This is a genomic window from Parasphingomonas puruogangriensis, assembly GCF_036663635.1.
Taxonomy (GTDB): Bacteria; Pseudomonadota; Alphaproteobacteria; order Sphingomonadales; family Sphingomonadaceae; genus Sphingomonas.
In genome coordinates, this window is sequence record NZ_JAXOJI010000002.1 from 565,410 (window position 1) to 621,575 (window position 56,166).

Genomic DNA, 56,166 nt, shown 5'->3' on the forward strand with positions numbered 1-56,166 from the left:
AGCAGCATCTCCCGCCCCGTCTTGCGCGCGAGATAACCGCCGAGATTCTTGTCCGGGCCGAAGATGATCTTCTGGTCCAGCGGGATCTGGCTGAGGATCTTTTCCGCCGACGAACTGGTGACGATCACGTCGCTCAGCGCCTTCACCTCGGTCGAGCAGTTGATATAGGTCAGCGCGATGTGATCGGGATGCGCCTTGCGGAACGCCTCGAACTGGTCGGGTGGGCAACTGTCCTCGAGGCTGCACCCGGCATTCATGTCGGGCAGCACGACGATCTTGTCGGGGCTGAGGATCTTCGCCGTCTCGGCCATGAAGCGCACGCCACAGAAGGCGATGACATCGGCATCGGTCGCCGCGGCCTTCTTCGACAGGTCCAGGCTGTCGCCGACGAAATCGGCGAGATCCTGGATTTCCGGCTTCTGATAATAATGCGCGAGGATGACCGCATTCTTCTCCTTGCGGAGACGATCGATCTCGGCGCGCAGGTCCAAGCCCGTCAGCGTGCCGCCGATACCGTTCCGTGCGTCCATGTCTATATCCTCGTGCGACCGTTGCCGGTCACATGGACGCGGGTCGCCCCGTGATCAAGGGCGTGCCGGGAAACGGGGGATACACATCGGGCGCAACGCTCGCGCCGGGCGAGCCCGCCGCCACGCTGCGATAGATGGCCGTGCCAATGGGCGAATAGGTGATCACCTCCGTCAACAACGCTGCGGCGATCACCGCGCCGGTGCCCCATACAAAGCCTGGATGGACCGATCCGCGCCGACGCAGATCATGGACGATCCCCGACAGCGGAAAGACCAGCACGGCGAGGAACGTCGCCTCATAGGCATAGGGGATCAATAGCGGCATCGGCAGCAGCCGGCCGAAGGCTGGCCCCAGCAGCACCGCCATGCCGCAATAATGCAGCCTGCGGTGCCACTCCGTCTGCCGCCTTTTGACGATCGCCGCCGCGGTCAGCCCGGCAAAGGCAAATACGCTCACCGGATTGAGGATCAGGAAGTGTACCGGCGTGAAAAAGAATGGCGCGCTCCCCGCGCGCACCATCCGCACGGTGACCAACGTGCCCATCACCACCATCGCCACGGTCCAACCGGCAGCGATCCAGCCGAGCCGGCGATGCAGCGCCTGCGCTCCCGTGGCCGCGAAGACGTTCTGCGCGACGTAGATCGCCACCCAGCCCATGAACACCACCGCATGCACATGCACGATCGGCGGCGCGCCGAACGAAGACCGGCCCATGGCGAATTGCAGCGAGAAGCCGGCGAGCACGACGGCCGCCATTGCGATGCTGGTGGTGAGGAAGAAGCGGTCCCGCCAGACCGCGCCTGGCGCCGGTGCGACTATCGTGGCCAATGCTCACCCCCCGATGATACTAAACTCCGTGTATGGGAACAGTATCACAGCGGCGGCGTCATCGCTACGTCAGTAATGGTTGGCCAGCACGTCTTGCGGCGTATTGCTCGTGTCCCAGCGATCATTCGAGCCTGGCCGCTCATACGGGAAGACGATCGCCACGCGGACATCACCGACTCCCGCCGCCTGCAACGGACCGCCAAGCAGCTTGGCCAAGGCCCGCCGGGCATTCTCGCGCGCCGCCGCGATCCGCTCCGGCTTGCGCGCTTCGACCGAGGCCGTGCGCCGCGCGCCGATCGACACTTGCCGGGCCAATGCCTCGGCCGCCGCGCGCGTGACGAACAGGCCGCGCGTCTCGCTGACGCTGGTCGCGCCTTCATCGACATTGGGCGCGGCGACGGTGACGTCGGGCGCCATGATGGTCAGCACCCGCGCGCCCTGATCCCAGCGATAATCGCGCCCGCCGAGCTTGGAGACATCGACGAAATAGTCGACGCTGAACGGCGCCTTCACCACTTTGTCCGACGCCAGCATGCCGAAGCCACGCACGTCGGAGGCGGTGCTCTGCACCGTGCCCGACAGCGATCCGACCTTCAGCGCGCTGGCGCCGGTGAAGGTCGCGCGCACGACGCGATCGATCGCGGCACCATCGTCGCGCCGCTCGACGACATATTTCTCTTCATATTTGTCATAGCCGATCTTGGCGATCACCACCGCGACGAGGATGGCGAGGATCGCCGCGACGATCGACGCCATCGGGCGGTTGGGCTGCGGCTGCGGTTGCGGCTGTAGCATCAGGCGACCATTCCCTGCGGCGACCACGTCTCGCCGTTCGGCACGACCAAGCCGCGCGTGCGCAAATCGATCAGATGCGCCAGCACCGAACGCTCGGCCGCCGGGAACAGCCGCGGGTCGATACCGACATACATCCGCTCGACCATCGCCGGAATGTCGCGCGGCTCCTCGCGCAGCAACCGGAGGATCTGCCCCTCGCGCTGCTTGCGATGCCCGATCATGCCGCGCACCAGCCGCTTGGGCGTGTCGACCGGATCGCCATGCCCGGGATAATAGATGCGGTCGTCGCGCGTGTGCAGCTTTTCCAGGCTGCGGATATAGTCGCCCATATCGCCATCCGGCGGCGAGACGATGCTGGTCGACCAGCCCATTACATGATCGCCGCTGAACAGGGCGCCCGTCTCCGGTAGCGCGAAGCACAGATGGTTCGAGGTATGGCCCGGCGTATCGATCGCGGTCAGCGTCCATCCCTGCCCGCCTACCGATTCCCCATCGGCCAGCACGCGATCGGGCGCATAAGCGTGATCGAACGAGGCGTCGGCGCGGGGACCGCTATCGTCCATCGCCAGCGGCGCGCAGCCGACGATCGGCGCACCGGTCGCCGCCTGCAGCGCCCGCGCCCCGGGGCTGTGATCGCGGTGCGTATGGGTAATGACGATCGCGCCCAACGGTCGGCCGGCGAGCGCGGCGAGGATCGCTTGCGTGTGCCCTGCATCCTCCGGCCCGGGATCGATCACCGCCAGCTCGGTGGCGCCGACGAGATAGGTTTGCGTGCCGGTATAGGTATAGGGCGAGGCATTGGGGGCGAGCAGCCTGGCGACCAGGGGTTCTAGCGTCTCGGGCACGCCGGGAAGTTGCTCGCTCATGGGCTCCGAAATGGCGCGTCGGTCGAGCGAAGGCAAGGGACGTCCACCGCGTCAGTCCTCCGTTGCCCGGTCGGACGCCGCTTCGGCGATAGCCTCGTCGATTCCCGCCAGCGCTTCGGCACGGGCATCGGCGGCTAGCGCCCGGTTTGTCTCCAGACTGGCGCGCGCGGTGCGCAGGCCGGCGAGCGCGGCGCGGTGCGCATTGCGCTGAATCTCCTGGCTGTTCGCCGCCACCATCGCGCCGTGCGCAGCGGCCGCCTCGATGCGGTTGGTGCAGATGATGATGCGGCGCTTGCCGTCGGCCATCTGGTGGAGCACCATCTCCTTGCTATCGGCAGCCCCCGCACACGTCTGCGACAAGACTTCCGGCGTGTCCCAGCGCTGCGTGTGGACTTTGCCATGCTTGTCGCGCGTCACGACCTTGATCCGGCTGATTGTCCTGCCATCGTCGCCGGTGGTGCTCGTCGTGATCACTTCGCGGCTGTTGCGGGCAGGCGTGGGCGGCGCCGGCGGCGTCGGCGGCTCGGGCAGTTCGGCGGCCTCGGGCGGTTGCGGCAGTTCCGCCTTGGTTGGCGGCGCGGGCGGCGCCGGCGGCGCGACGGCGTGGCCGGCCAGATCGAGCCCCGTCGTCGTCTCGACGCGCTGGCGCACGGTTTCCGCCGCCAGCGTGCCCGATGCGGTCAGGCCGAGCCCGGCAATGGTCAGCGCGGCGACCGCGGCGGCCCCACCGATCATACGCGAGCGGCTGGTCTTCCTGGTCGTCAGCATCTTCAGTCTCCCTTTGAGATCATTGATCGTGTGGAGGTGGCAGGCGGCGGAGACGGCGCCACCATGGGCGGATTTGACGATCGCACGGCCATAGGCATGGCGCAGCGTCTGGGCGCGGCCGGCCAGCACCAGCGCATCGCAAGCCATTTCCTGATCGGCGCGGAAGGCGCGGAACGCCCGCCAGGCGATCGGATTGAACCAGTGAATCGCAAGCACGAACAGCGCCACCCAGTTGGCGATCAGATCGCCACGGATATGATGGCCAAGCTCATGGGCAAGCGCGAGATCGCGCTCGATCTCGTCATAGCGTTCCGTGAAGTCGCGCGGGAAGGCGACATATTTGCGCCAGATCCCGAAAGCGAGCGGACCGTGCGCAGCATCGGTTTCGATCACGCGCACCCGACCCTCGGCCACCGTCCGGTCGGCCCGCGCGCGGGCGATCAGATGCCGGCAGAAGCGACGGTGCGCGATCAGGTGATAGCCGAGGAAGACCAGCGCACCGACCGCCCACAGCCCTAGCAGCAGCAGTAACAGATTGGGCCCGTCCGCAGCGCGGGTCGGCGGCACCAATACCGCCGCGGCATGATGGCCGGCGAGCTCCAAGTCGATCCGGGTGACGACCGACGGGTCGATCTCGGCGGGCAGCGTCGCAGGGTTGAGCACGCCCATGACCATCCCCGGCGCCGCCGCCGCCTGCTGCGTCAGCGGCCCGATCAGCCGGCTGAGACCCCAGTCGCCCGGCAGCGACGGCAGGAACAGCCGGATCACCGGCATCGACCACAAGGCATAGGCGACATGCGGGCCGAAGGCCGTGCGCACGGGCGCGCGGATCGCGAGCACCAGCGCCATCAGCAGCGTGGTGGCGACAAGCGTCTCGATGCCCCAGCCGATCACGATTTGAGATCCTTGAGCAATGCCTCGATCTCGGCGATATCGCTGGCGGTCAGTTCGTCACGCTCGGCGAGATGCGCGACCAATGGCGTGAGCTTGCCGCCGAACAATCGGTCCATCAGCTTCTTCGATTCGCCGGCGACATAATCGCCGCGTGCGACCAGCGGGCGATACAGATACCGCCGCCCCTCCTCCTGATGGCCGATGATGTTCTTGGCCAGCAACCGACCGAGCAGAGTCTTCACCGTGTTGGCACTCCAATCGCGGCCGGCGGGAATACGCTCGCCGACATCCTGCGCGGAGAGCGGGCTCTCATCCCACAGCACCTCCATCACGGCATGTTCCGCATCGCTGATCCGTTCGGCCATCTCGAGTCGCTCCGGTTGTGACTACGTGTGTAATCGTACTGATTACGGCTGTAGTCAAGAGCCTTCCGCCACCCCCTTTACCACTTCCCCGGCGAAGGCCGGGGCCCAGTCGGGAAACAGCAGTTTTCGGGCGTTGCGCGCCGTTACCTCGGCCGTCGCGACTGGGCCCCGGCCTCCGCCGGGGAAGCGCTAAGGTAGAGGTTGAGTGCAGAAACAAGCCGTGTACCCTCCCCGAAAACAGGAGAGGCCAATGACAGACTTCACCACCATCGCCAGCGGCTTGCGTTTCCCCGAAGGGCCGGTCGCGATGCCCGATGGCAGCATCATCCTCGTCGAGATCGAGGCTGGTCGCATCACCCGCGTCGCGCCGGATGGCGCGACGCAGACGATCGCCGAGCCCGGCGGCGGGCCGAACGGCCTAGCGATCGGCCCCGACGGCAAGCTCTATTGCTGCAACAATGGCGGCTTTGCCTATCACGATCATGGCGGCCTGCTCGTCCCCGGTGGCCAGCCGGAGGATTATTCCGGCGGCCGGATCGAGCGGATCGATCTCGATACCGGTGCGATCGAGGTGCTCTACAAGGATGGCGATTTCGGCTGCACCTTGCGCGGTCCCAACGACATCGTGTTCGATTCCGCCGGCGGCTTCTGGTTCACCGATCACGGCAAGACGCGCCCCCGCGAACGCGACGTGACCGGCATCTTCTACGCGCGCGCCGATGGCAGCCTGCTCGAAGAAGTGATTTTCCCGTGCGAGAATCCCAACGGCATCGGCCTCTCGCCCGACGGCGCCACCCTATATGCCGCCGAAACCTATACTTGCCGGCTGATGGCGTTCCGGGTCACCGCCCCGGGCAAGGTCAATGCGACCGCGGGCCTGGGCGGCGCGGGCATCCCGCTATACCGGCCCTCGGGATACAAATTCTTCGATTCATTGGGTATCGAAGAAGGTGGCAACATCTGCGTGGCGACGATCGGCGAGTGCGGCATTTCGGTAATTTCGCCGGCCGGCGACCTGGTCGAGTTCGTCGCCACCGACGATCCGTTCACCACCAACATCTGCTGGGGCGGCGCGGACAAGATAGACGCGTACATCACGCTCTCCGGCACCGGCCGGCTGGTCAAGACACGCTGGCCCCGGCCGGGATTGCGGCTGGCCTATTAAGGGCAGCGCTCGCCTCCCGAAAAATACCGTCATCCTCAACTTGATTCAGGACCATCGTGCCGCGCAGGCGATGCCCCACCTCCCGTGCGGAGGCCAGCCGCGCGATAGCTCCAGAACCAAGGTCAGGATGACGGTAGAATATCTCGGCTAGCGCAGCTTACGCTGCGGTAACGCCCTGTTCCTGGAACAGCGTGGCCAGTTCGCCGCTTTCGTACATCTCCATCATGATGTCCGATCCGCCGACAAATTCGCCCTTCACGTAGAGCTGCGGGATGGTCGGCCAGTCGGAGAATTCCTTGATTCCCTGGCGCACGCCCTGATCCTGCAGCACGTCGACGCTGTCATATTTGGCGTTCAGGTGATCGAGGATGGCGATCGCGCGGCTGCTGAAGCCACATTGCGGGAAGAGCGGGCTGCCCTTCATGAACAGCAGGACGTCGCTCTGGGCGACCATGGCGGCAATGCGGGCCTGGGCGTCGTCGTTGGCTTCGGGGGTCATGGGAATCTCCATCTATTCGGGAATGGCGGTGGTGAGCTGCAGCGCGTGCAGCACGCCGCCCATGCGGCCGCCCAAGGCGGCATAGACTGCCTGGTGCTGCTTGATGCGCGAGGTGCCGCGAAAACTCTCTGCCGTCACGCGCGCGGCATAATGATCGCCGTCGCCGGCAAGATCGGTGATCACCACCTGCGCGTCGGGAATGCCTCCGACGATCAAGGCTTCGATCTCTGCTGCGGCCATCGCCATCGTGCTATTCCGACTGCAGCAATTGACGACGCGCCTCGACGGTCTTTTCGTCGATCGCCAGGCGCACCGTGGCCTCGTCGATCTCGCAGCTTGCCGCGGTGAGATCGCTGACCAGCTTGCGGATCACGTCTTCGTCGCCGGCTTCCTCGAAATCGGCCTGCACGACCGACTTGGCATAGGCGTCCGTCTCTTCCGCGGTGAGCTTCAACTGCTCCGCGGCCCATTGGCCCAGCAGGCGGTTGCGCCGCGCGGTGACGCGGAACTGCATTTCCTCGTCGCGGGCATATTTGGTTTCGAACGCGCGCTCGCGGTCATCGAACGTGGTCATGTGGCGCGTCCCTTGGATGGTTGATCTCAAGCGGTGGAGATAGGGCGCGAGGCGGAGGAAGGGAAGGGGCATCCTCCCCGGAACGGGGAGGGGACCGCCCGGCTTCTTCAGCCGGGTGGTGGAGGGGGTGGGCCGGCAACGGACCGCTTGGTGGCGAGTGCTGCGTTACCGGCACGGCCCCTCCGCCATTCGCTGAAGAGCGAATGGTCCCCCTCCCCGTACCAGGGAGGAATTATTCCGCTACCGTTACCACCAGTTTACCGATCGCTGCCCTTGCCGCCATCTTGGCAATGGCCTTGCCGCCGTCCTCGAACGCGAACGTCTCGGTCACGCGCGGCGCGATCTTGCCGTCTTTCCATAGGCGGAAGAGGTGATCGATATGCGCGGCATTGGCCTGCGGGTCGCGCGCCGCGAAGGCGCCCCAGAACACGCCGCACACGTCGCAGCTCTTCAGCAGCGTCAGGTTGAGCGGCAATTTGGGGATGCCGGCGGGGAAGCCGACGACGAGATAGCGGCCTTCCCAGCCGATCGAGCGCAGCGCCGGCTCGGCATAGTCGCCGCCGACCGGATCGTAGATCACATCATAGCCCGCCTTGCCGCCGGCGGCCTTGAACTGTTCGGCCAGCGCCTTGCTCTGGTCGCGGTCGAACGGCGCGCGGGCATAGACGATCGTTTCATCGGCGCCGGCGTCCTTGGCGACTGCTGCTTTCTCGTCGGACGACACCGCGGCGACGACGCGCGCGCCGAACGCCTTGCCGAGCTCGATCGCCGCCAGGCCGACACCGCCGGCCGCACCGAGCACGAGCAGCGTCTGGCCCTCTTTCAGGTGCCCGCGGTCGAGCAAGGCGTGAATCGTCGTGCCGTACGTGAGGATGAGCGCCGCGCCGTCGGCGAAGCTGCGGCCTTCAGGCAGCGCGTAAAGCTTGTCGGCGGGGGCCACGACCTTTTCGACCAGCCCGCCATGGCCGAGCATGCCGATCACGCGGTCGCCAACCTGCCACTGCGTCACCCCCTCGCCAAGGCTCTCGACCACGCCCGCGATCTCGCCGCCCGGCGCGAACGGGCGCTGCGGCTTGAACTGATACTTGTCCTCGATGATCAGCACGTCGGGGAAATTGATCGAGCAGGCCTTGACCGCGATCACCACCTGGCCCGGACCAGCGACCGGATCGGGCAGCTCATCCATCACTAGAGTTTCAGGTCCGCCCGGCGCCGTCGACAAGAGTGCTCGCATGTGCCCGTTCTCCGCTCATAAACGGCCGGTGTTCTTTTACCCCGGCTTCGTATTTCGAAATCTGGATATCTCTTGCCAGCGTCAGGCCGATCTCGTCTAGCCCTTCCATCAGGCATTGGCGACGGAACGGGTCCATCTCGAACGGGAAGCGGTCCTGGAACGGGGTGGTGACGGTCATCGTCTCGAGATCGACAGTGACCGTTTCGGTCTGGGCAACCTCGACGAGGCGGTCGATCGCCTCCTGCGGCAAAACCACGGCGACGATGCCGTTCTTGAACGCATTGCCCGAAAAGATGTCGGAGAAACTGGGGGCCAGCACTGCGGTGATGCCCATATCGGCAAGTGCCCAGGCGGCATGCTCGCGGCTCGAGCCACAGCCGAAATTGTCGCCGGCGATGAGCACGGGGGCGCCGGCATAGCGCGGGTCGTCGAAGATGTTGCCGGGATCGGCACGCACCGTTTCGAACGCGCCCTTGCCCAGGCCGGTGCGGGTAATCGTCTTCAGCCAGTGCGCCGGGATGATCACGTCGGTATCGACATTCTTCGCGCCCCACGGATAGGCGCGACCGGAAACCTGCTTGACCGGGTTCATCGCCTAGCGCGCCACCGACGGCTTTGTGGTCGCTGCCGACAGGCGCGTCGTCGCGGCATAGGCCGCAACGCCGCTGATCAGGGTGCCGGCGACGAGCAGGACCAGAACGCGCTTCATATCGTATTTCCCATCAGATCGCGGACATCGCTCAATCGCCCGGTGACCGCCGCGGCAGCGGCCATGGCGGGCGAGACCAGGTGCGTGCGCGCGCCTGGCCCCTGCCGGCCTACGAAATTGCGGTTCGAGGTGGAAGCGCAACGGAGACCGGGCGGTACTTTATCGGGGTTCATCGCCAGGCACATCGAGCAACCGGGCTCGCGCCATTCGAATCCGGCCTCGATAAAGATACGATCGAGCCCCTCGGCCTCGGCCTGGCGCTTGACCAGGCCCGAGCCGGGCACGACCAAGGCGCGGACGCCATCGGCGACCGAACGGCCATCGGCGACCGCCGCGGCGGCGCGCATATCCTCGATCCGGCTGTTGGTGCAGCTGCCGATGAACACGTAATCGACGCCGATATCCTGCATGGCGGTGCCCGGCGTGAGGCCCATATACTCAAGCGATTTCTGCGCGGCGATGCGCTTGGCCGGGTCGGCGAAGCTCTGCGGATCGGGCACTTGCCCCGTGATCGACACCACGTCCTCGGGGCTGGTGCCCCAGGTCAGCGCGGGGGCGATGTCGCTGGCGTCGAGCGTGACGACCTTGTCATAGACCGCGCCCGGATCGCTTGGCAGCGTCTTCCAGTATGCGACCGCCGCATCCCAGTCCGCACCCTTGGGCGCCATGGGACGATCCTTGAGATAGGCGAAGGTCTTCTCGTCCGGGGCGATCAGGCCGGCGCGCGCGCCGCCCTCGATCGACATGTTGGCGATGGTCAGGCGGCCCTCGACCGAAAGACCGCGGATCACCGAGCCGGTGAATTCGATGACATGGCCGGTGCCGCCGGCCGCGCCGATCTTGCCGATCACGCTCAGGATCACGTCCTTGGCCGACACGCCGAAGCCGAGTTCGCCCTCGACGCGGATTTCCATCGTCTTGGCGGGAGTGAGCAGCAGGGTTTGCGTGGCGAGAACATGCTCGACCTCCGACGTGCCGATGCCGAACGCCAATGCGCCCAATGCACCATGCGCCGAGGTGTGGCTGTCGCCGCAGACGAGCGTGGTGCCAGGCAAGGTGAAGCCCTGTTCCGGGCCGACGACATGGACGATGCCCTGTGCCGCGGCGGTGGCGTCGATATAATCGATGCCGAATTCGCTGGTATTGCGGCGCAGCGCGTCGAGCTGCGCGGCGCTTTCGCGGTCGAGGATCGGCAATTCGCGGCCGGCGGCATCGACGCGTGGGCTGGTCGGGAGGTTGTGATCGGGCACGGCGAGCGTGAGATCGGGACGGCGCACCTTGCGACCGGCGACGCGCAGGCCCTCGAACGCTTGCGGGCTGGTCACTTCGTGAACCAGGTGGCGATCGATATAGATCAGGCAGGTGCCATCGTCGCGCCGCTCGACGACGTGGTTCGCCCAGATCTTTTCGTACAGGGTAAGGGGTTTACTGGCCATGATAGTTGCGCGCTTTACGCTTATTGCGGGGCATCGCAAGGGTGCGGCGGCTCAGCCGGCGCGGTAATCCGCGGTGATCGTGCCGGCGGCGGCGAGCTCAGCCTCATGGCTTTCTTCACGCCAGGCTTCGGTCAGCGCGGTAGCCTGCCAGTCGCGCATCGCCGGATGGTCGAGCATGCGCGCGACCCAGGCTTGGCCGGCGCTGCCGACATCGAGGCCATAGGTGCGGACGCGGAACGCGACCGGCGCGTAGAAGGCATCGACCGCAGTGAAATCCGGGCCCGCGAGCCATGGGCCGCCGAAGCGCTCGAGCCCCTCGGCCCACAATTCCGCCAGCCGGGCGACGTTGCGCTCGAGCGCGGGCGAGGCGGGGCGCGGCTGAACGCGCACGCCGACGTTCATCGTGCAATCGTTACGCAAAGCGGCGAACCCGCCGTGCATTTCGCATGCGGCGCTCATCGCCCAGGCGCGGGCGGCCTCGTCCTGCGGCCAGACGCCGTCGAACCGTTCGGCGAGATACAGGACGATGCCGAGCGAGTCCCAGATCGTGCGCTCCCCGTCGACCAGGACGGGGACCTGGCCGGTAGGGGAGAAGGCGCGAAAGGCGTCGTAATTGTCGGGCGCGGTGAAAGGCTCGACGCGTTCGTCGAACGGGATGTCGAGTGCCTTCATCAGCACCCAGGGGCGCAACGACCAGCTGCTATAGTTGCGGTTGGCGGTGATCAGGGTGAGGGTCATTTTCTATCCGTCAAAGCTTGGCGCTTCCCCGGCGCAGGCCGGGGCCCAGTCGCAGAGGTCGATATGATCGGACGAAACGCCCGTTTCGTTCTGCGCTACTCCTGGGCCCCGGCCTGCGCCGGGGAAGCGCTTTTCTTGGGGTATCGTCAGCTCACATAATGTCCCGTCGTCTTGGCCGCGACGTCTTCGGAAGTCACGCCCGGCGCGCATTCGACCAGCTTGAACGGGCTGTCATGATCGGGTCGCGCCAGCACGCACAATTCGGTGATCACCAAGTCGACGACGTTCTTGCCGGTCAGCGGCAGCGTACATTCGGGAATGAACTTGGGGTCGCCGGCCTTGGAATTATGCTCCATCACGACGATGATCTTCTTGACCCCGGCGACCAGATCCATCGCCCCGCCCATGCCCTTGATCATCTTGCCCGGGATCATCCAATTGGCGATATCGCCTTTTTCGCTGACTTCCATCGCACCAAGCACGGTCAGGTCGATATGCCCGCCGCGGATCATCGCGAAACTGTCCGACGAGCTGAAATAGGACGATTGAGGGAGTTCGCTGATCGTCTGCTTGCCGGCGTTGATCAGGTCCGGGTCTTCCTCGCCCTCGTACGGGAACGGGCCGATGCCGAGCATGCCGTTTTCCGATTGCAGCGTCACTTCCACACCAGCCGGAATATGGTTGGCGACGAGCGTGGGGATGCCGATCCCGAGATTGACGTAGAAGCCGTCCTGCAATTCCTGCGCGGCGCGCGCGGCCATTTCGTCACGGGTCCAGGGCATCTTATACTCCTCGAAGGTCGGCCCAGCCGCGCCACAGCCCGACCAGATGGATGAGGCCGAAGGTGAGCACGATCACCGACGACCAGAAGATGAAGCTTGGCGACAGATCCGGCCGCTTCAGCGCCGCCGGCCAGAATAGGATGAGGCCGCGAGCGAGATAGACGGCGGTGACGCCGATCAGCGCGGGGCGCAGCAGCGGCAGGCGCGGGAGCATACCCGCGCCGGACAGCGCATAGGCACTGAAGCCGGCCAGGATCATGGCAATCGCCAAGGTGATGACCACCGGCCCGATCCGCCCCGCGGCGACCAGGCGCGCCATCCGCTCGCCCGCGCCCATCGCGCGATACCATTCGGGCCCGCCAAGGATGCAGGCGAGATGCGCGAGCGCCGCGACGAGGCTCAGCAGCCCACCCGCCAGCAGCCAGGGATTGCGCGCCAGATCGGTCATTCCGCCCCTTCCTTGATCGCGGGCGGGGCCCAGCGTTTGTCGAGGGGGAAGACGTCGTCCAGGCCGCCCTTGAGGCCGCTGCCATAGACCGGGTTGGGCAGGACGAACCAGCCATTGCCCCATTTGGCGGCGATCGCGGGCGCGAGCGTCGCGGCGCGGCGGGCCGGCGGCGTGAGGCCGGCGTTGAACAGGTCGCTGAAATCGCCGAGCTGGTCGCCGCCCATGGCGATCACGCAATAGCGCGCCGCGATCATCGCGCGGCGGCCATCCTTCTTGCTGCCCATTGCGTCGTCGCCGGACAGGAACAGGGTTTCACCGTGGATGGCAGAGCCGAGCCCGGCGCCGGTGATCGCCGCGGCGGTGGCGTCGGCATTGGCGGCGGCGCGGTTGCTGTTGAAGATGACCGTCACGCCCATCGCGCGCAGTTCGGTCAGCGCTCGAGCGGCACCGGGCACGGCGCTGACCTGCGTCGCGCCGGTGCGTTCCCAGGATTGCCAGCGCGCTTCGTCATAGGGGGCGGGGTGGGCGGCGTCATTGGCTTCGAAGCCGAGATTGAGCAGCACGGTTTCGTCGACGTCGAACACGGCGGCGAGCGGCTTCATGCCGCAGCGCTCGAACTCGGGCGCAGCGAGCGTTGCGGTCGGGGACAGGATGACGCTGACCCGCGTACCGGCCGCGCGGAAGACGAGATTCTTTTGATCGCGGACGTAGCGCGTCAGCGCCTGCCAGGCCTGAACCGACAAGGCGGCGGCTTCGCCGGAGCCGTACAGATACTGCATGCCGGGGGGGATGGTGGGCGCTGGGGCGGAGGGCTGTACGGTGGCGCAGGCGCCAAGGGCGAGCAAGAGCGCTGCCGCAATCCCCCTCCCGCTTGCGGGAGGGGTTAGGGGAGGGCATGTCCGCAGGCGCGTACCTTCCGACAGGCCCTCCCCCAGCCCCTCCCGCGAGCGGGAGGGGAGAAGATGCGCGAGCGGGCTCACGCCGCGACGCGCGGCCGCACGGTGCGGAATTCGATCTTCTTGTCGTACGGGCTGCCGAGGATCAGCCGCTGCACGTAGACGCCGGGCAGATGGATGCAGTCCGGATCCAGCGACCCGACCGGCACGATCTCCTCGACCTCGGCGACGCAGACCTTGCCCGCGGTGGCCATCGGCGCGTTGAAATTGCGCGCGGTCTTGCGGAAGACCAGGTTGCCGCTTTCGTCCGCCTTCCAGCCTTTGATGATCGCCAGATCTGCGCGGATGCCGCGTTCGAGGATATAGTCTTCGCCATCGAACTGCTTCACCTCCTTGCCCTCGGCGACCAACGTGCCGACGCCGGTCTTGGTGTAGAAGCCGGGAATGCCCGCGCCGCCGGCGCGGCAGCGCTCGGCCAGCGTGCCTTGCGGGCAGAATTCGACGTCCAGCTCGCCGCTCAGATATTGCCGCTCGAACTCCTTATTCTCGCCGACATAGGAGGAGATCATCTTCTTCACCTGGCGCGCGCGCAGCAATTTGCCGAGGCCCTCGCCGTCGATCCCCGCATTGTTGCTGGCGATCGTCAGGTCCTTCGTGCCGGCGGCCTGGAGCGCGTCGATCAACCGCTCGGGAATGCCGCTCAGGCCGAAGCCGCCGGCGCAGATCGTCATGCCATCGAACAACAGCCCGTCGAGCGCCGTGGCGGCATCGGCAAAGATCTTTTTCATGAGGCGTCCTCCGGCGGTGGTGCCACGCGAATAAGCGGCGGTCGGGGCTCGGGTCAATCGGTTCGCTGGTGCGCCAGCCTTGCATGGCCGTCATCCGGAACACGATTCAGGATCCATCGGGCGGCAAGGCCTGCCCTCATCCCGCAACGTCGCCCTAAGCCGCGCAACACATACTGAAGGAAATCCGGGGTGACGGGATGTGAGAAAGGCCGGGTGCGGGCGGGCCGCTCCACACGAGGTGAAGCGGGCCCGCCCTACTGAAGCGTCTGGGACGCTCGGCTGCCTGATACTTTGCAGGTGGCGTGCCAAAAACAGACAACCCTGCATCTGTGCCGCAGGCGGTGGTTAACGGCCGCGTGCCCGCCCACGATGTGTAAGCCATCCCGACACTCCGCGTCCCCTACCCAAGCGTCGAGCCCGCAGCTAAAGTCACTATTATGAACACCCCCCGCACCGGCGGCCGCATCCTGGTCGACCAACTCGTCGCGCAAGGCTGCGATCGCATCTTCACCGTGCCGGGCGAGAGCTTTCTCGCCGTGCTCGACGCGCTGCACGACACGCCCGAGATCGACCTTGTCGTGTGCCGCCAGGAAGGCGGCGTCGGCTTCATGGCCTGTGCCGATGGCGCGTTGACCGGCCGCCCGGGCATCGCCTTCGTCACCCGCGGGCCCGGCGCGACCAATGCATCGATCGGCGTGCACGTCGCGATGCAGGATAGCCAACCGATGATCCTGTTCATCGGCGACGTCGACCGCGGCACCAAGGATCGCGAAGCCTTTCAGGAAATCGATTTCCCCGCGATGTTCGCGCCGCTGTGCAAATGGGCGGCCAAGATCGACGACGCCGCCCGCATCCCCGAATATGTCGCACGCGCCTATGCCACGGCGATGAACGGGCGCCCCGGTCCGGTCGTACTCGCGCTGCCCGAGGATATGTTGCTTGATGTGGTCGACGCGATCGACCGCCCCCTGGTCAATCGCGTCGAGCAGGATGCCCTGATCGAGGCCGCCAGCACCGCCAATGACATGCTCAAGGCCGCCAAGCGCCCGGTCGCGATCATCGGTGGCGCCGGCTGGAACGGCCACACCGCCGCCGCGGTCGAGGCGTTCGGCACCGGCTCGGGCGTGCCGCTGGTCGCCGCCTTCCGCCGCCAGGATGCGGTTGCCAACGACTGTCCGGTCTATGCCGGCAACCTCGGCTACGGCCCCAATCCCAAGCTCGCAGCGCGGGTTCGCGACGCGGATCTCCTCATCGTGCTCGGCGCACGGCTGGGGGAAGCGACCACCGATGGCTATACGTTGGTCACGCCCGATCACCCCGGCCAGTCACTGATCCACGTCCATCCCGACCCGACCGAACTCAACAGCACGTTCCGCGCCGATCTGTCGATCTGCGCGGATATCGAGCGCTTCACCAATCTGATGGAAATGCTCGGCGCCGAGCAGCCGCCGATCGCCGGCGGCGAGGAGGCACATGCCGACTATCTCGCTTGGTCGACCCCGGCCCCGCGCGACTTGACGCTCGATCTCGGTCCCTGCGTGGCGACGATGCGCGAGAAGCTCCCCGCCGACTCTATCGTCTGCAATGGTGCGGGCAATTACAGCGGCTGGTGGCACCGTTATTGGCGCTATGCCGGCCCCGGCACGCAACTCGCGCCCACCGCCGGCGCGATGGGCTACGGTGTCCCCGCCGCCACCGCCGCGGCGCTGCGCCATCCCGACAGCACCGTCGTCGCGCTCGCCGGCGACGGCTGTTTCCTCATGAACGGCCAGGAACTCGCCACCGCCGTCGCGCACGGCGCCGACATGCTCGTCCTGGTCATCGACAATGGCTGGTACGGCACGATCCGCATGCACCAGGAACGCGAATTCCCCGGTCGCGTGACGGGCACCAGGCTGCACAACCCCGATTTCGCCGCGCTTGCCCGCGCCTATGGCTGCTGGGCCGACACGGTCGACACCACCGCCGCCTTCGCCCCGGCGCTCGACCGCGCGATGGCCGAGACCGGCGTCCGGCTGCTGCACCTCAAGACCGACGTCGAAGCGATCACCGCCGGCACCACGCTGAGCAAGGTGCGCGGCGGGCAATGAGCCGTTACCACATTGTGGTAACGGCTATTCAGTGATATTGACGAATCATGCAGACGGCATTGCGCAAAATGGGTAATTCGACCGGCATGATCCTGCCGCGTGCGATCTTGGGCCAGATCGGCGTCACCACCGGTGCAGCAATGGATCTGCGCGTCGAGAACGGCCGCCTGATCGCCACGCCAGTGATAACCGCAACACGTGCCGGATGGGCCGCCAGTGCGGCGACGATCGCCACCTCTGACAGCCCGGAAGAAGCGGACTGGCAGGGCTTTGCGAACAAGGACGACCAAAACCTAGCATGGTGAAGCGCGGCGAGATTTGGCTCGCGGCGCTCGATCCGACGGTTGGTAGCGAAATCCAAAAGACCCGTCCCTGCCTGATCGTCTCGCCCGACGAACTCAATGGGTATCTCCGCACCGCGATCGTCGCGCCCCTTACGACGGGCAGTCATCCCGCACCGTTCCGTATTGCGGTCACGTTCAAAGGAAAGGAGGGCCTGATCCTTACTGATCAGATGCGCACGATCGATCGCGCGCGTCTCGTCAAGCGGTTGGGCAAAGTGGGCAGTCCCACGCTCACTGAAGTACTTCGCGTCTTGGCCGAAATGTTCGCCGCCTGAGCTTTTGACCAGGCGGCGATCATTCCTCAATACACCCGCTTCTTCGGCTTGATATAGTCCACGTCGTCGGTGAGCGTATAATCATGCACCGGGCGCAGGCCCAGCATCGTCGCGCCGCCCTGCCCGCCCCAGCCGGCGAACGTCGCCGTCGAATGCTTCATCCAGTTCGCGTCGTCGCGATCGGGGAAGTCTTCATTGACGTGCGCGCCGCGTGATTCCTGGCGGTTGGCAGCCGATTCCATCGTCACCACGGCCTGCGCGACGAGATTGTCGAGCTCCAGCGTCTCGACCAGATCGGTGTTCCAGATCAGCGAGCGATCGACGATCCCGACATCGCCGAGCTTGGCATAGGTCGCGGCGATCTTCGCCTGCCCTTCGCTAAGCAGCGCATTGTCGCGGAACACCGCGCAATGCTTCTGCATCGTGCGCTGCATTTCCAGCCGGATCTCAGCCGTCGGCGAGCCGCCCTTGGCGTTGCGGAAGTGATCGAGCCGGCCGAGCGCAAACTCGTCCGCGGCCTTGACGATCGGGTCATGCGCCGTGCCGGGCTTCATGATGTCGGCGATACGCTTGCCGGTCGCGCGGCCAAACACCACGAGATCGATCAGCGAGTTGGAGCCGAGGCGATTGGCGCCGTGCACGGAGACGCACGCCGCCTCGCCCACGGCGAACAGGCCCGGCACCACCGCATCCGGATCGCCATCCTTCATCTGCACGACTTCGCCGTGATAATTGGTCGGGATGCCGCCCATATTATAATGCACCGTCGGGGTCACCGGCAGCGGCTGGCGGGTCAGATCGACGCCGGCGAAGATCTTGCCGGTCTCGGTAATGCCCGGCAGCCGCTCGTGCAGCACCTTGGGATCGATATGGTCGAGATGCAGCCAGATATGGTCGCCATTCTTGCCCACGCCGCGGCCTTCGCGCATTTCCATCGCCATCGACCGCGACACCACGTCGCGGCTGGCGAGATCCTTCGCGGAGGGCGCATAGCGCTCCATGAAGCGCTCGCCCTCGGAGTTGGTCAGGTAACCACCCTCGCCGCGTGCGCCCTCGGTGATCAGCACGCCGGCACCGTAGATACCGGTCGGGTGGAACTGGACGAACTCCATGTCCTGCAGCTGCAGCCCGGCGCGCAGCACCATGGCATTGCCGTCGCCGGTGCAGGTATGCGCCGAGGTGGCCGAGAAATAGCAACGACCATAACCGCCGGTCGCCAGCACCACCTGATGCGAGCGGAAGCGGTGGATCGAACCGTCGTCCATGCACAGAGCGATCACGCCCTTGCACACGCCATTTTCCATGATCAGGTCGAGCGCGAAATATTCGACGTAGAAATCGGCGTCATACTTCAGGCTCTGCTGGTACAATGCGTGCAGCATGGCATGGCCGGTGCGATCCGCGGCCGCCGCAGTGCGCTGCACCGGTGGGCCTTCGCCCATATTCTGCATATGCCCGCCGAACGGACGCTGGTAGATCGTGCCGTCCTGGTTGCGGCTGAACGGCACGCCGGCATGTTCCAGCTCGTAGACCGCCGCCGGCGCTTCCCGCACCATATATTCGATCGCGTCCTGGTCGCCCAACCAGTCCGACCCCTTAACGGTGTCGTACATGTGCCAGGTCCAGTGGTCGGGCGAATTGTTGCCCAGGCTGGCGGCAATCCCGCCCTGCGCTGCAACCGTGTGGCTGCGTGTCGGGAACACCTTGGTGATGCACGCCGTCTTGAGCCCGTTCTGCGCGCATTCCATCACCGCGCGGAGGCCCGAGCCACCCGCGCCGACGACGACGGCGTCATACACGTGATCGATAATCTTATACGCTTCGGCCATTACTTGGGGACCCCGGTGAACGCGATCTTGAGGATCGATACGATGGCGACCGCGGCGGTCGCGATGGTGAAGAAGTTGAGCAGGATCATCAGCACGACGCGATTCTCATCCTGCTGGTAATCCTCGATCACCACCTGCAGCCCGATGCGGAAGTGATAGAAAACCGAGACGATCAGCAACACCAGCGGGATCGCCACCCAGGACGACGACATCCACAGCCGGATGCTGTCATAGTCATAACCCGGCGCCTGCGCGATCGCGAGCAGGAACCACAAGGTCAGGAACAGGTTGGCGCCGGCGGTCAGCCGCTGGTGCCACCAATGATGCGTACCTTCTTTGGCGCTGCCGAGGCCGCGCACGCGGCCGAGAGGGGTGCCATGGCGCATTTTACTTTCCCCCATCTTACTTCGCCATCGTCACATAGGCCCAGTACAGGACGGTTGCGGTGACCGAGAAGAACAGGGTCAGCCAGGCCGTGGTCCGATTGCCCTTCAGTTCGTAATTCGCGCCGACATCCATCACGAAATGGCGCACGCCCGAGGCCATGTGCTGGAACAGCGACAGCGTCAGGCCGACCGCGACGACATAACCGAGCGGCGCCCAGTCCCCGGTGAACCACGACATGAAATAGCCGTAGCTCTCCTTGCCCGCGGCCAGGGCGGCCAGCCACCACACCAGCAATGCGGTACCCACGGTCGCCATGCCGCTGCCGGTGGCGCGGTGGATGATCGAGACCATCATGTTGATCGGCCAGCGCACGTGCATCAAATGCGGGCTGAGCGGGCGGTTAGAAGCTTTGCTGGCCAAAGGGGCAGGTCCTTACGCGGGCCCGGATGCGGGCGTTGCCGCCGTATTAGTCGGCATGCGCGGGTATGCAAGCGCTGCGCGCGCTTCGTGTCTAACCAGCCCTTAACCTTATGGGCGCTATGCAGGGCGCCGAACAGGCCAGAAGCCGGTCGATCGCATCCTCGGAGTCTATCCTTGCCCAATTCCTCTCTGCCCGCGCCCGGAACGATCGCTGCAACAATCGACATGCAGGCCCGGCTGCGCGCCTTCGATGGCGACAGGACGCTGGAGGCGCGCGGCCGCGCCGTATGGATCATCCTGGAACCGCACGCCGCGGGGCTGGCGCGCGCTTTCTGGGATCAGTGGCGGCTGTCCAATCCCGGCGAGCCCGATTGGCAACCGCATCACGAAGCCAAGATGCTCGAACTGGGCGTCGCCTATCTGCGCAATCGTTTCTGCGACGTCAGCGGGCGGGCCTGGGTCGAATCGATGGAGCGCTCGGTTGCCTCGGGCTATGCCGCCGGCGTCTCGACCATGGCCTTGCTCTCGATGACCTGCGCCAGTGACCGCGCCGCAATGGCCATCCTGTTACGCGACGTGCCCGCCACCGATCCGCGCCTGCCCAGCTTCATCGATACGGTGCTGCGGCTCAGCGGGCTCGAAAGCGATATCACCATGGAAATCTACAGCGCCTTCCGCCAGCACGCCGCGCGGCGCGAGCGCGACCAGCTGGCCAATGATTTCCGCGATGGCATCGCCACCTTGGTCGAGGATGCGACTCAGGAAAGCGCCGTGCTGCGCGGCCAATCGTCGCGCACTTCCAGTTCGGCGCGCGGCATGCTCGGCAAGACCAGCGAGGTCGCCGCCGCTGCCGAACAATCCGCCGTGGCGATGCGCGAGGCGGCGCATACCGCCGCCGGCCTGATCCGCGCGATCGAGGATGCCCGCACTGAAGTGGAAGCCGCGCGCGAGATCGCCACCCGCGCTTCGGGCCAGGCCGGCATCGCCGTCGGCATGTCGGAAACGCTCAGCGATCATGCCAAATCGATCGAATCGATCCTTGGCCTGATTCGTGATATTGCCGGCCAGACCAATCTGCTCGCGCTCAACGCCACGATCGAGGCGGCCCGCGCCGGCGATGCCGGCCGCGGCTTCGCCGTGGTCGCGCAGGAAGTGAAGAGCCTGGCCAACCAGACCGCCCGCGCGACCGACGATATCGCCGCCAAGATCGCCGCGATTCAATCCGCCACGCGCTCGACGGTCGATACCAATGCCGACATCAAGGCCACCGTCGCCGAAGTACAGGAAAGCGCCAATCGCATCCGGTTCGCGATGGAGGCGCAGGCGCAGACCGTCACCGCGATCACTGCCGCGGTCGACGAAACCGCGCTCGCCGCCGATTCGATGTCCAACACGATTGCCGCGATCCGCGAGGATACCGAGAATGTCGCTTCGGAAATCGATCTGGTCGGCAGAGGGTTCGATACGCTCGAAGGGCGGCTCGGCATGCTCAAGAGCAGCGCCGGGGAATTCGTCGCGAAGGTTGCGGCGTGAGCTAGGGATTGGGGGAAGACGATGACGCAACGGGACGACAAGATCCTGGGCGGAGAGGCCAGCGATGTGTTCGGCGGGTGGAGCGGCAAGGCCCGCTCCGCTGCCGCGCGCGTTACCGATTACGATTGGGACCAGTGCATCCGCGCTGGCGCCGCGGAAATTTCCGCGCTGATCGCCGGTTCGGAAAAAACCATCTCCGGGGCGTTTTGGCGCTATTATATCGCCCTGCCCGCAACGCAGCATATCCGCCACCTGTTCGACGACGAGTTGCTGGCTAAGCGCATCGCCAAGAGCGCGCGCTATTCCTACGCCAAATATGCCGATCCGTTCGGCGATGGCTGGATGATGATGGCGTTCGGCCATGCCAGCGAAGCCTATGAGGCCGGCGTGCCGCTGCCAGCGTTGCTCACGTCGCTCAGCGCCGCCCATAGCCAGACGTTGCAGATCGTCGCCGAAAAGCTCGGCACCGATGCCGCGCGGCTGCACCATCTCGCCGATATCGTGCAACGCCTGGCCTTGGTCGAGGCCGACGTCATGGCCACGCATCTCGGGCAATGCGACGCCAAGCATATGCGCGACGAACGCCAGATGCGCTCCGCTGCCTTCAGCGAGAATATCGCGCAATCGATCGACGGCACCTTCAGCCTCGGCGTCAGTATCCGCGAATCGGCGCGTGGCGCTTCGCGCTCGGCGCGTGGCATGCTGGGCAAGACGTCCGACGTCGCCTCTGCCGCCGAACAGTCGGCGGTGGCGATGCGCGAGGCGGCCCACACCGCCGCCGGGCTGATTCGCGCGATTGAGGATGCCCGTATCGAGGTCGATGCCGCTACCGACATCGCCGCCCGCGCCTCGGTTCAGGCCGGCGAAGCGGTGGGCATGTCGGAGACGCTCAGCGATCACGCCAAGTCGATCGAATCGATTCTCGGGCTGATCCGCGATATCGCCGGACAGACCAACCTGCTCGCGCTCAACGCGACGATCGAGGCAGCGCGCGCCGGCGATGCCGGGCGCGGTTTCGCCGTCGTGGCGCAGGAAGTGAAGAGTCTCGCCAGCCAGACGGCGCGGGCGACCGACGATATTGCCGCCAAGATCGCCGCGATCCAGTCTGCCACGCGCTCCACCGTCGCGACCAATGCCGGCATCAAGGCGACCGTCGCCGAAGTCCGCCACAGCGCCGATCGCATCCGCGAAGCGATGGAGATGCAGGCCCAGACCGTCACCGCAATCACCGCCGCGGTGGACGAGACCGCGCTCGCGGCAGATTCGATGTCGAGCACGATCGCCATCATCCGCGAGGATACCGAGAATGTGGCGAGCGAAATCGACACGCTGGAACGCGATTTCGCGCAAGTGAACGACCGCCTCGACACGCTCAAGACAGCAGCAGATCGCTTCTCCAAAAACGCGGCGGCTTGATCTCAGACCGTCACCCCAGCGCAAGCTGGGGTCTCAATGAGGCAGGCTCGCGCCCGCCCATAAAGATGCCAGCCTGCGCTGGCATGACGATGGGGGAGGCGATATGCCCCGCCCGATGACCAATATCCTCCTCACCGGCAGCAGCCGCGGTATCGGCGCCGCGATCGCCGCCACGCTCGATCTGCCCGACGTGCACGTCATCGGCCACGGCACCCGCAGCGGCATTCCGGCCGATTTCAGCGATCCCGCCGCGCCGCAGTCCCTGTGGCACAGCGCGCTCAACCAGTTCGACGGCCGCATCGATGTGCTGATCAACAATGCCGGCGTGTTCGACGCCAATCCCGTAGACCGCCCGCACGACGATTGGGTCGCCGCGTGGGAGCGCACCATGCGCATCAACCTGACCGCCGCCGCCGAACTCTGCCGCCTTGCCGTGGCGCATTGGCAGGAGCGCGGCGCAGCCGGCCGCATCGTCAACGTCGCCAGCCGCGCCGCTTATCGTGGCGATTCCCCCGCGCACTGGCATTATGCCGCCTCGAAGGCCGGCATGGTGGCGATGACCAAGAGTATCGCGCGCGGTTACGCCGCCGAGGGCATTTTGGCCTTTGCGATCTGCCCCGGCTTCACCATGAGCGGCATGGCCGAGGACTATCTCGCCAGCCGCGGCGGCGACGCCTTGCTCGCCGACATCCCGCTCGGCCGCGTCGCCCAACCGGAGGAAGTCGCCAGCGCAGTTAAATTTCTTGCGCTGGAGGCGCCGCCCTCGATGACCGGCGGTGTGATCGACGTGAACGGGGCCAGCTATGTCCGCTAATCCCCCGATCGAATCGTGGAAGCTCACCCTCCCTTGCACCCGCGCCGAAGCCGAAGCGATCGACGCGGCCGACGATCTGGCGATCGACGCGGTGATCATGACCACCGAGACGGTCGAGGACGATGTCGAGACCTGGCGGCTCGACGCCTATAGCGAACATGAACCAACCGCCCAGATGATCGCCGCGCTGCAGGCGCTGGCGCCCAGCGCAGCCAGCATCGCGCCGCAAATCGAGCCACTGATGGCGGAGGATTGGGTCACGCTCAGCCAGGCCGGGCTCGAGCCGATCGCCGAAGGCCGTTTCGTCGTCCACACCAGCGCGCATCCGGTCGCGCCCCCCGCCGGCGGCCGCGCCTTCCTGATCGATGCCGGCAACGCCTTCGGCACCGGGCATCACGCCACCACCAGCGGCTGCCTCCATATGCTCGACGGACTGGCCGACCGCAGCTTCACTGATATCATCGATATCGGCACCGGCACCGGGCTGCTCGCCTTCGCCGCCGCTTATCTGTGGCCGGACGCGCGCGTGATGGCCACCGACATCGATCCCGCCGCGGTCCATGTCACGCAGCAAAATGCCGAGCTCAACGCCATTGCCGGCATCGACCTGATCGTCGCCGACGGCACGCTCGACGACGCCATCACCGCGCGCGCGCCGTACGACCTCGTCATCGCCAACATCCTCGCCGGTCCGCTCGTCTCGATGGCCCCCGAGCTCGCCGCCATTGCCGCCCCGCACGCGACGATCATCCTCGCCGGCCTGCTCGACACGCAGCGCGCGGCGGTGGTCGCGGCGTTCGAGGCTTGCGGCTGCACGCTCGACACGCTGGACCGCCGCGGCGACTGGACCATCCTCCACCTCACCGCCGGCGCCACCCGCTACGTGCCCACCGCCCCGATCGACCCCAAGGGCCGCGACGGCTGGGCGCTGGATCTGTGAGGCGAGACGTGACGGCCCGCACCCGTCACCCCGGCCTTGAGCCGGGGCCCAGCGGGTTCTTTCGACTGCGGGGCAAGGCAGCGGGATCCCGGATCAAGCCCGGGATGACGATCGTTTAGATCTTGGCCCTAGCGTATTCCTGCGTGCCCCGCGTGACGAGTTTATCCTCCGGCAGCACCGCCGCCACGGCGATATCCGGCAGCGTCTTCAATTCCGCGTAGAGCGGCGCGAAATCCGTCTCGACCGTCAGTCGCAGCAATTCGTCGAAGCTCGGAATGACGAAGTAATTCTGTTGGAAATCGTCGATACGATACTCCGTGCGCATCACCCGGGCGAGGTCGAACGCGATCCGGTTGGGGCTGGCATCATCCAGCGCAAAACGCGATTCGGCGAAGCTCGAGACGATCCCCGAGCCATAGATGCGCAAGCCCTCAGGCTCCGCGATCAGCCCGAACTCCACCGTATACCAATAGAGCCGCCCGAGATATTTCAGCGCCTCCAACCCCAGCGCGCGCTGCCCGCCCCGCCCGTACGCCTCGAGATAATCGGCGAACACCGGATCGGCGAGCATCGGGACATGGCCGAACACGTCGTGGAACACGTCCGGCTCCTGCAGATAATCGAGCTGATCGGGCCGGCGGATGAAATTGCCCGCGACGAAGCGGCGATTGGCCATGTGATCGAAGAACACATCGTCCGGCACCAGCCCCGGCACCGCTACCACCTGCCAGCCGGTGAGCTTCATCAGCCGCTCGCTCAGTTCCTCGAAATCCGGGATCCCGGGCTTGGACAATTTGAGCACGTCGAGCCCGCGCAGATAGGCGTTCGACGCCCGCCCCGGCAGCAATGTGGATTGCCGCGCGAACAACGTGTCCCAGGTGGCATGTTCCTCCGCCGTATAATGCGACCAATCCTGCGGGACGGTCCAGTCGGCCGAGGGGGAAACGTCGAGAAGATGCGTATCGTTCGCCATGCAATCGTCATATCACAGCAAAGATGCCGCAGGAAACCATCAGCGAAATGCGTCCGCCCTCCAAAATGCTGTGGGCCGCCGAACTCCCGCGCGCCGCGCTGACCGTGCTGGCGCTGCTGCGCTCGCGCGCGCTGCTTGGCGCCGTGCCGCGCGGCGACGGTCGGCCGATCCTGCTGCTGCCCGGCCTGTTCAATTCGGATCGCTCGAATGTCGTGCTGCGCCGCTATCTGACGCGGCTGGGTTACCGCGCCGAAGGCTGGGGTCTCGGCCGCAATACCGGCGTCCGCGCGATCGGCCCCGACGCCGAAAAGCTGTTCGCCCGGATCCGTGCGCTCCATGCCGAAACCGGCCAGCCGGTCACCCTGATCGGCGTCAGCCTCGGGGGGATCATGGCGCGGCTCGCGGCGCAGCGCCTGCCCGGGCTGGTGCGCGAAGTGATCACGGTCAGTTCGCCGTTCGCCGGAAGCCCGCGCGCGACCAATGTGTGGCGGGCGTTCGAATTGCTCACCGGCGAGCGCGTCGACAGCGATGTGGTGCGCGCGCGTAGCGCCGAAGCGGCCGCGCCGCTCCCGGTCCGCTCGACCGCGATCTGGAGCAAGAGCGACGGGCTGGTCAATGGCCGTATCTGCCGCGGCAGCGGCGATCCCAAGGCGCGCGATATCGAGATCAACTCGGGCCATCTCGGGGTGCAGCTCAACCCGCTGGCGCTGCGCGCGATCGCGGGAGTGCTGGCGACGGCTTGACCGTCATCCGATCCGTTCTCCTGCGAACGCAGGAGCCCAGGGCCACAGGCGGCGTCTCTTGTAACCCTGGGCTCCTGCGTTCGCAGGAGAACACCACCTGATCGAAGCCGACCAGTCAAAGCTCAATCGTCGCCCGATTGCCCCGCGCGATACCCGTCATACGGCCGGCAATCATCCGGATTCTTGCGGCACGCTTTCTCCGCCGCCTTGCGTTCCTTGCCTTCGCGTTCCTCGGCCTTGCGCATCTTCTTGCCGTAATTGCGATCCGCCTCGGACTGGCTGGTGGTGGTCCAGTCGACACCCTTGCTGACGATCTTGACCGGCGCGGTGACCACGCTGGCGACGGTGCGGACGCACCCGCTGGCGAGCAGCGGCAGCACCGCGATGAGCAGGATTTTACGCATGATCATTTGTCCTCGGCCGCCGCGGCGCGCGCGGCCACTCCTAGTGCCGGAAAGTCGGTGAAATAGCCATCCACGCCGTAATCGATGGCCTGTCTGATCTCCTCTTCGACCCGGCCATGCGCGCGCGGATTGACGCCCGACCACAATCGCGCCGGGAGGAAGTAATTCTCCGCCCGAAACGTCCAGGGATGCACGCGCAATCCGGCGGCGTGCGCCGCGGCGATCAGCGTACCATCCGCCACCATCGCCTTGCCCGGCCCGATGCCATAGGCATAAGCGGCGACCGCTTTCAGCCCCTCGGGCGTGATCATCGACGCATAACTGGGCGTCGCCTTGTCGGCCGGCCCGCCGCTCGCGTCCATCAGCTGGATCAACTTGACCTTGGTCATGGTCTTCAGCCGCTTGAGATTGTCGACCTCGAACGACTGGATGAATACCGGCGCCTCGGCGCTGTCCCAGTCCGCTTTCTTGAGCTCGGCGACGAGATGCGCCTCCATCGGATGCCCGATCCCGGCAAAATAGCTCGGATGCTTGGTCTCGGGATAAATCCCCACCTTGTGCTTCTTGGCCAGCGCAATCACCTCAGCCAACGTCGGCACCTCGAACTGGCCGTCATATTGCACGTTATCGGGGCGCAGCAGCGGCAGCCGCTCCTTGGCGCGGAGCGTCTTCAGCTCGGCCAGCGTAAAATCCTCGGTGAACCAGCCGACATGCTTCTCGCCATCGATCACCTTCGTTGTCTTGCGATCGGCGAACTCGGCATGCTTGGCCACGTCGGTCGTGTCGGTAATGTCATTCTCGTGCCGCGCGACGAACACATCGTCCTTGGTCAGCACCAGATCGGGCTCGATGAAATCCGCGCCCTGCTCGATCGCCAGCGTATAGCCGGCAATGGTATGCTCGGGGCGCAGGCCACTGGCGCCGCGATGCGCGATGACGATGACGGGCGACAGGCTCTGTTGCTTGACGATGGGCTGTTTGGGCATTGGCGCATCCTGCGCCTGCGCGGCCCCCACTGCCAAGAGCGCCGCCAGTGAAATCCCATATCGCTTGCGTAACGAGCGCCCGCGGGCATTGATAACGATTGTCATTTGGAAACCATCCTAGTCGCGCGCGTTACGAGTACAAATCCGAAAACAGGGGCAGCGTCCATGCACTTCACCATCAACGGCCAGTCCCATGAGGTCGAGCCGGATATCCGCACGTCGCTGCTCGATCTCTTGCGCGAACATGTCGGGCGGACCGGCAGCAAGAAGGGTTGCGACCATGGCCAGTGCGGCGCCTGCACGATCCTGGTCAACGGCCGTCGGGTCAATTCCTGTCTCACGCTGGCGGTGATGCATCAGGATGATGACATTACGACGATCGAAGGCCTGGGCACGCCGGATAATCTCAGCACGATGCAGGCTGCCTTCGTCAAACATGACGGATATCAGTGCGGCTATTGCACGCCGGGGCAGATCTGCTCGGCAATGGGCATGCTCGACGAGGTCAAGAAAGGCTGGGGCAGCCATGTCAGCGCCGATCTGACCAACCCCGACCTGACCGACGAAGAAATCTCCGAGCGGATGAGCGGCAACATCTGCCGCTGCTCGGCCTATCCCAACATTGTCGACGCCATTCGTGAAGTCGCGGGAGCAGACGCATGAAGACCTTCGTCTATGCCAAAGCCGACAGCCCCGAAGCGGCCGTCGACGCCGTAGCGGCGGGCACCAAGTTCATCGCCGGCGGCACCAATCTGCTCGATCTGATGAAGCTGCAGATCGAAACACCCGACAAGCTCGTCGATATCTCGCGCCTCGATCTCGCCCAGATCGAAGAACGCGAGGATGGCGGACTTACGATCGGCGCGCTCGTCCCCAATAGCGATCTCGCTGCCGATCCCCGCGTGGTCGAACACTATGCCGTGCTCAGCCGCGCGCTTCTCGCCGGCGCCTCCGGCCAGCTGCGCAACAAGGCCTCGACCGGCGGCAATTTGCTCCAGCGAACCCGCTGCTATTATTTCTACGACACCGCCATGCCGTGCAACAAGCGCGAGCCCGGCACCGGCTGTTCGGCGATCGGCGGCTTTAACCGCATTCTCGCCGTGCTCGGTACCAGCGAACATTGCATCGCCACACACCCCAGCGACATGGCCGTCGCGATGCGCGCGCTCGATGCGACGATCGTGACGCTGAAGGCCGACGGCGACCGCCGCCGCATCTCGATCCACGATTTCTACCGCCTGCCCGGCGACACGCCGCACATCGAGACCGTGCTCGAACCCGGCGAACTGATCACGCATGTCGAACTCCCTGCACCGCCCAAGGGCAACCAGATCTACCGCAAGGTTCGCGACCGCGCGTCTTATGCCTTTGCGCTCGTCTCGGTCGCCGGCGTGGTCTCGCTCGAGGACGGCAAGATCGCCAGCGCGTCGCTCGCCTTTGGCGGCTTGGGTCACATGCCGTGGCGCGACTCCGCCGTGGAAGCTGCGTTGATCGGCCAGGCCCCATCGGACGCCGTATTCGACGCCGCCGCCACCGCCTTGCTCGCCAATGCGCAAGGCTATGGCAGCAACGACTTCAAGATCCCCCTCGCCCGCCGCGTGCTGATCGCCTGCCTGCGCGACCTGACCGGCGCGCGCGCATGACGCCGCACCGCCGCCCTGCTTGTTCTCCCGCGAACGCGGGAGCCCAGGAGTCGCAAGAGCTGTCCTTCCTAACCCTGGCCCCCCGCGTTCGCGGGAGAACAGCAAGGTTCGCTGAAAGAACTCACCCATGAGCACCACCACCAGCCTCAAGATGAGCAAGCCGGTGCCCACCAGCCTGCTCGATAGCGGCGCGCAAGGGATTATCGGCCAGGCGCTCCCCCGCACCGAAGGCCCGCTGAAAGTGTCCGGCACCGCCACTTACGCCGCCGAATATGACATCGACAATATCTGCTACGGCGTGCTCGTCGGCAGCGATTTCGGTCGCGGCAAGATCACCAAGGTCGATGCCGACAGCGTGCGAGACATTCCCGGCCTCATCGACGTGGTTACCGATTTCAAGGCTTTCGCCCGTAACCCGCAGCAGGGCGGCGAGACCAAGGCGCCCACCCAAGGCGTCGAGGACGTGCACTATTTCGGCGAAATCATCGCCATCGTGCTCGGCCAGACGCTGGAAGCGGCGCGCGACGCCGCCACAAGGCTGGTGGTCGAACATGATCCGATCGAGGGCCGGTTCGATTTTGAAACGCTCAAGCACCAGAAGGAGACTCCGCCGCCAAGCGAGACCAAGCCACATTTCAGCCAGGGCGACGTCAAGCAGGCCATGGCCGAGGCCGAGGTGTTCGTCGACGAAACCTGGATCACGCCGAGCCAGAACAGCGCAGCAATGGAACTCCACGCCAGCATCGCGCGGTGGAACGAGGATGGTTCGCTCGATGTCTGGGGATCGTACCAGATGCCCTCCTCGGACAAGCAGCAGCTTGCCCAGGCGCTGGGGGTCAGCCCGTCCAAGGTGCGTATCGTCTCGCGTTACGTCGGCGGCGGCTTCGGCTCGAAGCTCGGCATTGCGCCGGAGGCAATCGCCGCCGCGATCGCCGCGCGCCAGCTCAAGCGCCCGGTGAAATGCATGATGGAACGCCATCAGGTGTTCGATGCGACGGTACGCCGCACCAATACCGAACAGCGTATCCGTCTAGGCGCGACGAAGGACGGTAAGCTCACCGCGATCGGCCATGATTCGGTGATGAGCCAGCTGCCCGACGAGAGCTTTTTCGAACCGGTCGGCGTCTCGACGCATTTCCTCTACGCGGCGGAAAATCGGCAGATCAACCACGATGTCGTGCGCATGGATCAATTGCTCGCCGGCTCGATGCGCGCGCCGGGCGAAGCGGTCGGCATGCTCAGCCTCGAAGGCGCGATGGACGAGTTGGCCGAAAAGCTCGGTATCGATCCGATCGAATTGCGCCGTATCAACGAACCTGAGATGGATCCGGAGCAGGACGTGCCTTTCTCCACCCGCCAGCTGATCCGCTGCCTCGATGAAGGTGCGGCCAAGTTCGGCTGGGACAGGCGCGCCGCGCCCGGCGCGACGCGGGATGGCGAATGGTTGGTGGGCATCGGCGTCGCTGCCGCTGCCCGCAGCAACACACTGCAAAAATCCGCCGCGCGCGTCTCGATCGATGCCACGGGCAAGGCCATGGTCGAAACCGACATGACCGATATCGGCACCGGCACCTACACGATCCTGGGGCAGATCGCGGGCGAACTGCTCGGGCTGCCGCTCGACCAGGTCGAGGTGAAACTTGGTGACACCAATTCCCCGCCGGGCGCCGGCTCGGGTGGGTCCTGGGGCGCCGGGTCCAGCGGCTCGTCCGTCTATCTCGCCTGCGAAAACCTGCGCGAGCAGATCGCCAAGCAGATGAACGTCGATCCCCAGTCCATGACGCTCAAGGACGGCTTCGTCACTGCCGACAATCGCCGCGTGCCGCTCGCCGATCTGGTCGGCGATGGCATCAGCGCCGAGGGCGAGATTGCACCCGGCTCGCAGGAAACGGCCACCCGCCAGGCGAGCTTCGGCGCGCATTTCGCCGAAGTCGGCGTCAACGCCACCACCGGCGAAGTCCGCGTCCGCCGCATGCTCGGCGTGTTTTCCGCCGGCCGCATCCTCAACGCCAAGACGGCGCGGTCGCAATTTTTGGGCGGCATGACCTTCGGCATCGGCACCGCGCTGACCGAGGAACTAGTGCACGATCCGCGCAACGGAAAATTGGTCAATCACGATCTGGCCGAATATCACGTGCCGGTGAATGCCGATGTGCCGCAACTCGACGTGATCATGCTCGACGAACGCGACGTCCACGCCAATCCCTTGCACGCCAAGGGCCTGGGCGAGCTCGGCATCTGCGGCGCCGGTGCCGCTATCGCCAATGCGGTGTACAATGCCTGCGGGGTGCGGGTGCGTAGCTATCCGCTGACGCTCGACAAGATTTTGGCGGGCCTGCCGGCGATGTAGACGACCTTTTTTAAGCGCTTCCCCGGCGAAGGCCGGGGCCCAGTCGGGAAACAGTAGTTATCGTGCGCTGCGCCAAGTAACATCTGCCATCACGACTGGCCCCGGCCTCCGCCGGGGAAGCGCTCCCATAAAGCGCGCGTGCGCAACCGTTCGGGGGACCTCAAATGGCCGATTACAAAATGGACGCCGATCACCCCGGCACGGCAATGGCGCGCGGCGTGCAGGGCGTGCTCGGCAAAGGGCTAGACCGCATCGAAGGCGCGCTCAAAGTCACCGGCACCGCGACTTACGGCTACGAACACCAGGTCGATAACGTCGCCTACGGCTTCCTCATCACCGCCCCCGTCGCCAAGGGCAAGGTCACCGGCTTCGACACCGACGCCGCCCGCGCGCTGCCCGGCGTGCTCGACATCATCGTCGACGATCCCCGCATCCCCCGCCAGGCCGCCGCCTTCGGCCCGGCACACGCCGGCAACGACGAAATCGATCATTACGACCAGGTCGTCGGCGCCGCGATCGCCGAAACCTTCGAAGCCGCCCGCGCCGCCGCCAAGGCCGTCATCGTCCATGTCGAACCCGAACAGGGCAAGTTTGACACGATGGCGAACGTCGCCGACGCCAGCGGCCCGCCCGCAGATTCTCGCCTGCAGGATGTCGCGAAAGGCGATATCGACGCGGCCATGGCCGAGGCCGCGGCGACGATCGACCAGGTCTATACCACCCCCAACCACGTCCACGCCGCGATGGAACCCCACGCGTCCGTCGCATCATGGCAAGATGGCAAGCTAACCCTCTGGTCCAGCCTGCAAATTCTGAAGAGTGCGCGTCATACGCTGGCCAAATCTCTGATGGTCGATATGGGCGAGGTTCGTGTACTTTCACCCTATGTCGGCGGCGGTTTCGGCGGCAAGATGCTCGGCCCCGACGCGGTGATGGCAGCGATCGCCGCGCAGAAACTCGGCCGCCCGGTCAAGATCGCGATGGCGCGCCAGCAACTGTTCCACAACGTCTATCGCCGCACCGATACGCATCAGCGCCTCCGCCTCGCCGCCGACGCGCAGGGCAAGCTGACCGCGATCGGCCACGACAGCATCGTCAGCCAGGGCCCGGACGGCGGCTTCATGGAGCCGGTCGCGCTCGGCACGATCTCGCTCTACGACGCCCCCGTCCGCAAGATCAGCCACAAGGTCGTCACGCTCGATATGGTCATGGCCGGCGCGGTCCGCGCGCCGGGCGAAGCGGTCGGCATGCTCGCGCTGGAAACCGCGATCGACGAACTGGCCGAGAAATGCGGCCGCGATCCGATCGACTTCCGCAAGCTGAACGAGCCCCATGTCGATCCGATGACCGGCGCGCCCTTCTCGACCCGCGCGTTGGTCGAGTGCCTCGATTGGGGCGCCGACCAGTTTGGCTGGGCCCGCCGGTGCCCGACGCCAGGGCAAACGCGCGACGACGAATGGCTGATCGGCATGGGCGTCGCCGCCGCCGTGCGCATCAACCTGATGATGGATTCGGAAGCCCGCGTGACGCTGTCCCCTGACGGCCGAGCGCGTGTGGAAACCGACATGACCGATATCGGCACCGGCAGCTACACCATCCTCGCGCAGATTGCCGGCGAAGCGCTTGGTCTGCCGCTGCACTGCATCGACGTGGTGCTGGGCGACACCGATCTGCCCCCCGCCGCCGGCTCGGGCGGCTCGTTCGGCGCGGCCAGCGCGGGTTCGTCGGTGGCGCTCGCCTGCGAAGATATCGTCGCCACGCTGGCCGAGCGCATGCAGACCAAACCCGAAGACATGACGCTCAAGGATGGCCACGCCATCGCCGGCAATCGCCGCGTCCCGCTCGATCAGTTGGTCGGCGACGCGCCGCTTATCGGCAACGGCAAGATCAGCCAGGGCAGCAACGCGAAGACCTACGGCCAGGCCGCGCACGGCGCGCAATTCGCCGAGGTCGCCGTCAACGCGATCACCGGCGAAGTGCGCATGCGCCGCATGCTCGGCGTGTTCGAAGCGGGCCGCATCCTCAACGCCAAGACCGCGCGCAGCCAAGCGATCGGCGGGATGATCTGGGGCATCGGCTATGCGCTGATGGAGGATGCCGTGCTCGATCAGCGCACCGGCCAGTTCGTCAATCACGACCTCGCCGAATATCACGTCCCTGCCCATGCCGACGTGCCGCATCTCGACGTGCATTTCATCGAAAAGGTGGACGAACACGCCAACCCAATCGGTGTGAAAGGGCTGGGCGAGCTCTCGATCTCCGGCGCCGGCGCGGCGGTGACCAACGCGATCTACAATGCCTGCGGGGTGCGCGTGCGCGACTTCCCCTTGACGCTCGACAAGATTTTGGCGGGCTTGCCGCCGATGTAACTTAAAGCCCTCTCCCGCTCTTCGTGGGAGAGGATTGGGTGAGGGTCTTCTTCTGCTTCTTCCCGATCCTATGTCACAGCAAAAGAAGACCCTCACCGCTGCGACTAGGCCCGACTAAAGAAGGCGGACCAAGTCTCGCCCCTCTCCCGCAAGCGGGAGAGGGAAACACATCGCAATACGAGTATACCATGGCCGATAACGACACCGTCCTCGCCGCCGCCCAGCAATGGAAAGACGCACCCTTGGCCATCGCCACCGTGATCAGCACCTGGGGCTCCGCGCCGCGCCCGCGCGGCAGCCATATGCTGGTCCATGCCGACGGTCGCTTCGAAGGCTCGGTCTCGGGCGGCTGCGTCGAAAGTGACATCCTCGCCACCGCTGCCGAGGTGATCGCCGGCGCGCCGTTCGTCGTCAAGAAGTACGGCGTGGCCGATGCCGCCGCGTGGGAAGTCGGCCTGCCCTGCGGCGGCGAGATCGCCGTGATGGTCCAACCCGTCTCGGCCGAAGGCTTCGACCCGGAACTGTTCGATCGCATCGCCGAGGCGCGCGATGCGGGCCAGGCACTGACCGTCACCACCGATCTCGATACCGGCGCGAGTTCGCTGCGCGAGCCCGAGGGCACCGCCTTCATCAACCGCTATGATCCGCCCCGCCGCCTGCTGATCATCGGTGCCGTACAGATCGCGCAGGCGCTCGCCGGTCTCGCGCGCGAGCTCGGCATCGCTACCGTGGTGATCGATCCCCGCGCCCGCTTCCTGACCGAGGAGCGCTTCCCCGGCGTCACGCTCGACGATCGCTGGCCCGACGAGGCGGTCGCCGCCTATGCCCCCGGCCCCTCCACCGCCGTGGTCACGCTCAGCCACGACACCAAGATCGACGATCCCGCGTTGATCGCCGCGCTCGCCACCAACGCCGCCTATGTCGGTGCGCTCGGTTCGCGTCGCAGCCACGCGGCGCGGCGCGAGCGATTGGCGGCTGAGGGCATCAGCGAAGCGAATTTGGTCCGCATCGATGCCCCCGTCGGGCTCGATATCGGCGCGATCGGCCCAGCGGAAATCGCACTGTCGATCGCCGCGGCGATGGTCGGTGCGTTCAACGTACGCGAGGCGCGCAAGGCCACATGATCGCGGCCGAACGGACCGTTCTGATCCTGCTCGCCGCCGGCCGCTCGCAACGCTTCGGCGACGCGGACAAATTGACACAGGATTGGCTCGGTCAGCCACTCGCCTTCCACATCGTCACAGCGTTGGAAAGCGTGCCGTTCCTTGATCGCATCGCGGTCGAAAGCGGCACCAACCTCGATTTCGCCACGCGAGGCTACCGCGTGATCCATAACGACCAGCCCGAGATCGGCATGTCGAGCTCGATCAAACTCGGCGTCGCCTGCGCCCGCGACCAAGGCGCCGACGCCGTGATGATCGCGCTCGCTGACATGCCGCGCGTCACCGCCGCGCATGTCCTGCGACTGTTGGATGCCGCGAACGGCACCGACGCGGTCTTGGCATCGAGTGACGGCGTAAAGCCCCGCCCACCCGCCGTGTTCGGCGCAGACCGCTTCGACACGTTGCTGGCGTTGGCAGGCAACGAAGGCGCCCGCGCGTTGATCGCCGGCGGCAAACACGTCATCGCACCGGCGGAGGAGCTGCTCGATATCGACCGGCCCGAGGATCTCGCACGGCTAAGGGCATCCAGCCCCGCACAAGCCTAACCGTCACCCCTGCGCAGGCAGGGGCCTATCGCTCTTTCCACGAGCGGTAAGCGTGCCGGAGACAGCGATAGGCCCCTGCCTACGCGGGGGTGACGACTGTAACGATGAATACCAGGGCCTACTCGTGCCTAAGCGCATCGATCGGGTTAAGCCCCGCCGCCCGCCGCGCCGGGAAATAACCGAACACAACCCCGATTACTGCGGAAATGCCGAACGCGATCAGATTGATCTGCGGCACGAACAGGAAATCCACCTTCATCAGCGGCGCCAGCGACAGCACCGCGATCTGCGCCAGCACCAGCCCGATCAACCCGCCGAGCATCGACAGCGCCACCGCTTCGACCAGGAATTGCAGCAACACCTCGCTCGCCACCGCGCCGATCGCCAGGCGGATACCGATCTCGCGCGTCCGCTCGGTTACCGACACCAGCATGATGTTCATGATCCCGATGCCGCCGACGATCAGGCTGATTGCAGCCACGGCAGTGACGATGCTGGTCAGCAGCGTGGTCGTCCCGGTCAGCGTATCGGAGATTTGCTTGGTATCGAAGATGTTGAAATCATTCTCTTTCGTGCCGGTGATGTTGCGGCGTTCGCGCAGCAGGTCTTCGATCGACGATTGCACCACGGCGGTCGAATAGGCCTGATCGACGCCGACCAGCATCAGGCGGATGTCGCGGCTGCCGGTGAAGCGGCGTTGCACCGCCTTGATCGGCATGATCACGACATCGTCCTGGTCGCCGCCAAAGCCGGCCTGGCCGCGCGTCGACAGCGTGCCGATCACGTCGCACGAAATCGCCCCGATGCGCATGCGCTTGCCCACCGCCGCCCCACCGCGAAAGACGTTTTGCAGCACGGTATTGCCGATGATGCACACCGATTTGCCGGCCTGTTCCTCGGCCGGCAGGAACGAACGTCCCTCGGTCAACGGCCAGGGCTGGACCTGGAAATAGGCCGAGGTCGTGCCATTGATCGTCGTCGACCAATTGGCGCCGTCATAGATTGCCGTGGCGGTGGACTGGGCCTGCGGCGCGACCGCGGAGACGCCGGCGATCTGCCGACTAATTGCGACCACATCGTCGGGTTCGAAATCGGGCGGCTTCGGCCCGCCGCCGCCACGGCCGAAGCCCTGCCCCGGGCGCACTTGAAGGATGTTGGTGCCGAGCGCGGAAATCGATTTCTGCACCGCCGCGGTGGTCGCCTGGCCGAGCGTGACCATCGTCACGACCGCAGCGACGCCGATGATGATGCCGAGCGCGGTGAGGATCGAGCGGAGTTTGTGCCGCATGATCGATCGGATCGCGAGCAGGAAGGTGGTGCCAAGCATTATTCTTCTCCCCCTCCCGCCTGCGGGAGGGGGCCGGGGGGTGAGCTCCCGGCATCAACAGGCGGACGGTTGGTGGAAAGCGCGAGCCCACCCCCGGCCCCTCCCGCAAGCGGGAGGGGGGAAAGAAGAGTTATCACAACGCCACCTCTTGCCCCTGCACGTGCTGCGCCTCGATCCGCTCGACCAGCCCGTCCTTGAAATGCACCACGGTGCGCGCGAACGCGGCCATGTCCGGCTCGTGCGTCACCATCAGCACGGTGATGCCATTGTCGCGGTTGAGGCTGGTCAGCAATTGCATGATCTCGACCGAGCGTTCCGAATCCAGGTTGCCGGTCGGCTCGTCCGCCAGCAACACCGCCGGCGAGGTCACGATCGCCCGCGCGATCGCCACGCGCTGCTGTTGCCCGCCGGACAGTTCGGCCGGCGTATGGTCCCACCAATCGGCCAGGCCAACCTTGTCGAGCGCGGCCATTGCCGCGGCTTGCCGCGCCTTCTTGGCGTCGCCGCGATAGAGCAACGGCAGCTCGACATTCTCCAGCGCGGTGGTGCGCGCGAGCAGGTTGAAACCCTGGAACACAAAGCCGAGATATTTGCGCCTGAGCAACGCGCGCTGATCGCGGTCGAGCGTCTCGACATGGTGGCCGCGAAACTCGAACGTGCCGCCGGTTGGCACATCGAGGCAGCCGAGGATGTTCATCGTCGTCGACTTGCCCGAGCCGCTGGCTCCCATCACGGCGACGAAATCGCCCGCCTGAATGTCGAGATCGACGCCCTTCAGCGCCTGGAACGCAGTGCCGCCCTCGCCGTAAGTCTTGGTCACGCCGCGCAGGCGGATCAGTGGCTCGGCGTTACTGGCCACCGGGAGCGCCACCCGCACCGGCGCGCGCCGATCGGCGGCTGCCGCCGGCGCTCGCGCTATCGCCGCTGGCCAACTGGCCGGTGATTACGTCCATCCCGGGGGTCAGGCCGCCGCCGGTCACTTCGGTCATCGTGCCATTGGTTTCGCCGGTGGTGATCTCGATCGCCTTGGGCGTGCCATCGGCATTTTTGACATAGACGGTCTGCCGCCCGCCGCGGGCAACACTGGTGGCGCGCGCCGCCGTCCCGCTGCGGCGCGGTCGCGGCGGGGCAAGTGCGCTGGTGATGCCGCCGCCGCCACTGGCGGTGCTCGCCTTGGGGTCGGCCGGCGTGAAGCGCAGCGCCGCATTCGGCACGAGCAGCACGTTATTCTTCTCGGTCGTCACGATATCGGCGGTGGCGGTCATGCCGGGGCGCAATTGCTGGTCGCCATTGGCCACGCTCAAAGTTGCGGCATAGGACACGACCTGCCCGGTGGTCGTGGTGGTCGTGGTCGTCGTGCTTTCCGCGCTGAGATTCGACCCGAGATCGACGCGGGTGATCTTGGCCGGGAAGGTCTTGCCGGGGAAGGCATCGACGGTGAAGCTGGCGCTCTGCCCCTGCTTGACCGATCCGACATCGGCTTCGTCGATCGCCACTTCCAGCTTCATCGCCGACAAATCCTCGGCAATCACGAACAGCGTCGGCGTGCTGAACGAAGCGGCGACGGTCTGGCCCGGCTCGATCTGCCGCGCCAGCACCACGCCATTGACCGGCGAGCGGATCACCGTGCGCACCAATTGCGTCTCGTTCGACGACAAGGTCGCCTGCGCCGCCTGCACATTGGCCTGTGCCGCGCGCAGATTGGCGACGCCGCGGGCCTGCTCGGCGACCGCCGTGTCCAATTCGGTCTTGGCCGGCACGCGTCCGCCGGAGAGCCGGCTGACTTCGCGATAGCGCGCCAAGGTCGCATTGGCCTGCGCCAGCGTGGCCCGCGCCTGCGCCACCGCGGCCTGGTTTGCCGCCAGCGCCGCCTTGCTCTGGTTGACCGTATCCTGGAAACGCGACGGATCGACCAAGGCCAGCGGCTGGCCCGCGGTCACCCGATCGTTGACGTCGACTACCACCTTGGTGATCAACCCGGACAGTTCCGATCCGACTTCGACCTGGTTGGTCGGCGCCAGCTTGCCGGTGGCGGAGACGCTGACCTTGAAGGAGCCGCGCTCGACCTTGTCGGTGGCATATTGCACCGTATCCGAACCGCCGAACCAGCTTTTCGCCACGAGAAGCAACAGCACCACGCCGATCGCGACCAGCACCCATTTGAGATAGCGCCGCCGCACCGGCACCGGCTTGGCGCCGAGAAACTCATCGAGATTGGTATCGGCCATCTTATCGTCCTTGCGGCGCTTGCGGTGCGCCGGCCGCGGCATCCCAGCCGCCGCCCAACGCAAGATAAAGCTGGATCAACGCCGTCGCCTGATCGGCCTGCGCCTGGGCGAGCCCGTTGCCGGCCGAGAGCAAGCTGGTCTCCGCAGTGTTGAGCGTGGTGAAATCGGTCAGCCCGGCGCGGTACGAGCTGCGCGACAGGATCGCCGAGTTGTTGGCGGCGTCCAGCGCGACGGCGAATTCGCGTGCGCGGCGCTGCGCCGCATCCAGCGCGACGATGGCATTCTCGACATCTTCGAGCCCGGTCAGCACCGTACCCTTATATGCCGCGAACGCGGCATCCGCCGCTGCTTCGTTCGAGCGGACCTGCGCGCGCAAGCGCCCGCCGTTGAAGATCGCCTGCGTCACCCCGGCGAACAATTGCCCGGCAATCTGTTCCAACAACCCGCCGACGGCAGTGGCATTGGTGCTGAGCGAACCGCTGATCGACAGCGCCGGATACAAGGCCGCCTTGGCCACCCCGATCTGCGCCGTCGCCGCAGCAAGCGTGCGTTCCGCCGAGCGCACGTCGGGGCGATTGCGCAGCGTATCGGCGGGAATGCCCACCGCGACGCTGGCCGGCCCCCTGGGGATCGGCTTCACCGCCGCGAGCTCGGCCTTCAGCGCGCCCGGCGCCTGGCCGGTCAGCACACCGATGCGCGACACGGCGGCATTGTAATTCTGCTCGATCGTCGGGATCGTCGCCGCGGTCTGCGCGCGCTGGCTGCGCGCCTGTTCGCTGTCGATCGACGAGACCAAGCCAGCCTGCACGCGGAAGCCGGCGATCTCCAGATTGTCGTCCTGGATCGACAGCGAGCCGCGGGCATTGGCAAGCTGCTGCTGGTACAGCCGTGCGAGCACATAATTGCGCGCCGCCTCGGACTGGGCGGACAGTTGCACCGTCGCCAAATCATAGCCGGAAGCGGCATATTGCGCGCGCGTCGCCTCCACCGTGCGGCGCACTTCGCCAAACAAGCCGACCTGATAGGAAACGTCGCCGCCGAGCGAGAAACTGTTGCTCCCGCTCTGCGACACAATGGTCGTCGTACCATCGGCCAGCGTCACCCTCGTGCCCCCGACGACATTCTGCGAGCGCGTATAGCCCGCCGATCCGGACACCGTCGGCAGCAGATCGGCGCGCGACTGGACCAGGCTCTCGCGGGCCTGACGCAACCGCGCCACGGCCTGGGCGATATCAAGATTGCCCGCGCGTGCACGCTCGACGATGCTGGCCAGCAACGGATCGTCGAAGCTCGTCCACCATGCGCTCAGATCGGTCGGCGCGGTGGCGCTCACCGGCACGGAATAGCCCTCCGGCACGCCGAGCGCGGACGCAGATGCCGGGCGATAATCCGGCCCGACACTGCACGCCGCGACCGGCAGGGACACGCTGAGCGCGAGAAGCAGACGGGACCGTATCATGAGGAACAGATGGCTTGGGGCATGGGCGACGTCCAACGGTTTATTGTCGCAATCTGTCGCATGTGTTGCCGCCATATTTCGCGCGGTCCTCCCCAGCCCCGGGAGCAGTGGTTACTCCATCTCCAGGATCACCGCGTCGACCGCCAAGCTATCCCCCGGCGCGGCGTTGACGGTCTTTACCGTGCCCGCTTTCTCGGCGCGCAGGATATTCTCCATCTTCATCGCCTCGACCACAGCGAGCGGCTGCCCCGCCTCGACCGTGTCGCCTTCGCCGACATCCAGCCGCATCAGCAATCCCGGCATCGGGCAGAGCAGGAATTTCGACAGATCGGGCGGAATCTTGGTGATCATATGCTGCGCGAACGGCGCGATATGCGCCGGCAGCACGCGCGCCGCGTGGCTCGCCCCCCGTGTGGTCAGCGTGAACCCGCCGCGCGTCTTGGCGATGCGCACGGTCAGGTCCTCATCGCCCAGCTCGGCCAGCACCGTGCGGTCGCCCGGCGTATATTCCAGCGCGATATCGAGATCCTCGCCATCGACGATGATGCCGTCGGTGGCAATCGATACTTCGTGCGACAGATCGCCGATCGTCACCGACCATTCCGATGGCGGGCGCAAGCGCTTGCCGAGTTGCCCGTCGATGCGCCGCGCGCGATCCGCTTCCGCGGTCGCGGCGAAGGCAGCGATTGCGGCCAGGCTGCGCACCACCGTCGCGGTCGCCGGGGCGCCGTGAAACCCCTCGGGATATTCCTCGGCGATGAAGCCGGTGGTGATCGCGCCCGAGCGGAAGCGCGGATGCTGCATCAGCGCGGAGAGGAAGTCGATATTGTTGCCCGGCCCATCGATCTCGAACTGGTCGAGCGCGGCGATCTGCAGGTCGATCGCCTCGTCACGGGTCGGCGCCCAGGTGATCAGCTTGGCGATCATCGGGTCATAGAACATGCTGACCTCGCCGCCCTCGCGCACGCCGTCATCGACGCGGATGTACCCTTCTCCCCCGCCCGCTTGCGGGAGGGGGCTGGGGGGTGGGCTCGCGTTCTCGCCAAGCGCAGCGTTCGAGGGGAGCGCGAGCCCACCCCCGGCCCCTCCCGCGCGCGGGAGGGGGGAAGAATAAGGCGTCTCCACACTCTCCGGCGGAGCATAGCGCACCAGCCGCCCGATGCTCGGCAGGAAGCCGCGATACGGATCCTCGGCATAGACGCGGTTCTCGATCGCCCAGCCGGTCAGCGTCACATCGTCCTGCGTGAAGCCCAAGGGCTCCCCCGCCGCCACGCGGATCATCAGTTCGACCAGATCGAGCCCGGTCACCGCCTCGGTCACCGGATGCTCGACCTGCAGCCGCGTGTTCATCTCAAGAAAGTAGAAACCCTCGCCCGTCGTATCCGCCCCCGACACGATCAGCTCGACCGTGCCCGCCGAAAAATACCCCACCGCCCGCGCCAGCGCGACCGCCTGCTCGCCCATGGCTTTACGCATCTTGGGGGTCACAAACGGCGACGGCGCTTCTTCGACGACCTTCTGGTGGCGCCGCTGGATCGAGCATTCGCGCTCGCCGAGATAGACGACGTTACCGTGCTGATCGCCCATCACCTGGATTTCGATATGGCGTGGGCTTTCGATAAACTTCTCGATGAACACGCGGTCGTCGCCGAACGACGCCAGCCCCTCGCGCTTGGTCGCCTCGAAGCCCTCGCGCACGTCCTGCTCGCTATAGGCTAGCCGCATGCCCTTGCCGCCGCCGCCGGCCGAGGCCTTCATCATCACCGGGTAACCGATGCTGGAGGCGATCTCGACCGCGTGATCCGTGCTGTCGATCTCGCCGAGGAACCCGGGGACGACATTGACGCCTGCCGCCTTGGCGAGCTTCTTGGATTCGATCTTATCACCCATCGCCGCAATGGCCTTGGGCGGCGGCCCGACAAAGGCGATACCGGCCTCGGCGCAGGCCCGCGCGAAACTCTCACGCTCGGAGAGGAAGCCGTAGCCGGGATGGATGCAATCGGCCCCCGTCTCCTTGGCCGCGAGCAGGATCAGATCGGCGAGCAGGTAGCTCTCGCCCGCCGGGGGGGGCCCGAGCCGCACGCTCTCGTCCGCCATCAGCACATGCGGGCTGCGCGCGTCGGCATCCGAATAGACCGCGACCGTCGCGATCCCCATCTTCTTGGCGGTGCGCATCACACGGCAGGCGATTTCGCCGCGATTGGCGACCAGGATCTTTTTGAACATCGCTCGTCCCAATTCTTTTATCACCCCGGACTTGTTCCGGGGTCCACTCCTCCATCCGCCATGCCGTGCCTGGTGGCACGGTGGACCCCGGAACAAGTCCGGGGTGACGGTGGCTAGCTAGGCCACACCAGCGCTTTCAATTGCGCCGTGCGCTCGCGCGTCAACCGCGTCTTGCACGTCGCCATCGCCATGCCCTGCGCCGAGCCGCCGGCGAACTCGCCGCCCGCCATCACGCACTGCGTATCGCGAAACTTGAGCCACGCGCGCTGGCTCGCCAGCAGCGCGGCGGCATAGCCGAACCCGCCGCCGCGCGACCTATCCTGCGCATCGCGGCCCTTCATATAGGCATATGTGCGCTTCCACTGCGCGGTCATCGCGGCATCGGCCTGCCCATAGCTTGCGCTGGACGTGCGGTTCATCGCGGCCTGCGTTTGTACGGGCGCCGCGGCGATCATCAAGGCGATCAGCAGCATCTCGAAACCTTCCCTGAATTAACCTCAAGTCCGTCATCCTGAACTCGTTTCAGGATCCAGGCGCGGTCAGCCGATCTAATGACGGTGTCAGTGAGATGGGTGACCGCGCCTGGATGCTGAAACAAGTTCAGCATGACGGGCAGCTTTTGCGCATCGGCTCTTCGCCGGTCATCGCACGCAGTCCGAGCTTGGCCAGCAGCGCCGCATCCTGATCGTCGCCGGCATTGCCCGTCGTCAGCAATTTGTCGCCGGTGAAGATCGAGTTCGCCCCGGCCATGAAGCACAAGGCCTGCGTCGCCTCGGACATGCTCTCACGCCCGGCCGACAGTCGCACCATCGACAGCGGCATGGTGATCCGCGCCACCGCCACCGTGCGCACGAACTCGATATCGTCGATCTTGGCGAGCGGCGTATCGGCCAGCATATTGCCCAGCACGGTGCCCTTCACCGGCACCAGCGCATTGACCGGCACGCTCTCGGGATGCCGCGGCAACGTCGCCAGCGCATGCACGAAACCGACGCGGTCGCTACGCGTCTCGCCCATCCCGACGATCCCGCCGCAACACACGTTGATCCCCGCCTCGCGCACATTCTCCAGCGTGTCGAGCCGGTCCTGGAAGCTGCGCGTGGTGATCACCTCGGCATATTTCTCCGGCGCGGTATCGATATTGTGGTTGTAGTAATCGAGCCCCGCCTCGGCCAATTGCTGCGCCTGGTGCGGCTCGAGCATGCCGAGCGTCATGCAGGTCTCCAGCCCCATTTGCCGCACGCCGCGCACCATCTCGATGATCGCGGGCATGTCGCGATCCTTGGGATTGCGCCACGCCGCCCCCATGCAGAAACGTTGCGATCCGGCATCCTTGGCCTGCGCCGCCGATTGCAGCACGGCGCGCACGTCCATCAGCTTGGTCGCCTTAAGCTCGGTATCGGCGCTGACCGACTGGTTGCAATAACCGCAATCCTCCGGGCACCCACCGGTCTTGATCGACAGGAGCGTGCACAATTGCACCTCGCTCGCGGCATGATGCGCGCGGTGCACGGTCTGCGCCTGAAACATCAGCTCGTCGAACGGGAGATCGAACAGCGCGGCGATTTCGGCGCGCGTCCAGTCGTTCCGAGACCCCCCTCCCGCTTGCGAGTTCGGGGGCGACAGCGCCCCGCGCTGTCGAGGATGTGCCGGGGGCACATCCGACCCCGAACTGGGTTGGGGGAAGGCATGTGCGGAAGCAGCCCCCCCCATGGATAGGCCCTCCCCTAGCCCCTCCCGCAAGCGGGAGGGGGACATCGTCATCACATCACTCATCACACAACCTCTTCGACCGGCGGCATATTATGCCCCAGCAATGTCAAAACTTCGCCCGCCGCGTCGACCAGATTGGTCCCCGGCCCGAAAATCCCCTGCACGCCGGCATCGCGCAGGAACTGATAGTCCTGCGCCGGGATCACCCCGCCGGCAATCACCTTGATGTCGCTGCGTCCCGCATCGCGCAAATGCCCGATTAGCTCCGGGATCAGCGTCTTGTGCCCGGCGGCCAGCGACGACGCGCCGACCACATCGACATCCTTTTCGATGGCCAGCGCGGCGGCCTCGGCCGGCGTCTGGAACAACGGCCCCGGCACCACCTCGAAGCCCAGATCGCCAAAGGCCGAGCTCACCAGATTGGCGCCGCGGTCATGCCCGTCCTGCCCCATCTTGGCGACGAACAGCCGGGGTTTGCGCCCCTTGTGTTGCCCGATCGATTCAACGCCCTGCTTCAGCCCCAGCCACGTCGCGTCGAATTCGTGCGCCCCGCCATAGATGCCCGAGACCGGCGTCGGGTTGGTGCCGTAGCGCCCGAACACATCCTCCATCGCCGAGGAAATCTCGCCGAGCGTGGCGCGCTGCCGCGCGCATTCGACCGCCAGGGCGAGCACGTTTTCCGTCCCCCGCGCGCCTTCGCGCAGCGCATCGAGCGCCGCAACGCACTTGGCCTCGTCGCGCCCGGCCTTGGAGCGTTTGATCCGGGCGATCTGCGATTCCCGTACTGCGACGTTATCTACGTCGAGAATGTCGATCGCATCCTGCTCGGCCAGCTTGTACTTGTTGACCCCGACAATGACCTGCTCGCCTTTGTCGACGCGCGCCGCCTGCCCCGCCGCGGCTTCCTCGATCATCGCCTTGGGCCAGCCATGCGCCACCGCCTTGGCCATGCCGCCGTCCGCCTCGACGCGCTCGATAATCTCCCATGCCTTTTCGACGAGCTGGTCCGTCAAGCTCTCGACGTAATAAGAACCGCCCAGCGGGTCGACGACCTTGGTCATCCCCGTCTCTTCCTGCAGCACGATCTGCGTGTTGCGGGCGATGCGCGCGGAAAAGTCGGTCGGCAGCGCGATCGCTTCGTCCAGCGCGTTGGTGTGCAGCGATTGCGTCCCGCCCAGCATTGCTGCCATCGCCTCGATCGTCGTGCGGATCACATTGTTGTACGGATCCTGCTCGGTCAGCGACACGCCCGACGTCTGACAATGCGTGCGCAACATCTTGCTGCGCTCGTCCTTGGCGCCGAGATCGGTCATCACCCGGTGCCACAATTTGCGCGCCGCGCGCAGCTTGGCCACTTCCATGAAGAAGTTCATGCCGATCGCGAAGAAGAACGACAGCCGCCCGGCAAACGCATCGAGATCGAGCCCGCTCGCCATCGCCGCCTTGGCATATTCGCGCCCGTCGGCGATCGTGAACGCCAGCTCCTGCAGCTGCGTCGCGCCCGCTTCCTGCATGTGATAGCCGGAGATCGAGATCGAGTTGAACTTCGGCATGTGCGCCGAGGTGTAGCCGATAATGTCCGAGATGATCCGCATCGAGGGCTCGGGCGGGTAGATATACGTGTTGCGGACCATGAACTCCTTGAGGATGTCGTTCTGGATCGTCCCGTCGAGCAGATGCTGCGGCACGCCCTGCTCCTCCCCCGCGACGATGAAGAAGGCGAGGATCGGGATCACCGCGCCGTTCATCGTCATGCTCACCGACATCTTGTCGAGCGGGATGCCGTCGAACAGGATCTTCATGTCGTCGATCGTATCGATCGCCACGCCGGCCTTGCCGACGTCGCCGGTCACGCGCGGATGGTCCGAGTCATAGCCACGATGCGTCGCGAGATCGAACGCGACCGACAGCCCCTTCTGCCCCGCGGCGAGATTGCGCCGGTAGAAAGCGTTCGACGCCTCGGCAGTAGAGAATCCCGCATATTGGCGGATCGTCCACGGCCGCCCGGCATACATGCTCGCCCGCACGCCGCGCGTAAACGGCGCGAACCCGGGCAGGCCGGGATCGATATCGGCGACGTCCTCGGCGGTATAGAGCGGCTTGACGTCGATCCCCTCCGGCGTCGGCCAGGTAAGATCGCGCCCCTTCACTTCCTTGGCGGCGGCGGCCTGCCATTGCTCGAGCGTTGGCTTATCAGTCATTAAACCAGCCCAAACCCGTCACCCCAGCGAAAGCTGGGGTCTCATGCGACTCCCGTCCCACGCCATTCGCTTGAGATCCCAGCTTCCGCTGGGATGACGTGTGTTGGCAGTCGGAAGCCATCACGCGCCCTTGAACGCCGGCTTGCGCTTCTGCAAAAACGCCATCCCGCCTTCCATCGAATCCGCCGAGCCGCGCGCCGCGCGCTGGTTCTCCGCCTCGCGCAGCATCGCGGTCGGATAGTCCGCCTCCAGGGCATGGGCGAGCCCGCGCTTCATCAGCCCCAAGGCAACGGTCGGCCCCGCCGCCAGCCGCTCGGCCAGTGCGAACGCCGCGGCATCCAGCGTCTCGTCCGCTACCACCTGGTGGATCATTCCCCAGTCGAGCGCCTTGGCCGCCGGCACTTTCTCGCCCAACATCATCATCTCGGTTGCCCGCGCGCGCCCGATCAGGCGCGGCAGCATCCAGCTCGCCCCGCCATCGGGCACCAGCCCGATATTGACGAACGCCTGAAGGAAATACGCCGTCTCGCTCGCCACGCAAAAATCCGCCGCCAACGCCAGCGAACAGCCGATCCCCGCCGCCGGCCCGCGCACCGCGCTGACCACCGGCACCGCCAGATCGGCAAATGCGACCATCGTCGCATTGTAATGCTTGGTCAGCGCTACGAAGGTCGAGTTGCCCGGATCATCCGAAGCAAGCGCCCCGCCCCCGACATCCGCGCCCGAACAAAAGGCCCTGCCCGCCCCCGTCACCAGCACCGCGCGCGCACCATCCAGCGTGCCGATCGCCTCGCGCAGTTCGTCGAACAGGTGCGGCGGCGCGGCATTCAGCCGCTCCGGCCGGTTGAGCGTCAACACCAGCACATCGCCGCGCCGCTCGTGCAGGATCATCTCATAGGCCATGCGCGTGATCCTTCTTCGGGGTTTCCATCAGCTCAACCAGCAGCCCGCCGAAATCCTTCGGGTGGACGAACACGATCGGCGTGCCGTGCGCGCCGATGCGCGGTTCGCCGAGCACCGTCGCGCCCTTGGCTTTCAGCTCGGCCACCGCGGCGTTGATCTCCGGCACTTCGAAACACACATGATGCTGTCCGCCGGCCGGGTTCTTGCGCAGGAACCCCGCGATCGGCGAGCTGTCGTCATACGGCTCGATCAGCTCGATCTGCGTGTTGGGCGCGTCGATGAAACACACTTTCACGCCCTGCGCCGGCAAATCGAACGGTTCGCCGATCGCCGTCGCGCCGAGCAACGTCCGATACGTCTCGATCGACGCCGCGATCGACGGCGTCGCCACGCCGACATGATTGAGCCGTCCAAGCATCATTTCGCCGCCGCCGGCGCCGGAAACACAGGCATTTGCCCCAGCACATAGCCGCACGCCTGCAGCACCTGCCGGATCGGCGCATCGCTCGGCGGCCCGTCGAACACCGCTTCGAAGCGGAAGTTGCGGGCGTTGGTCGTCTCAACCTTGACCTGCTTGGCCCTGGCCAATTGCAGCGTCAGTGAGGTTACCGCCGCATCGTTGCTGGTGAACGCGGCGAGCGCGCGGAACTGCCAGTCATACTCATTGGCGGCGCCGTTATCGAAGCGCAGCGCCACTGCCTTCGACGCAAAGCTGCCATCGTCGCCCGCCATTTGCAGCGGTTGCTTGGCGAAGAACTGGACCGACACCAACGCCTCGGTCGCGCGATCGCATTTTACGACCAGGCGCGACGATCCGTCGCGGGCGACCGTCGATGTGCTGGTGGACGCGACCCCGCCGGCATTGCCCGTCCGCACCACCCATGGCGCGGGCGTAGGCGTGACGGACGCAGCCGGGGTCGCGGTCTGGGCAATCATGAGAAGCAGCGCGCTCATCGTTCGATCCTTGGCACGTCGCGGCCACCTGCCATGACGGCGCCTTCGATCATACCCTCAAGCCGGCTGACCCGGTCGCGCAAGTCACCATGCGCCTCTGCTAATTTGGCGAAGCGCTCGCTTTGTGCGCGCGCAGTTTCCTTCAGCACGCGGACATCGTCCTGCATCAGCAGCACCGTGCGAAGCGCCTTGAGCGCATCTCCAATGCCACTCATGCGCGCGGCACTTCGTTAGCAAGCACCGCGTCGACCACCTTGTTGGCGCGTTCAATCGCGTCGATCGTCTCACGGATATCCGCCCGCATGCGCGGCACGGCGGCTTCGACCTCGCGTGCCAGAAATGCCAGCGCTTCCTGGTCGGCCAGCTCGCCCTCGACAATATATCGTGACGATGCCTCGCGCAGGACGTGGCCCACGGATTTACCACTATTGGCGGCAAAGGAATCCAGCGCTGTTTTTTGCTCGGGTGTGGTTAAGAAAGTGACGCGTTCGGTCTGCATCGGACGACTCCTTCACATCACCTTATAATACGTTGGCCGAGCGCCTGCAATGCGCGGGCGCCGGCGACAGACAGCCCTTACAGCGGAATATTGTCGTGCTTCTTCCACGGATTTTCCAGCGCCTTGCCGCGCAGCTTGCGCAGGCCCAGCGCGATGCGCCGGCGCGTCGAATGTGGTTGGATCACCTCGTCGATAAAGCCCTTGGCGGCGGCAACGAACGGATTGGCGAAGCGCGCTTCGTACACCGCAGTCTGCTCAGCGATTTCGGCCGGGGTGCGGCCGCGGAAGATGATCTCGACCGCGCCCTTGGCGCCCATCACCGCAATCTCCGCGGTCGGCCAAGCGTAATTGAGGTCGCCACGCAGATGCTTCGAGGCCATCACGTCATACGCGCCGCCATAGGCTTTTCGCGTGATCACGGTGATCTTGGGCACGGTCGCCTCGGCATAGGCGAACAGCAATTTCGCGCCATGCTTGATGATCCCGTTCAACTCTTGTGACGTCCCCGGCAGGAAGCCCGGCACATCGACGAACGTGACGATCGGAATATCGAAACAGTCGCAGAAGCGCACGAACCGCGCCGCCTTTTTCGAAGAATTGATATCCAAACACCCGGCCAGCACCATCGGCTGGTTGGCCACGAAGCCCACGGTGCGCCCCTCGATCCGCCCGAACCCAACGATGATATTGCCCGCGTGGGTTGGTTGGACTTCGAAGAAATCACCTTCGTCGACAACCTTACGTAGCAACTCGTGCATGTCGTAGGGCTGGTTGGCGCTGGCCGGGATGAGCGTGTCGAGACTGTCCTCGATGCGGTCCCATGGATCGGACGACGGCCGCTCGGGCGCTGCTTCGCGGTTGGAGGCGGGAAGGAAGTCCACGAAGTCGCGGGCCGCGAGCAGCGCCTCGATATCGTTCTCGAAGGCCACGTCAGCAACCCCCGACTTCGTGGTATGCGTCACTGCTCCACCCAGTTCCTCCTGCGTGACGATCTCGTTGGTAACGGTCTTCACTACATCTGGGCCGGTGACGAACATGTATGACGAATCCTTCACCATGAAGATGAAGTCCGTCATCGCGGGGGAATAGACTGCGCCGCCGGCGCAGGGCCCCATGATCAGGGAAATCTGCGGCACGACGCCGCTCGCCAGCACGTTGCGCTGGAACACTTCGGCATAGCCGCCAAGCGAGGCGACGCCCTCCTGGATGCGCGCGCCGCCGCTGTCGTTGAGCCCGATCACGGGCGCGCCGACCTTCAGCGCCATATCCATGATCTTGCAGATCTTCTGCGCGTGCCGCTCGCTAAGCGACCCGCCGAACACGGTGAAATCCTGGCTGAACACGAACACCAGACGGCCGTTGATCGTGCCCGATCCGGTGACCACGCCGTCGCCGGGGATGATCTGGTCCTGCATGCCGAAATCGATGCAATTATGCTCGACATACATGTCGAGTTCCTCGAACGAATGCTCGTCGAGCAGCACCTCGAGCCGCTCGCGCGCGGTCAGCTTGCCCTTGGCGTGCTGCGCGGCGATGCGCTTCTCCCCGCCGCCCAGCCGTGCCGCGTCGCGCTTGCGTTCGAGTTCGGCAATGGTCGAGGACATAAGGGTCTCCGGTGGTGCGCCGCCTCTCTTCCCGCTCGTTGCGGGTTTTGCAAATGTGAACTTGCGAAGTTGCGAAGACCCAGCTTGCGAAGTAGGCACCGACCATGCCTCGCCCCACCCGCCTCTTCGCCGGCGAACAGCTCCGCGCCTTGCGCCAAACGGCCGGGCTGAACCAGGCGGCGATGGCCGCGCGGCTTGGCGTATCGGTCAGCTATCTCTCGCAGCTCGAAGGCGGCGTCCGTCCGCTGACCCCGGCGGTTACGGCCGCGGTCCGCCGCCATCATCCGGGGGCACTCGCCGCCCTGGATGATGCGCCCCCCGCCCTGCGCCTCGCCTCGCTGAGCCAGGCACTGGCCGACCCGCTCCTTCCCCCGCCCCCATCGGCCGACATCATCGCCCGCCTGGCGGAAGAGCGCCCCGATTTCGCGGACCGCTTTATCGCCCTGCACGGCGCCATGCGCGCGGCGGAGGAACGGCTGCAGATGGTCGAGGAACAAACGACGTCAGGCGGCGGCGGGCGCAAGCCATGGGAAGCGGTGCGCGACTGGTTTCACGATCGTGGCAATTATGTCGATGCGCTCGACCGGGCCGCGGAAACGCTGGCGTCCAGCGACGCAGCGTTCTCCCGCGAAGGCGGCAGCCCAGTCTGGGCTCCCGCCTTCGCGGGAGAACAGGATGCGCTGGCGGCGGCGTTGGCGCGTCACGGCGTGTCCATCAGCGCCACCGATCGGGCCAGCGATCCCTTAGCAGCGTTTAACGGCCACACGCTGACGCTCGACGCCACGATGCCCCCCGAAAGCCGCCGCTTCCAGATCGCGCACCGCCTCGCCGCAATCGCCTTTGCGACCGAGATCGAAGCGATCGTCGCCACCGCCGAACTCGAGGGCGACGCCGCGCGCAATCTCCTCCACATCGGCCTAGCCAACTACGCCGCCGGCGCGCTGACCATGCCCTACACCGCGTTCCGCACTGCCGCCCGCGCGACGCGCCACGATATCGATCGCCTGTGCCGTCGCTTCGGCGTCAGCTTCGAACAAGCGTGCCACCGGCTGTCTACGCTGCAACGCCCGGGCGCGGAGGGCATCCCGTTCTATTTCTGCCGCGTCGACATGGCCGGCAACATCACCAAGCGCCACAGCGCAACGCGCTTCCAGTTCGCCCGCTTCGGCGGCGCCTGCCCGTTATGGATCGTGCACGAAGCAGTGGCGATTCCCGATCGCATCGCCGTGCAGCTCGCCGAAACGCCGGACGGAGTGCGCTATGTGTCGATGGCCAAGGGTCTGGTCAAACCCTCGGGCAGCTTCACCCGCACCCCGCGGCGCTACGCCGTCACGCTGGGCTGCGAAGCGGAACATGCCGGCGATTTCGTCTATGCCGACGCGCTGGATCGCACCGCGCAGGCGACCCCGATCGGCATCTCCTGCCGGCTGTGCCCGCGCGACGATTGCGATCAGCGCGCCTTTCCGCCGGCGGACCGGGGCATCGCCGTTGATCCCGATGTCAGGGGCACAGTGCCGTACCGGGTGATCTGAGCGGCAGCGTCACCGGCCGCGGTTGACCGCGCTATTTACGCCCGGCGAGCCAGGCGAGCGCCAGCCCGGCCGCGTCGGCCGGCTTGTTGCCCTGGCACGCCGAGGTGCGCAGCGTACCGGCTGGATCGCGGACCACATAGATCAGATATTTCTCGCCCGGTCGGAGATCGGCCAGGCACGAACTGCGCGTACTGTTGACGCTGACCGAGCCCTTTAACTGCCGTTTCCAGCTACGCTCGACGTGGATCCGGTAGGCACGATCATAGGCCGATACATCCGGGGCCTCACGCACCGTGCCAAGCAACACGGCGTTGGCCTGCCGATATGCGGCGGCAGGCGTCAACCGAACGCAGCGGCAAGCCTCGGCAGCACTGGCCGAGCCGAGCCCAACCAGGCCGATGAGCAAGCTTGCGGAGCGCATGATCATCATCCTTCGATATTCGGATCATAGGGCGTTCAGGCATCGTCAGCGCCACCCAATTCGCTCGACCGCCCCATCCCGGCGGACCGCAACCATAACCTCGATCCGTACTGATATGAAGAGCGACGCTTTCGACCAGCGGCGGAGCGCCGACACCGGCGGCGGTCCGCTATGGAACCACGCCTGCCCAGCGTCCCGCGCGAATTCGCAACGACGCGCTTGCCACCGGGCGCCGGCTGCCGCCAAAAGGTTCGGCGCGCAGGGGAGAGCCGAAATGTCAGACCAGCAAACCTATCCCGTCCCGGCAGAATGGGCCGCGAACGCCAGGTTCGACGCGGCCAGTTACGAAAAACTCTACGGCCGCAGCCTCGCCGATCCCGGCAGCTTCTGGCTCGAACAGGCGCGGCGGCTCGACTGGATCAAGCGCCCCGAAATCGCCGGCGACTGGTCGTTCGACGAGAAGGATTTCCACATCAATTGGTTCGCCGACGGCAAGTTGAACGTCGCCGCCAATTGCCTCGATCGCCATCTCGCCAAGCGCGGCGAGCAGGTTGCGCTGATCTGGGAACCAGACGAACCAACTGAAAACCCACGCCGCTTCACCTATCGCGAGCTTCATGCCGAAGTATGCCGCTTCGCCAACGTCCTGAAAGCGCAAGGCGCCAAGAAGGGCGACCGGGTCACAATCTACATGCCGATGATCCCCGAAGCGGCGTTCGCCATCCTGGCCTGCGCGAGGATCGGCGCGATCCACTCCGTCGTGTTTGGCGGCTTCTCGCCCGAGGCGCTGGCCGGGCGGATCACCGATTGCGATTCGACCATTCTGGTCACCGCCGACGAGGGGCGCCGCGGCGGCAAGCGCATCCCGCTGAAAGCCAATGCCGACGCCGCAGCGGCCCGCGCGCCGGCGCTCCGGACGATGATCGTCGTGCAGGCGACCGGTGGCGCGGTGACGATGCAGGATGGGCGCGACGTCTGGTATCACGATGCCGCCGCGGAAGTGCCCGCGACCTGCCCGGCCGAGCCGATGGGCGCGGAAGACCCGTTGTTCATCCTCTACACGTCCGGCTCGACCGGCCAGCCAAAGGGCGTATTGCACAGCAGCGGTGGCTATCTTTTGTGGGTCAGCCTGACGCACGAATTATGCTTCGATTATCGCCCCGGGGACGTTTGGTGGTGCGCCGCCGACCTCGGCTGGGTCACCGGGCATAGCTATATCCTCTATGGCCCGCTGGCCAACGGCGCGACGACGCTGATGTACGAAGGCCTGCCGACCTGGCCCGACGCCAGCCGCATCTGGCAGGTCGTCGATCGCCACCAAGTGCACACGCTGTACACCGCCCCAACCGCATTGCGCGCGCTGATGAAGGAAGGCGACAGTTTCGTTCACGCCACCGATCGTTCGTCGCTGAAATTGCTCGGCACGGTGGGCGAGCCGATCAACCCCGAAGCGTGGCGCTGGTATCACGACGTGGTCGGCGACGGGCGTTGCCCGATCATCGACACCTGGTGGCAGACCGAAACCGGCGGCGCGCTGATCGCCCCTTTGCCCGGCGCGACCGACCTCAAACCCGGCAGCGCGACCAAGCCGATGCCCGGCATCGACCCGCAACTGGTCGATACCGAAGGCGATGTGCTGACCGGCGCGAACTCGGGCAATCTCGTCATTGCGCGCAGCTGGCCTGGGCAGATGCGCACCGTGTGGGGCGATCATGCGCGCTTCTTCCAGACCTATTTCAGCACGTATAAGGGCAAATATTTCACCGGCGACGGCGCGCGGCGCGATGAGGACGGCTATTGGTGGATCACCGGGCGGGTCGACGATGTGATCAACGTCAGCGGCCACCGCATGGGCACGGCGGAAGTCGAATCCGCGCTCGTGCTGCATCCCCAAGTGGCCGAGGCGGCGGTGGTCGGCATGCCGCACGACATCAAGGGCCAGGGCATCTATGCCTATGTCACGCTCAATTCCGGCGAGACCGCGAGCGACGACCTGCGCGCGGCGCTGATCAAATGGGTGCGCGCCGAAATCGGCCCGATCGCCGCGCCGGACAAGCTGCAATTCGCCCCCGGCCTGCCCAAGACGCGCTCCGGCAAGATCATGCGCCGCATCCTGCGCAAGATCGCCGAGGGTGACGTGTCGAGCCTGGGCGATACCAGCACGCTGGCCGATCCGGCGGTGGTCGATGATCTCGTGGCCAATCGGGTGGACTGATATTCGGCACGCAATTCTGCTAGGATATCAGCCGACCGCAACCGGGGAGGGTCTGCCATGTCGAACATGTATGCAGGATTGCGCCGCGCCTTTGGCGCCGATCAAGACGGCGCCGAGCACTGTGCCGATCGATTACTCAAAATCCGTGCGCGGCTGCAGCCGCTGCGCGATCGCAAGTCCGAGTCATCCTTGCTGCTCGCCACCTGGAACATCCGCGACTTCGATTCGAACAAGTTCGGCTTCGGCCCACGCCGCACCGAGAGCTTCTATTATATCGCCGAGATGATCGCTGCCTTCGATCTCGTCGCGGTGCAGGAAGTGAACGAGGATATGGACGCGCTGGATCGCGTGATGGCCATTCTCGGGCGCGAATGGACCTATATCGCCACCGACATCACCGAAGGATCGGGCGGCAATGGCGAGCGCATGGTGTTCGTCTACAATACCGAGAAGGTGTTCTTCCGTAAGGTCGCCGGCGAGATCGTGCTGCCGCAAGGGCAGTTGATCGTCGCCGAAAAGAACGTCAAGGCACCGGCCAGCATGGCGCCCGACACCGCCGTGCCGGTGACCAAGCAGGAACAGCATTTGCAATTCGCGCGCAGCCCGTTTCTTGTCGCGTTCCAGTCCGGCTGGTTCCAGTTCAGCCTGTGCACCGCACATCTCTATTATGGTGCCGCGTCCGGCGCGGCGCTCGACCAGCGCATCGCCGAGATCGAGGCGCTGGTGACGTTTTTCGCCGAGCGCCAGGACAAGGCAAGCAAACGCGCCACGGCGAAGGACCGTCCGGTAGAGAATTACATCATCCTGGGCGATTTCAACGTCGTCAGCCCCGAACACAAGACGATGCAGGCGCTGAAATCGAACGGCTTCGTCGTGCCGCCGGAGATTGACGGCAAGAAGGTGCGCAAGCTCGGCCAGCATTTCTACGATCAGATCGCGGTGCGTGTAAAGGATGCGCGGTTCAAGGTGCTGGGCGGCGGCATGGTCGACATCTTCGAGGATGTGTTCACCGATGCCGATCTGGCGCTTTATGCCGAGGCGCTGCCCAAGAAGGATCTGGAAAAGGATTCCACCGCCAAGGCCAAGACGCCCGAGGCGCTCTACAAGAAATGGCGCACCTGGCAGATGTCCGATCATCATCCGCTGTGGATCGAGATCGCCACCGATTTCAGCGACCAGTATCTGGGCAGCATCGTCAGCGGCGCGGCGGACGTGGTCAAGCCGCCCAAGTAGCGCTGTCGCGCCGATCTTTGGCGATTGCTCAGGCCCTGCCCTACCGCTACATTACGGCAATACACTAATTGAGGGACATCCATGCGTATCTCCACCGCCGTCCGCTTATCC

General features: G+C 65.7%; 57 protein-coding genes (2 of these 57 running past the window's edge). 19 read left to right on the plus strand and 38 right to left on the minus strand.

Going from position 1 to position 56,166, the window contains the following annotated elements:
• The 6 genes from nadA to U1739_RS08285 form a co-directional block, all read right to left on the minus strand.
• A protein-coding gene (nadA, locus tag U1739_RS08260) for a quinolinate synthase NadA (protein WP_332706336.1) crosses the window boundary here: on the minus strand, positions 1-530 show its 5' portion. The gene continues 481 nt to the left of window position 1, outside the view; the window shows 530 of its 1,011 coding nt (coding positions 1-530); the start codon lies at positions 528-530; its stop codon lies beyond the left edge, outside the window.
• Between the two features lie 28 nt (positions 531-558).
• Positions 559-1,359, minus strand: a complete 801-nt coding sequence (locus tag U1739_RS08265; protein ID WP_332706339.1) for a hypothetical protein — start codon at positions 1,357-1,359, stop codon at positions 559-561.
• A 69-nt stretch (positions 1,360-1,428) separates the two neighbouring features.
• A complete protein-coding gene (locus tag U1739_RS08270) occupies positions 1,429-2,154 on the minus strand; it encodes a DUF4230 domain-containing protein (RefSeq protein ID WP_332706342.1) in 726 nt (241 codons plus the stop codon).
• Positions 2,154-3,020, minus strand: a complete 867-nt coding sequence (locus tag U1739_RS08275; protein ID WP_332706345.1) for an MBL fold metallo-hydrolase — start codon at positions 3,018-3,020, stop codon at positions 2,154-2,156. Before U1739_RS08275 ends, U1739_RS08270 begins: the two co-directional genes overlap by 1 nt.
• 51 nt (positions 3,021-3,071) lie before the next feature.
• Complete coding sequence (locus tag U1739_RS08280) at positions 3,072-4,682, minus strand: M56 family metallopeptidase (protein WP_332706348.1); 1,611 nt, start codon at positions 4,680-4,682, stop codon at positions 3,072-3,074.
• Positions 4,679-5,047, minus strand: coding sequence for a BlaI/MecI/CopY family transcriptional regulator (locus tag U1739_RS08285; protein WP_332706351.1), 369 nt, complete (start codon positions 5,045-5,047; stop codon positions 4,679-4,681). Before U1739_RS08285 ends, U1739_RS08280 begins: the two co-directional genes overlap by 4 nt.
• Positions 5,048-5,297: 250 nt before the next feature.
• On the opposite strand from U1739_RS08285, the gene U1739_RS08290 reads away from it, so the two are divergent.
• The gene (locus U1739_RS08290; protein WP_332706354.1) at positions 5,298-6,212 is read left to right on the plus strand and encodes an SMP-30/gluconolactonase/LRE family protein; all 915 of its coding nucleotides are present in this window, start codon (positions 5,298-5,300) and stop codon (positions 6,210-6,212) included.
• 157 nt (positions 6,213-6,369) lie between these two features.
• Here the strand turns inward: U1739_RS08290 and grxD are convergent, their stop codons facing one another.
• The 11 genes from grxD to U1739_RS08345 all read right to left on the minus strand — a co-directional run bounded on the left by grxD (position 6,370) and on the right by U1739_RS08345 (position 14,316).
• Positions 6,370-6,711: a Grx4 family monothiol glutaredoxin gene (grxD, locus tag U1739_RS08295; RefSeq protein WP_332706357.1), complete on the minus strand. Its 342-nt coding sequence runs from the start codon at positions 6,709-6,711 to the stop codon at positions 6,370-6,372.
• Between the two features lie 12 nt (positions 6,712-6,723).
• Complete coding sequence (locus tag U1739_RS08300) at positions 6,724-6,957, minus strand: BolA/IbaG family iron-sulfur metabolism protein (protein ID WP_332706360.1); 234 nt, start codon at positions 6,955-6,957, stop codon at positions 6,724-6,726.
• A gap of 4 nt (positions 6,958-6,961) precedes the next feature.
• A complete protein-coding gene (locus U1739_RS08305; RefSeq protein ID WP_332706363.1) occupies positions 6,962-7,285 on the minus strand; it encodes a DUF1476 domain-containing protein in 324 nt (107 codons plus the stop codon).
• A 232-nt stretch (positions 7,286-7,517) separates the two neighbouring features.
• Positions 7,518-8,519 carry an NADPH:quinone oxidoreductase family protein gene (locus tag U1739_RS08310; protein ID WP_332706365.1) on the minus strand — a complete coding sequence of 334 codons (1,002 nt, stop codon included), beginning with the start codon at positions 8,517-8,519 and terminating at the stop codon, positions 7,518-7,520.
• The gene (leuD, locus tag U1739_RS08315) at positions 8,482-9,111 is read right to left on the minus strand and encodes a 3-isopropylmalate dehydratase small subunit (protein ID WP_332706368.1); all 630 of its coding nucleotides are present in this window, start codon (positions 9,109-9,111) and stop codon (positions 8,482-8,484) included. The genes U1739_RS08310 and leuD overlap by 38 nt, the downstream gene beginning before the upstream one ends.
• Before the next feature lie 113 nt (positions 9,112-9,224).
• Positions 9,225-10,664 carry a 3-isopropylmalate dehydratase large subunit gene (leuC, locus tag U1739_RS08320; RefSeq protein WP_332706371.1) on the minus strand — a complete coding sequence of 480 codons (1,440 nt, stop codon included), beginning with the start codon at positions 10,662-10,664 and terminating at the stop codon, positions 9,225-9,227.
• 51 nt (positions 10,665-10,715) lie between these two features.
• Complete coding sequence (locus U1739_RS08325) at positions 10,716-11,402, minus strand: glutathione S-transferase family protein (RefSeq protein ID WP_332706374.1); 687 nt, start codon at positions 11,400-11,402, stop codon at positions 10,716-10,718.
• A gap of 146 nt (positions 11,403-11,548) precedes the next feature.
• The gene (locus U1739_RS08330) at positions 11,549-12,184 is read right to left on the minus strand and encodes a 3-oxoacid CoA-transferase subunit B (RefSeq protein WP_332706378.1); all 636 of its coding nucleotides are present in this window, start codon (positions 12,182-12,184) and stop codon (positions 11,549-11,551) included.
• A gap of 1 nt (position 12,185) precedes the next feature.
• Positions 12,186-12,632: a hypothetical protein gene (locus U1739_RS08335; protein ID WP_332706381.1), complete on the minus strand. Its 447-nt coding sequence runs from the start codon at positions 12,630-12,632 to the stop codon at positions 12,186-12,188.
• Entirely contained in the window at positions 12,629-13,477 is an 849-nt protein-coding gene (locus U1739_RS08340; protein WP_332706384.1) for an HAD family acid phosphatase, read from the minus strand. The genes U1739_RS08335 and U1739_RS08340 overlap by 4 nt, the downstream gene beginning before the upstream one ends.
• A gap of 131 nt (positions 13,478-13,608) precedes the next feature.
• Entirely contained in the window at positions 13,609-14,316 is a 708-nt protein-coding gene (locus tag U1739_RS08345; protein WP_332706387.1) for a CoA transferase subunit A, read from the minus strand.
• A 437-nt stretch (positions 14,317-14,753) separates the two neighbouring features.
• Here U1739_RS08345 and U1739_RS08350 point away from each other — a divergent pair, with 437 nt between their 5' ends.
• Genes U1739_RS08350 through U1739_RS08360 form a run of 3 tightly spaced genes read left to right on the plus strand, consistent with a single transcriptional unit; the run spans position 14,754 to position 17,025 of the window.
• The gene (locus tag U1739_RS08350) at positions 14,754-16,406 is read left to right on the plus strand and encodes a thiamine pyrophosphate-binding protein (RefSeq protein ID WP_332706390.1); all 1,653 of its coding nucleotides are present in this window, start codon (positions 14,754-14,756) and stop codon (positions 16,404-16,406) included.
• Between the two features lie 47 nt (positions 16,407-16,453).
• Positions 16,454-16,711 (plus strand): AbrB/MazE/SpoVT family DNA-binding domain-containing protein, encoded by a 258-nt coding sequence (locus U1739_RS08355; RefSeq protein ID WP_332706393.1) that lies wholly within the window; start codon positions 16,454-16,456, stop codon positions 16,709-16,711.
• Positions 16,705-17,025, plus strand: a complete 321-nt coding sequence (locus tag U1739_RS08360; RefSeq protein WP_332706395.1) for a type II toxin-antitoxin system PemK/MazF family toxin — start codon at positions 16,705-16,707, stop codon at positions 17,023-17,025. Before U1739_RS08355 ends, U1739_RS08360 begins: the two co-directional genes overlap by 7 nt.
• 26 nt (positions 17,026-17,051) lie before the next feature.
• Here the strand turns inward: U1739_RS08360 and sdhA are convergent, their stop codons facing one another.
• The 3 genes from sdhA to sdhC are packed head-to-tail and all read right to left on the minus strand — an operon-like array spanning position 17,052 to position 19,661.
• Positions 17,052-18,854: a succinate dehydrogenase flavoprotein subunit gene (gene sdhA / locus U1739_RS08365; protein WP_332706398.1), complete on the minus strand. Its 1,803-nt coding sequence runs from the start codon at positions 18,852-18,854 to the stop codon at positions 17,052-17,054.
• On the minus strand, positions 18,854-19,240 hold the full coding sequence (gene sdhD / locus U1739_RS08370) for a succinate dehydrogenase, hydrophobic membrane anchor protein (RefSeq protein WP_332706401.1): 387 nt from the start codon (positions 19,238-19,240) through the stop codon (positions 18,854-18,856). The genes sdhA and sdhD overlap by 1 nt, the downstream gene beginning before the upstream one ends.
• Before the next feature lie 16 nt (positions 19,241-19,256).
• The gene (sdhC, locus tag U1739_RS08375) at positions 19,257-19,661 is read right to left on the minus strand and encodes a succinate dehydrogenase, cytochrome b556 subunit (protein ID WP_332706404.1); all 405 of its coding nucleotides are present in this window, start codon (positions 19,659-19,661) and stop codon (positions 19,257-19,259) included.
• Positions 19,662-19,850: 189 nt separating this feature from the next.
• Between sdhC and U1739_RS08380 the strand changes: the two genes are divergently transcribed.
• The 4 genes from U1739_RS08380 (at position 19,851) to U1739_RS08395 (ending at position 24,364) form a co-directional block, all read left to right on the plus strand.
• Positions 19,851-21,194, plus strand: a complete 1,344-nt coding sequence (locus U1739_RS08380; protein ID WP_332706607.1) for a methyl-accepting chemotaxis protein — start codon at positions 19,851-19,853, stop codon at positions 21,192-21,194.
• Between the two features lie 21 nt (positions 21,195-21,215).
• Complete coding sequence (locus U1739_RS08385) at positions 21,216-22,610, plus strand: methyl-accepting chemotaxis protein (RefSeq protein WP_332706407.1); 1,395 nt, start codon at positions 21,216-21,218, stop codon at positions 22,608-22,610.
• A 115-nt stretch (positions 22,611-22,725) separates the two neighbouring features.
• Positions 22,726-23,424 (plus strand): SDR family NAD(P)-dependent oxidoreductase, encoded by a 699-nt coding sequence (locus U1739_RS08390; protein ID WP_332706410.1) that lies wholly within the window; start codon positions 22,726-22,728, stop codon positions 23,422-23,424.
• On the plus strand, positions 23,414-24,364 hold the full coding sequence (locus tag U1739_RS08395; RefSeq protein WP_332706415.1) for a 50S ribosomal protein L11 methyltransferase: 951 nt from the start codon (positions 23,414-23,416) through the stop codon (positions 24,362-24,364). The genes U1739_RS08390 and U1739_RS08395 overlap by 11 nt, the downstream gene beginning before the upstream one ends.
• Before the next feature lie 115 nt (positions 24,365-24,479).
• On the opposite strand, the gene phhA is transcribed toward U1739_RS08395, so the two are convergent.
• Positions 24,480-25,337, minus strand: coding sequence for a phenylalanine 4-monooxygenase (gene phhA, locus U1739_RS08400; RefSeq protein WP_332706417.1), 858 nt, complete (start codon positions 25,335-25,337; stop codon positions 24,480-24,482).
• A gap of 47 nt (positions 25,338-25,384) precedes the next feature.
• Between phhA and U1739_RS08405 the strand changes: the two genes are divergently transcribed.
• Complete coding sequence (locus U1739_RS08405; protein WP_332706419.1) at positions 25,385-26,080, plus strand: esterase/lipase family protein; 696 nt, start codon at positions 25,385-25,387, stop codon at positions 26,078-26,080.
• Positions 26,081-26,202: 122 nt separating this feature from the next.
• Here the strand turns inward: U1739_RS08405 and U1739_RS08410 are convergent, their stop codons facing one another.
• Together U1739_RS08410 and U1739_RS08415 are read right to left on the minus strand one after the other, a co-directional pair.
• On the minus strand, positions 26,203-26,484 hold the full coding sequence (locus U1739_RS08410; protein ID WP_332706422.1) for a hypothetical protein: 282 nt from the start codon (positions 26,482-26,484) through the stop codon (positions 26,203-26,205).
• Between the two features lie 2 nt (positions 26,485-26,486).
• Entirely contained in the window at positions 26,487-27,470 is a 984-nt protein-coding gene (locus tag U1739_RS08415; RefSeq protein ID WP_332706425.1) for a glycerophosphodiester phosphodiesterase, read from the minus strand.
• Positions 27,471-27,635: 165 nt separating this feature from the next.
• Here U1739_RS08415 and U1739_RS08420 point away from each other — a divergent pair, with 165 nt between their 5' ends.
• From U1739_RS08420 to U1739_RS08445, 6 genes are all read left to right on the plus strand, one after another.
• Positions 27,636-28,133 (plus strand): 2Fe-2S iron-sulfur cluster-binding protein, encoded by a 498-nt coding sequence (locus tag U1739_RS08420; RefSeq protein ID WP_332706428.1) that lies wholly within the window; start codon positions 27,636-27,638, stop codon positions 28,131-28,133.
• Complete coding sequence (locus tag U1739_RS08425; RefSeq protein WP_332706431.1) at positions 28,130-29,113, plus strand: FAD binding domain-containing protein; 984 nt, start codon at positions 28,130-28,132, stop codon at positions 29,111-29,113. The genes U1739_RS08420 and U1739_RS08425 overlap by 4 nt, the downstream gene beginning before the upstream one ends.
• A gap of 127 nt (positions 29,114-29,240) precedes the next feature.
• A complete protein-coding gene (locus U1739_RS08430) occupies positions 29,241-31,463 on the plus strand; it encodes a xanthine dehydrogenase family protein molybdopterin-binding subunit (protein WP_332706435.1) in 2,223 nt (740 codons plus the stop codon).
• Between the two features lie 164 nt (positions 31,464-31,627).
• Positions 31,628-33,832: a xanthine dehydrogenase family protein molybdopterin-binding subunit gene (locus U1739_RS08435; protein WP_332706439.1), complete on the plus strand. Its 2,205-nt coding sequence runs from the start codon at positions 31,628-31,630 to the stop codon at positions 33,830-33,832.
• Between the two features lie 188 nt (positions 33,833-34,020).
• Positions 34,021-34,956, plus strand: a complete 936-nt coding sequence (locus U1739_RS08440) for an XdhC family protein (protein ID WP_332706442.1) — start codon at positions 34,021-34,023, stop codon at positions 34,954-34,956.
• Entirely contained in the window at positions 34,953-35,540 is a 588-nt protein-coding gene (locus tag U1739_RS08445) for a nucleotidyltransferase family protein (RefSeq protein WP_332706447.1), read from the plus strand. The genes U1739_RS08440 and U1739_RS08445 overlap by 4 nt, the downstream gene beginning before the upstream one ends.
• A gap of 118 nt (positions 35,541-35,658) precedes the next feature.
• Here the strand turns inward: U1739_RS08445 and U1739_RS08450 are convergent, their stop codons facing one another.
• The 14 genes from U1739_RS08450 to U1739_RS08515 form a co-directional block, all read right to left on the minus strand.
• Positions 35,659-36,867 (minus strand): ABC transporter permease, encoded by a 1,209-nt coding sequence (locus tag U1739_RS08450; RefSeq protein ID WP_332706450.1) that lies wholly within the window; start codon positions 36,865-36,867, stop codon positions 35,659-35,661.
• Positions 36,868-37,000: 133 nt separating this feature from the next.
• Positions 37,001-37,726, minus strand: a complete 726-nt coding sequence (locus tag U1739_RS08455; RefSeq protein WP_332706453.1) for an ABC transporter ATP-binding protein — start codon at positions 37,724-37,726, stop codon at positions 37,001-37,003.
• Complete coding sequence (locus U1739_RS08460) at positions 37,716-39,095, minus strand: efflux RND transporter periplasmic adaptor subunit (RefSeq protein WP_332706456.1); 1,380 nt, start codon at positions 39,093-39,095, stop codon at positions 37,716-37,718. The genes U1739_RS08455 and U1739_RS08460 overlap by 11 nt, the downstream gene beginning before the upstream one ends.
• 1 nt (position 39,096) lies before the next feature.
• Positions 39,097-40,554 (minus strand): efflux transporter outer membrane subunit, encoded by a 1,458-nt coding sequence (locus U1739_RS08465; RefSeq protein WP_443025517.1) that lies wholly within the window; start codon positions 40,552-40,554, stop codon positions 39,097-39,099.
• Positions 40,555-40,665: 111 nt separating this feature from the next.
• A complete protein-coding gene (locus U1739_RS08470; RefSeq protein WP_332706459.1) occupies positions 40,666-42,780 on the minus strand; it encodes an ATP-binding protein in 2,115 nt (704 codons plus the stop codon).
• Between the two features lie 113 nt (positions 42,781-42,893).
• On the minus strand, positions 42,894-43,253 hold the full coding sequence (locus U1739_RS08475) for a lysozyme inhibitor LprI family protein (RefSeq protein WP_332706462.1): 360 nt from the start codon (positions 43,251-43,253) through the stop codon (positions 42,894-42,896).
• 127 nt (positions 43,254-43,380) lie between these two features.
• Positions 43,381-44,406, minus strand: coding sequence for a biotin synthase BioB (gene bioB, locus U1739_RS08480; RefSeq protein WP_332706614.1), 1,026 nt, complete (start codon positions 44,404-44,406; stop codon positions 43,381-43,383).
• 149 nt (positions 44,407-44,555) lie between these two features.
• Positions 44,556-46,694, minus strand: coding sequence for a methylmalonyl-CoA mutase (gene scpA, locus U1739_RS08485; protein ID WP_332706465.1), 2,139 nt, complete (start codon positions 46,692-46,694; stop codon positions 44,556-44,558).
• Between the two features lie 120 nt (positions 46,695-46,814).
• Entirely contained in the window at positions 46,815-47,597 is a 783-nt protein-coding gene (locus tag U1739_RS08490) for an enoyl-CoA hydratase-related protein (protein ID WP_332706468.1), read from the minus strand.
• On the minus strand, positions 47,587-48,018 hold the full coding sequence (mce, locus tag U1739_RS08495) for a methylmalonyl-CoA epimerase (protein ID WP_332706471.1): 432 nt from the start codon (positions 48,016-48,018) through the stop codon (positions 47,587-47,589). The genes U1739_RS08490 and mce overlap by 11 nt, the downstream gene beginning before the upstream one ends.
• Positions 48,015-48,551, minus strand: a complete 537-nt coding sequence (locus U1739_RS08500) for a hypothetical protein (protein WP_332706474.1) — start codon at positions 48,549-48,551, stop codon at positions 48,015-48,017. The genes mce and U1739_RS08500 overlap by 4 nt, the downstream gene beginning before the upstream one ends.
• Positions 48,548-48,766 (minus strand): hypothetical protein, encoded by a 219-nt coding sequence (locus U1739_RS08505; protein ID WP_332706477.1) that lies wholly within the window; start codon positions 48,764-48,766, stop codon positions 48,548-48,550. The genes U1739_RS08500 and U1739_RS08505 overlap by 4 nt, the downstream gene beginning before the upstream one ends.
• Positions 48,763-49,050: a hypothetical protein gene (locus U1739_RS08510; RefSeq protein WP_332706480.1), complete on the minus strand. Its 288-nt coding sequence runs from the start codon at positions 49,048-49,050 to the stop codon at positions 48,763-48,765. The genes U1739_RS08505 and U1739_RS08510 overlap by 4 nt, the downstream gene beginning before the upstream one ends.
• Positions 49,051-49,127: 77 nt before the next feature.
• Complete coding sequence (locus tag U1739_RS08515) at positions 49,128-50,654, minus strand: acyl-CoA carboxylase subunit beta (protein ID WP_332706483.1); 1,527 nt, start codon at positions 50,652-50,654, stop codon at positions 49,128-49,130.
• 104 nt (positions 50,655-50,758) lie between these two features.
• Between U1739_RS08515 and U1739_RS08520 the strand changes: the two genes are divergently transcribed.
• Positions 50,759-52,186: a helix-turn-helix domain-containing protein gene (locus U1739_RS08520; protein WP_332706486.1), complete on the plus strand. Its 1,428-nt coding sequence runs from the start codon at positions 50,759-50,761 to the stop codon at positions 52,184-52,186.
• Positions 52,187-52,217: 31 nt separating this feature from the next.
• Here the strand turns inward: U1739_RS08520 and U1739_RS08525 are convergent, their stop codons facing one another.
• Positions 52,218-52,607: a hypothetical protein gene (locus U1739_RS08525; protein WP_332706489.1), complete on the minus strand. Its 390-nt coding sequence runs from the start codon at positions 52,605-52,607 to the stop codon at positions 52,218-52,220.
• Between the two features lie 274 nt (positions 52,608-52,881).
• Between U1739_RS08525 and acs the strand changes: the two genes are divergently transcribed.
• The 3 genes from acs to U1739_RS08540 all read left to right on the plus strand — a co-directional run.
• Positions 52,882-54,822, plus strand: a complete 1,941-nt coding sequence (gene acs / locus U1739_RS08530; protein ID WP_332706492.1) for an acetate--CoA ligase — start codon at positions 52,882-52,884, stop codon at positions 54,820-54,822.
• A 57-nt stretch (positions 54,823-54,879) separates the two neighbouring features.
• Positions 54,880-56,055, plus strand: a complete 1,176-nt coding sequence (locus U1739_RS08535; protein WP_332706495.1) for an endonuclease/exonuclease/phosphatase family protein — start codon at positions 54,880-54,882, stop codon at positions 56,053-56,055.
• 81 nt (positions 56,056-56,136) lie between these two features.
• On the plus strand, positions 56,137-56,166 hold the 5' end (the start) of the coding sequence (locus U1739_RS08540) for a M13 family metallopeptidase (protein ID WP_332706498.1). The gene runs 2,010 nt beyond the window's last position; only the first 30 of its 2,040 coding nucleotides appear in the window; its start codon is at positions 56,137-56,139; the stop codon falls past the right edge of the window.

Excerpts from the sequence above, each read along its gene's own strand:
- U1739_RS08270 (WP_332706342.1), bottom strand. The coding sequence starts at position 2,154 with ATGCTACAGCCGCAACCGCAGCCGCAGCCCAACCGCCCGATGGCGTCG.
- U1739_RS08275 (WP_332706345.1), bottom strand. The coding sequence starts at position 3,020 with ATGAGCGAGCAACTTCCCGGCGTGCCCGAGACGCTAGAACCCCTGGTC.
- U1739_RS08285 (WP_332706351.1), bottom strand. The coding sequence starts at position 5,047 with ATGGCCGAACGGATCAGCGATGCGGAACATGCCGTGATGGAGGTGCTG.
- U1739_RS08290 (WP_332706354.1), top strand. The coding sequence starts at position 5,298 with ATGACAGACTTCACCACCATCGCCAGCGGCTTGCGTTTCCCCGAAGGG.
- grxD (WP_332706357.1), bottom strand. The coding sequence starts at position 6,711 with ATGACCCCCGAAGCCAACGACGACGCCCAGGCCCGCATTGCCGCCATG.
- U1739_RS08300 (WP_332706360.1), bottom strand. The coding sequence starts at position 6,957 with ATGGCGATGGCCGCAGCAGAGATCGAAGCCTTGATCGTCGGAGGCATT.
- U1739_RS08305 (WP_332706363.1), bottom strand. The coding sequence starts at position 7,285 with ATGACCACGTTCGATGACCGCGAGCGCGCGTTCGAAACCAAATATGCC.
- U1739_RS08310 (WP_332706365.1), bottom strand. The coding sequence starts at position 8,519 with ATGCGAGCACTCTTGTCGACGGCGCCGGGCGGACCTGAAACTCTAGTG.
- leuD (WP_332706368.1), bottom strand. The coding sequence starts at position 9,111 with ATGAACCCGGTCAAGCAGGTTTCCGGTCGCGCCTATCCGTGGGGCGCG.
- leuC (WP_332706371.1), bottom strand. The coding sequence starts at position 10,664 with ATGGCCAGTAAACCCCTTACCCTGTACGAAAAGATCTGGGCGAACCAC.
- U1739_RS08325 (WP_332706374.1), bottom strand. The coding sequence starts at position 11,402 with ATGACCCTCACCCTGATCACCGCCAACCGCAACTATAGCAGCTGGTCG.
- U1739_RS08330 (WP_332706378.1), bottom strand. The coding sequence starts at position 12,184 with ATGCCCTGGACCCGTGACGAAATGGCCGCGCGCGCCGCGCAGGAATTG.
- U1739_RS08335 (WP_332706381.1), bottom strand. The coding sequence starts at position 12,632 with ATGACCGATCTGGCGCGCAATCCCTGGCTGCTGGCGGGTGGGCTGCTG.
- U1739_RS08345 (WP_332706387.1), bottom strand. The coding sequence starts at position 14,316 with ATGAAAAAGATCTTTGCCGATGCCGCCACGGCGCTCGACGGGCTGTTG.
- U1739_RS08350 (WP_332706390.1), top strand. The coding sequence starts at position 14,754 with ATGAACACCCCCCGCACCGGCGGCCGCATCCTGGTCGACCAACTCGTC.
- U1739_RS08355 (WP_332706393.1), top strand. The coding sequence starts at position 16,454 with ATGCAGACGGCATTGCGCAAAATGGGTAATTCGACCGGCATGATCCTG.
- U1739_RS08360 (WP_332706395.1), top strand. The coding sequence starts at position 16,705 with ATGGTGAAGCGCGGCGAGATTTGGCTCGCGGCGCTCGATCCGACGGTT.
- sdhA (WP_332706398.1), bottom strand. The coding sequence starts at position 18,854 with ATGGCCGAAGCGTATAAGATTATCGATCACGTGTATGACGCCGTCGTC.
- sdhD (WP_332706401.1), bottom strand. The coding sequence starts at position 19,240 with ATGCGCCATGGCACCCCTCTCGGCCGCGTGCGCGGCCTCGGCAGCGCC.
- U1739_RS08385 (WP_332706407.1), top strand. The coding sequence starts at position 21,216 with ATGACGCAACGGGACGACAAGATCCTGGGCGGAGAGGCCAGCGATGTG.
- U1739_RS08390 (WP_332706410.1), top strand. The coding sequence starts at position 22,726 with ATGACCAATATCCTCCTCACCGGCAGCAGCCGCGGTATCGGCGCCGCG.
- U1739_RS08395 (WP_332706415.1), top strand. The coding sequence starts at position 23,414 with ATGTCCGCTAATCCCCCGATCGAATCGTGGAAGCTCACCCTCCCTTGC.
- phhA (WP_332706417.1), bottom strand. The coding sequence starts at position 25,337 with ATGGCGAACGATACGCATCTTCTCGACGTTTCCCCCTCGGCCGACTGG.
- U1739_RS08405 (WP_332706419.1), top strand. The coding sequence starts at position 25,385 with ATGCGTCCGCCCTCCAAAATGCTGTGGGCCGCCGAACTCCCGCGCGCC.
- U1739_RS08410 (WP_332706422.1), bottom strand. The coding sequence starts at position 26,484 with ATGCGTAAAATCCTGCTCATCGCGGTGCTGCCGCTGCTCGCCAGCGGG.
- U1739_RS08415 (WP_332706425.1), bottom strand. The coding sequence starts at position 27,470 with ATGCCCAAACAGCCCATCGTCAAGCAACAGAGCCTGTCGCCCGTCATC.
- U1739_RS08420 (WP_332706428.1), top strand. The coding sequence starts at position 27,636 with ATGCACTTCACCATCAACGGCCAGTCCCATGAGGTCGAGCCGGATATC.
- U1739_RS08425 (WP_332706431.1), top strand. The coding sequence starts at position 28,130 with ATGAAGACCTTCGTCTATGCCAAAGCCGACAGCCCCGAAGCGGCCGTC.
- U1739_RS08430 (WP_332706435.1), top strand. The coding sequence starts at position 29,241 with ATGAGCACCACCACCAGCCTCAAGATGAGCAAGCCGGTGCCCACCAGC.
- U1739_RS08435 (WP_332706439.1), top strand. The coding sequence starts at position 31,628 with ATGGCCGATTACAAAATGGACGCCGATCACCCCGGCACGGCAATGGCG.
- U1739_RS08440 (WP_332706442.1), top strand. The coding sequence starts at position 34,021 with ATGGCCGATAACGACACCGTCCTCGCCGCCGCCCAGCAATGGAAAGAC.
- U1739_RS08445 (WP_332706447.1), top strand. The coding sequence starts at position 34,953 with ATGATCGCGGCCGAACGGACCGTTCTGATCCTGCTCGCCGCCGGCCGC.
- U1739_RS08450 (WP_332706450.1), bottom strand. The coding sequence starts at position 36,867 with ATGCTTGGCACCACCTTCCTGCTCGCGATCCGATCGATCATGCGGCAC.
- U1739_RS08460 (WP_332706456.1), bottom strand. The coding sequence starts at position 39,095 with ATGGCCGATACCAATCTCGATGAGTTTCTCGGCGCCAAGCCGGTGCCG.
- U1739_RS08465 (WP_443025517.1), bottom strand. The coding sequence starts at position 40,554 with ATGATACGGTCCCGTCTGCTTCTCGCGCTCAGCGTGTCCCTGCCGGTC.
- U1739_RS08470 (WP_332706459.1), bottom strand. The coding sequence starts at position 42,780 with ATGTTCAAAAAGATCCTGGTCGCCAATCGCGGCGAAATCGCCTGCCGT.
- U1739_RS08475 (WP_332706462.1), bottom strand. The coding sequence starts at position 43,253 with ATGCTGCTGATCGCCTTGATGATCGCCGCGGCGCCCGTACAAACGCAG.
- scpA (WP_332706465.1), bottom strand. The coding sequence starts at position 46,694 with ATGACTGATAAGCCAACGCTCGAGCAATGGCAGGCCGCCGCCGCCAAG.
- U1739_RS08490 (WP_332706468.1), bottom strand. The coding sequence starts at position 47,597 with ATGGCCTATGAGATGATCCTGCACGAGCGGCGCGGCGATGTGCTGGTG.
- mce (WP_332706471.1), bottom strand. The coding sequence starts at position 48,018 with ATGATGCTTGGACGGCTCAATCATGTCGGCGTGGCGACGCCGTCGATC.
- U1739_RS08500 (WP_332706474.1), bottom strand. The coding sequence starts at position 48,551 with ATGAGCGCGCTGCTTCTCATGATTGCCCAGACCGCGACCCCGGCTGCG.
- U1739_RS08505 (WP_332706477.1), bottom strand. The coding sequence starts at position 48,766 with ATGAGTGGCATTGGAGATGCGCTCAAGGCGCTTCGCACGGTGCTGCTG.
- U1739_RS08510 (WP_332706480.1), bottom strand. The coding sequence starts at position 49,050 with ATGCAGACCGAACGCGTCACTTTCTTAACCACACCCGAGCAAAAAACA.
- U1739_RS08515 (WP_332706483.1), bottom strand. The coding sequence starts at position 50,654 with ATGTCCTCGACCATTGCCGAACTCGAACGCAAGCGCGACGCGGCACGG.
- U1739_RS08520 (WP_332706486.1), top strand. The coding sequence starts at position 50,759 with ATGCCTCGCCCCACCCGCCTCTTCGCCGGCGAACAGCTCCGCGCCTTG.
- U1739_RS08525 (WP_332706489.1), bottom strand. The coding sequence starts at position 52,607 with ATGCGCTCCGCAAGCTTGCTCATCGGCCTGGTTGGGCTCGGCTCGGCC.
- acs (WP_332706492.1), top strand. The coding sequence starts at position 52,882 with ATGTCAGACCAGCAAACCTATCCCGTCCCGGCAGAATGGGCCGCGAAC.
- U1739_RS08535 (WP_332706495.1), top strand. The coding sequence starts at position 54,880 with ATGTCGAACATGTATGCAGGATTGCGCCGCGCCTTTGGCGCCGATCAA.